We start from the raw sequence: 57,671 nt of genomic DNA on the forward strand, positions 1-57,671 counted from the left end.
CCCACCGCGCCGATCGCATTCCCCCGCACCATCGCAGCCATCCCGGCTCGCCCGCCCTGCACATGGGCGAACACCACCAGCGGCCAGGCAATCACCGGAATGGGCGCCAGCATCCCGCTGGTCGCCGGGCCTAGCCAGCTGGCCAGGCTGGTGGTGATCATCAGCAGGGAAGTGGCAGACACCATGCGCAACGGGACTTCCCAGTACCGGTGCCGGGGGCGGGCCAAGGTATCAGGTTTGGGCTCGCGGCCGCTGGCGCGGATCAGCACGCCGATCAGCACAAACGCTACCGCAATCGACAGGTACAGGCTGCCCCAGTGGGTAAAGGCATAGGCGGCCAGGCCATAGAACAGCAATGCCAGCAGCACGGTCACGGCGATGCCGAGTGCGCGCGTGGCCAGCAGGTAGACGGTGTAGGTGGCCTGCACCGCCGCCAGGCCGCCCAGTGCGCCGGGCAGTGCGCCCAGGGCAAAGGCCGTGCCTTGTTCCAGGCACAGGAAGGTCATCACCAGCGCCGAGGTGATCGGCAGGCCGGACAGCAATCCGCCTAGCAGGCCGCCCCAGCGCCGGGAGGCGAGGGAGATGGCCCACATCAGCAGGGGTGTGACGATGAGTTTCAGGTAAAACAGGGTCATTGCGGGTGCATCCAGGCTTGATGAAGGTGCGCCCGCCTTCGACATTGGGTAGGGCGCGGAGGCATCAGCCGCGGCTGGCCTCCAAGGCCTGGGCCAGGTCGGCGATGATGTCGTCACTGTGTTCGATGCCGATCGACAGGCGCACCATGTCCCGTGGCACGCCGGCCTTCTCCAGCTCCTCGTCGTTGAGCTGACGGTGGGTAGTAGAAGCGGGGTGGCAGGCCAGTGACTTGGCGTCGCCGATGTTCACCAGGCGTACCACCAACTGCAACGCGTCGATGAAGCGCGCGCCAGCCGCCTGGCCACCCTTGATACCGAACGACAGGATCGATGCCGGCTTGCCACCGGTGTAGCGCTGGGCCAGTTCATGTTCGGGGTGGTCGGGCAGCCCGGCGAACTTCACCCAGGCCACTTGCTCGTGGGCTTGCAGGTAATGGGCGACCTTTAGCGCGTTCTCGGTATGGCGCTCCATGCGCAGGGCCAGGGTTTCCAGGCCTTGCAGGATCAGGAAGGCGTTGAACGGCGACAGCGCGGCGCCGGTGTTGCGCAAGGGCACCACACGGCAGCGGCCGATGAAGGCGGCAGGCCCGAAAGCTTCGGTGTAGGTGACGCCGTGGTAGGACGGGTCGGGGGTGTTGAGCAGGGCGAAGCGTTCCTTGTTTTCGGCCCAGGGGAATTTGCCGGAGTCAATGACGATGCCGCCGATGCTGGTGCCGTGACCGCCGATGTACTTGGTCAGCGAGTGCACGACGATGTCGGCACCGTGCTCGAACGGCCGGCACAGCACCGGGGTGGCCACGGTGTTGTCGACGATCAGCGGCACCCCGTGGCGGTGGGCGGCCTCGGCCAGCGCAGCGATATCGACGATATTGCCGGCGGGGTTGCCGATGGACTCGCAGAATACCGCTTTGGTACGCGCATCAATCAGCGCTTCGAGGGCGGCGATATCGTCATGGGCCGCGAAGCGGGTGTGGATTCCCATGCGTGGCAGTGTGTGCGCCAGCAGGTTGTAGGTGCCGCCGTACAGCTTGGCCACCGAGACGATATTGTCGCCGGCTTCGGCGACGGTCTGGATGGCGTAGGTGATAGCCGCCATGCCCGAGGCTACGGCCAGCGCGCCAACCCCGCCTTCCAGGGCGGCCATGCGCTGCTCGAGCACGTCGTTGGTGGGGTTCATGATGCGTGAGTAGATGTTGCCGGCAACCTTCAGGTCAAACAGGTCGGCGCCGTGCTGGGTGTCGTCGAAGGCGAAGGAGGTGGTCTGGTAGATCGGTACGGCCACCGCCTTGGTGGTCGGGTCGGGGCTGAAGCCCGCATGGATGGCAAGCGTTTCCAGCTTCATGCAATCGTTCCTTGAGCGTGGGTGGAAGCGTTCGAGCATGCGGCGGCGAGCGGGCGTGGGTCAAGGGCGACGCTCTGGCGGTTTATGGCTCGCGTGACAATTCGCTGATCGGCAGTTGATCCTGCTTCACGTCGGGTTCCTGAGGCGAGCGCACTCTGTTCGCCACCCCAAACGGTACATGCACCATCGGCAGGTTCCCCGCTGGCGATTGCAGGTGCGTGCGCTGGTCGTCGAAAAACACATGCGGCTTCAATATCGACAACACCCTGGGTTTATCCATACCGCCTAGAAAAAAGCACTCATCCGGGGATACACCCCAATCCTTCAAGGTTGTCACCACCCGCTCATGCGAAGGCGCGTTGCGCGCCGTGACGATGGCAATGCGCAGAATCCGCTGGTACGTCGGGTCCTCGGCCAGCTTGCGGTCCTCCAGCATGCGTATCCGCGAAAGCTTGCGGTAAAGGTCTGCCAGTGGCCCCGGCGAATGCGGGGTGCCCTTGTGCATGCGCTCGTGTTCCTGAAAGTCGTCCAGGTTGTCGTTGCGCTTGTAAACACTCTCTGCCTCGTCGTCGGCAATCACGCCATCGAAGTCGAAGGCCACCCGCAGCTCAGTGTCGATTTCATCATCGTAGATGCGCGTAGGCAGTACACGCCCGGCAGGGTAGTTGGCGTCGATGGCCTTTTGCACATCTTCCTCGTTGGCGCTGAGAAACAGCGAGGCATTGAACGCCGGGATGTATTCGTAGGGCGAGCGGCCCGACATGAATGCCGCGCGGGTGATGTCCAGCTGATAGTGGCTGATGGAGCGGAACACCCGCAGGCCGGTTTCCGGCGAGTTGCGCGAGAGCAGCACCACCTCCACCGGCAACTGGTCGGGGAACGCCTTGTTGATACTCAGGAAGCGGCGAATGAACGGGAGCGCCACCCCTTTGGGGAAGGGCTCGTCCAGGTTCTGTTCCTGGTGTTGGCGGTAAGCCTCGACACCTTGTGTCTGGTAGATGTCATCAGAAACGGAGAGGTCGAACAGCGCACTCGAGGCAACGCCGATGACCAGTTTTTCTTCAATAGGGTAGGGCATGCAGCGGCTCCTGCGAGTGGCTTGAAGGCAAGTGTACGCGCACGCTCTGACGAAAGCCGTCAATTGCACGACTCATCAGTGGATCCAGCGATGTCATTTTGATAGCTTCTCGCCCCTTACCGCAGTATCCGGACAGTGATTGATGAACCAGCTACATGAACACGGCACCCTGACTCCGCTTGCCGAGGCGAATGGGAAGACGATGCACGAAAGCCACCTTGAGGCAGACGCGTCGACCCCGCAGGCCATCGAGCACGAAGCACTGCTGGCCAGTATCGAGATGCTGAACAAAAAGCTCGTGGCAACTACCCTGGCTCGCGTGCAGAAGGAAGGGGCGATTCGCAAGCACCTTGAGCAGTGCCAGCAGCAACTGGCCGCCAGCAATCAGGCTCGGGAGGGGCTGTCCATCACGGTGACCACGGCGCTGAAGAAGCTCGCGCTGGCAGCGAGCACCCAAGCAGACCGCCTGGACAGTGTGGAGGCACGCTTGACCCGCCTGGCTGAGCACCAATGTGAATGCATGTCGCAGTCAGCAGCCAGTTGGCCCGCGTATCTGGAGCGTCATGCCGTGTCGTTGGTTGCCTTGGCCGTGGCTGTGTTTACGCTGGGGCTGCACTTGCTCGGTTAGTGCAACTTCAAGGCGGCGCCGGGTTCAGGCGTTGAAGGGTCAAAGCTTGCGGGTTGGCGACGTTCTTCGGCACCCCGTCGAAAAACGCCAGCACATTGTCGAAGGCGTCACCGAAGTACAGCTCGTAGCCGTTCTTCTCCACATACCCCAGGTGGGGCGTGCTGAGTACACGTGGGTGGCGCAGCAGTGGATGTGCCGGGTCGAGTAACGGCTCCTCCTCATAAACATCCACCGCCGCGTAGCCCGGCCGCCCGGCATCCAATGCCTGCAATAATGCGCCTGGTGCAATCAGTTCTGCGCGGCTGACGTTCACCAGCAAGGCGTCGGGCTTCATGTGGGACAGGTCGTCGAAGGTCACCCCATGGCGTGTCAGGTCCGAAAGGCGCAGGTTCAGGCTGACAATATCCGCCTCGGCAAAAAACGCCTCACGCGAGGCGGCAGCAGCGTGGCCATGGGCTTTGGCTGCGGCGCGGCTGCTGTCGCTGCCCCACACCAGCACGGGCATGTCGAAGGCCTGCGCATAACGCGCCAGGCGCTGGCCGATCTTGCCATAGCCCCAGATGCCCAGCGTCTGCCCGGCCAGCGCCTGGCCCAGGTTGACCTGCCATTGGCCTTGGCGGAAGGCATCAATGGCCGGCAGCAGTTGCCGGCGTGCATTGAGGATCAGCGCCCAGGCCAGTTCGGCAGGCGCTACCGGCGATCCGCGCCCCTCGGTCACGGCAATGCCGCGCTCTGTGCAGGCAGCCAGGTCGAGGTGGCTGGACACCTTGCCGGTCTGGCTGATCAGCTTGAGGTTGGGCAGACGGTCGAGCAAGGCGGCTTCGATGCGTGTGCGTTCGCGGGTGAGGACCAAGGCGTCGGCATCGGCAAAACGTGCTGCAAGTTGTTCCAGCGTGGCAGGCGGGTGCTCATGAAGGACGCTGACAGCATGCCCGCTCAGCTTGCCGAAGCAATCGAGCGTACGGATTACATCCTGGTAGTCGTCGGGAATGACAATACGCATGTTGGTCTGGCCCGGTCGGTACAGTGAAGCGTCGAAGATAACCTAACGGGCGGTATCGGTGTCAGATCGGGCTGCAGTCGTTGCACACCATCACCGGCTCATGCGCTCCATCAGGCAGCTTCACGAACTGCCCGCCGATGAACCACGCCGGCCACGCCCTTCAGCACGCACCCCAACACCACCGCCGTCCCTGCACTGGCAAAGATCATTTCCCGCCCGGCACTCTGTTGCTGCAATGCCACTAACGCCGGCGCTGCCGCCGCGGCCCCCAGTTGCAGCGCACTGACCCAGGGTGTCAACGTGCCGCGTGGGTCATTGGTGGCAATTGCCCCCATGTAGTAGGTTAGCGCCAGCACCCAGCCGAAGTTCATCAGAAACAGTGCCATGCACAGCTGATCGGCATCATGTGTATACCGCGCCAGCAGGGTGATTGACACAAGCACTACCAGCGAGCCCAGGCCGATCATCGGGCCACGGCTCACCCGTGCGCCCAGCAGGCTGGGCAGGGCGCCGCCAGGCAAGCCACCCAGTATTCCCAGCCCGAACGCCCAGCCCACATCCACCGCCTCGATGCCACGTTCGCGCGCCAACTGTTCGACAAACCCCCACAACGAATAGATCGCCAACTGCAGGCACAGCATCCCCAGCAGGGCGTAGCGCCCGATAATCGCGGAGCCGCCGCCTGGCTGCGCCAGGCGCACGGGTGTTACACGCTGCAGCCGTACCGGAATGAACAACGCAGCCATAGCGATCAGCACGAACCAGAAACCCAGTGATGCAATCGCCGTGCGGTGACCGAACTGCTCTGCCAGTTGTGGCAGGCACGTCGCGTACAGGGCAAAGACAGCGGTTTGAATCAGCAGCGACAGGCCGTACGAGCGATCCTGGCCCGGCAGCCGGCCAAGCCCGCTGATCGACCCGGCATACAGCAGGCCCGCAGTGATACCACAGGCAAAACGGCACAGAATCAAGGTCGTCAAAGTGTCCAGCGCAGCGCTGAGGAGGTTCAACATCAGCGCTGCAAAGGCTGCCGCCAGGTACAGCCCACGGCCACTTGGATGACGCCTTGGTATCGATAGCAGCAGGCAACCGAGCAGTGTTCCGCTCATTTCACTGGAAAGTACCCAGCCCTGTTGGCTCAGGTCCAGATGCAACCGCTCGGCCAGCAGGCCGATGAAGATGGGTTGTACGCCAATGATGATCAAGGCCGTGGCGGCGATGTAGATCAGCGCAGCACGCAGAAGCAGGGTGTTGTTATTGTTGTGCATGGTCGGGTCCGGGGTCAGGCGCGGGGCAGGGTACCTGCGTCGTGGGTGATGCGGCCGTTCATTACGGTCAGCGCTACTTCGGTATTGCCGATCTGGTAGCGGTCCAGTTCGAACAGGTCCTGCTCCAGCACGATGATGTCGGCACGCTTGCCAACGGTGATCGAACCGATTTCCCGTTCCAGGCCCAGTTGGTAGGCACCGTTGAGGGTATAGGCGGCGATCAGTTGCGGGATACTCAGGCGCTCGTCGGCATCGGGCATCACAGGGGCATCGGGTTCGCCACTGAGCTGGCGGGTGTGGCCCGATTCGATGTGTTCCACAGGCTTGTGCTGGCATCGGCATTGGCACACCAGGCCGTCCATGCCGATGGACACGGTCACACCTTGGTCGATGAAGCTGCGGAATTTATACATCGACGCCCAGCGTGGGTAGCCATAGGTCTGCTGGATGGCCTCGGCGTAGGCGTCGACCACGCCCCACTGCAACTGGGTGTTGGCCATGACGCCGATACGGCGAAAGCGCGGGATGTCGTCGGGGTGGGTGAGAAAGGCGTGAGTGATGACGTGACGACGGTCGCGGGGCGGATTGCTGGAGAACGTGCGCTCGAACACGTCCAGCGCCATGCGCACGGCGGCATCGCCCACTGCATGCACCATCACGTCGATACCCAGGGCGTCGGCCTTGCGCACATGGCCCTCGAACACTTCCTCGGGCATGGTCGTCGATCCGCAGCTGTGTGGCTTGTCGCAATAGGGCTCGAGCAGGAACGCGGTGTGGTTCAGCTCGGTCCCGTCCAGCATCAGCTTGAGGGTCTGCGCCTTGACCAGCGGCGAGTCGTAGCGTTCGCGCAGGGCCTGCAGCCGCGTGACCGGATCGTCCTCGGTGCCCATGTTGATGTAGCTGCCGACCACCCGCAGTTTCAGGCGCTCCTCACGCTCCAGTTGCTGCAGGGTTTCATACAGCAGCGACTGGTCGCCAGCGGGGTCGAGGAAACCGGCATCGAATACCGTGGTAATCCCGGCCGCCACCAGTTTCTCTTGCCAAAAGGGGATCGAGCGCAGGTACAGGTCGATGCCTGTCGGTAGGTAGCCGGCTTCGCTCAGACGTTGCATCAGTAGCGAATAGGCGGCGCAGTCAATGATCACGCCCGTGGGCTCGCCGGTGATCGGGTCCTTTTCGAACCAGCTGGCGCCCTCTTCTAGTGGCGGGGTGTTGCGGTCGATGCCGGCAGCGTTCAGGGCGAAGCTGTTGACCCACATGGTGTGATAGTCGGTGGACAGCAGGCACACGGGCTTGTCCGCACAGATGGCATCCAGTACTTCGCGGCGCAACATATGCCCAGGCATCAATGGCTGGATCCAGCCCATGCCGGTAATGGCTTTTTCACAGGGGTTGGCCTCGACGTAGGCCTGGAGCAGGGCCAGCACCTGTTGCGGGTCTGTATGGTTGACCAGCGCCTGAAAGGCAAAGGCGGTAGAGGAAAAATGCCAGTGAGACTCGACGAAGCCCGGCAGCACCAGTTTGCCGCTGGCATCCAGCAGGCGTGTGGCAGGGCCGGCGTATGCCATGACGCTGCCGTGGTCGCCAACGCAAACGATGCGTTCGCCGCAGATGGCCACCGCCTCAGCCCAAGGCCTGTGCGGGTCGACCGTGTAGATGCGGGCATTGTGAATAATGAGGTCTGCGGCGGTGGACATGGCAACTCCCAGGTCAGAATGGAGCATTAGTTTTGAGTTCATTAAAACTTTTAGTCAATAAAATATTTTTACGACGCAGCTTTGCGTTATGCTGTGCGCCGACGTGTACGATTCGAAAAAGGTGTGAATGTGAGCGGACTGCGCGAGCAGCAGAAGGCGATGCGTCGTGAAACCATCAGCCGAACGGCGCTAGGCCTGTTTGAAACGCAGGGTTACCAGACCACCACCATGGAGCAGATCGCGCGCTTGGCCGCAGTGTCGGTGCCCACGGTGTTTGCCTATTTCGGCAGCAAGCAGGAAATTTTGCTGGAGAAGCTCCGCGAGGCCGACCACCGGGCGGTGACCGAAGCCCGGCGGCGCCTGCCGGAATTCGACGATGCGCTGGAGGCCCTGTGCTGCTACGAAGCGCACTTGACCGATTACGCATTCGAGGTGTTGCCTGCACCGCTCTGGCGCGAGATATTGCCGCCGTTGCTGCCGTTGCTGGGGGCTGAGCAGCAGGGCGTGCCGGATGCCTACAGGCGCGTCAACGACGCGTTGGTCAACGAGTTGAAATGCCTGCTACAGGACTTGTGCGACAGCGGCAGGCTGGCGGCTGGGCTGGACGTGGGCTATGCGGCGTTCCTGATCAACGATTACGGGCACCTTCAGTTGCTGCGCCTTTGCAGCCGCGAGCCGCTGGACATGGCGGCACACCGGGCGGATGTGCGGCGGTTCATGGGCTTTATCCTGGCCGGCATGCAAGCGTGATGAGACTGATCAGGGCGCGCGTGGGCGGCCCTGTCGCGACATGAGGCCGGCCCTACAGACCGCCAGATAGCTGTTCCACCAGAAAATCCACAAACACCCGCACCCGTGCCGGCATGGCCGGGCCGCCGACGAACACCGCATGAATCGGTTCCCGATCCCCAGGGTTGTAAGCCTCCAGCAACGGCACCAGTTGCCCGTTGGCCAGGTCATCGGCCACGGTAAAGGTGCCGATACGCGCCACGCCGGCGCCCAGCCTGGCCAGCTGCGCCAGCGCCTCGCCACTGCTGCATTCGATATTCCCTTTAACCTTCAGTGAGAACGTATGCCCGTCGCGGTGAAACGGCCAGTCGGGCATCGCGCGGCGGAAGTTGAAGCGCAGGCAGTTGTGCCGGGCCAGGTCTTCAGGTTCAAGCGGGGTACCGTGGCGTTGCAGGTATTCTGGCGAGGCCACCACTACCTGGCCGGTCTCGCCAATGGCGCGAGCGCTCAACGAGCTGTCCGGCAGGTGACCGAAGCGCAGCGCCACGTCGGCCTGGCCGCCGAGAATGTCGGCCACCTCGTCGCTGAGGGTCAGGTCAACCAGCACTTGCGGGTAGCGTGCGCTGAAGGCCGCCAGCAGCGGCACTACGGTCAACCGGGCATGGCCCAGCGCAGCGCTGACCCGCAATCGCCCGCGTGGCACGCCTTGGTCAGTGATGGCTTCTTCCACTTCGAGCATGTCCGCCAGCACCCGCCGTGCGCCGCGCAGGTAGGCCTCTCCCTCGGGGGTGAGGGTGAGCGCCCGGGTCGTGCGCAGTAGCAGGCGGGTACCCAGGCGCTGTTCGGTGCGGGCGAGAATGCGGCTGACCGCCGAGGGCGTCAGGCCTAGCGCCCGGGCGGCGGCAGACAGGCTGCCCGCTTGCGCCACCTTGGCAAAAATCTCCATCTCGCCGGATCTGCCACTGAAGTCCATTTGTGCCTCTCAAGCAAAGGTGGTTCGCAAAATTGCAGTCTAGTGCGCATTTTAAACGGATCGTAGCATTTGCGGCATAGATAAGGAGCTTGCCATGCGTATCAATCCACCGCTTGTCGCACTCGCCATCGGTGCCTTCGGCATCGGCGTTACAGAGTTCGCCCCCATGGGCATGTTGCCCAGTATCGCTACCGACCTTGGCGTTTCCATTCCTGCTGCCGGGCTGCTGGTCAGTGCCTATGCCATTGGCGTGCTGATCGGCGCGCCGCTGATGACCCTGGCCACGGTGAAGATCCCGCGCCGTTACCTGTTGATCGGGCTGATGGCCATATTCACCTTGGGCAACCTGATGTCGGCCGTGGCCAGCGACTACGCCAGCCTGCTGGTCGCCCGCGTGGTCACTTCACTCAACCACGGCGCCTTCTTCGGCATCGGCTCGATCGTCGCGGCCAGTGTGGTGCCGCCCGCGAAGCGCGCCGGGGCCGTGGCTGCAATGTTCATGGGTTTGACCCTGGCCACCATCGGCGGCGTGCCGTTGGCGACCTGGTTGGGTGAAATGCTGGGTTGGCGCACGGCGTTCTGGGGTATTGCCGGGCTTGGCCTGGTGGCGATGACCACACTCTGGTACGCACTGCCCAATGTTGCCTCGCCCAAGGGCGAGGGTGCCATGGCCGAGATCCGTGTGCTGGGCCGCAGGCCGGTACTGGCGGCCTTGTTGCTGACCGTGGTGGGTTCCAGCGCCATGTTCACGGTGTTCACCTACATTGCGCCGATCCTGCAGCATGAAGCGGCGGCGTCCACCCCCTTCGTGACGGCCATGCTGGTGCTGTTTGGTGTCGGCCTGACCTTGGGCAACGTGTGGGGCGGCAAGGCGGCGGACCGCTCGATCGATCGCACCCTGATCCTGTCACTGGCTGGGCTGATTGCCGTGCTGCTGGTGTTTCCGCTGGTACTGGACTGGCCGCTGCCGACCGCCCTGGCGATCCTGGTCTGGGGTGCGGCCAGCTTTGCCCTGGTGCCGCCGCTGCAAATGCGGGTCATGGAGGCGGCCAAGGATGCACCCAACCTGGCCTCGGCGGTGAACATTGGCGCGTTCAACCTGGGCAATGCGATCGGTGCGGCGCTGGGCGGCGCAGTGATCAATGCGGGGCTGGGCTACCCGGCGATTTCCTTGGCGGGGGCTGCGATGGCGACGCTGGGGTTGGTACTGGTGCTGCTGTTTGCCTGGCGTGGGCGAGGGGTGGTAGCAGGGGGGCAGGTTGCGCTGTAGCAGGCCGGAACCTTGGGGCGCTTTGCGCCCCTCGATTCACGTCCTTGCCGGTATTACGGCGTACCGTTTCGGCCATGCAAGTGATAGGCAGGGCGCTCGCTCAGGCGCTCGTAGTAATCGCGCACAGCAGGCAGGTGCGGGTGCTCGAACGGCGTTTCGAACCAGCGGTTGACCGACAGGCCGATCGGGATGTCGGCCAGGGTGAACTGGCTGCCGGCCACATAGGCACCGGTGCTGGCCAGCTGGCGGTCGAGGATGCGCATGTAGCGTGACCACTCGGCACAACCGGCAGCCAGTGCTTGCGGGTCCTGGTGAGCGGGCGAATGCCTGACCAGCGACATGAACGCGTAGCTCCACGAGCGGTTCAGGTCCGAGGCCTGCCAGTCGATCCACTGGTCGATCCGCGCTCGCGCCTGGGCTTCGCCGGGATAGAACGCGGTGGCGCCGTAGCGGCTGGCCAGGTAACGGATGATGCTATTGGATTCCCACAAGGTGAAGTCGCCGTCCTGGATCACCGGAATCATGGCGTTGGGGTTCAGCGCGAGGAACTCGGTGCTGTCAGTGGCCTTGAAGCCAGAACCCCAGTCTTCGCGCTCGAACGCGATCTCGAATTCGGCGCAGGCCCACAGGACTTTTCGCACATTGATGGAAGAGGCTCTTCCCAGTATCCGCAGCATGGTGTTCGTCCTTGTGTGGGGGAGGTTGATCGTCCGCCACTGTCGGGGGCGGGTCAAGGGGGGCTGAGCGGTGGCTCGGCGCTACCTGTGCAGGGTTCTTGTAGTCCATTTCCTAAAGTGACCCTTTCCACCCCTTTGTCATTGTAATGGGGTAGGCAGCGGCCTAGCCTCGGCTAGCACCTAACCTTGAGGAATGGACATGGACAGCGAAAAGCCGAAAAACAGCAGCAAGCCCTATGTCGTGCAAGCCGCGAGCCGCTTTGGCAACAGCGATGCCGAACTGGTGCAAATGAAACCGCAACTGCCAATACGCACCGCACTGATGGAAGCTTCGGGCATCATGGGCTGCATCACCGAAATCACCCGCAAGGCCATCGACAGGCCTGACGACCGCCAGGTGATGATGAAGGCCACGTACTACCTGGCGGGGATGGCCAAGTCACTGATCGACGGCCAGTTGCTGCAGATGCGTCAGGCGCGCGAAGGCGGGGGCGAAGCCTAGCCAGGCTTGCCTGGGGGGCGCGAACTTGGCACCCTTGGGCGGTTTTAATCGTCTGTAACACGACAGAAGGAAGCATGCATTGAGCTGGGACAAGGTGGGGAAGCTTCTCGTCGCCGTGCTGATCGGCCTGATGGTCCTGTTGGCCGCCTACGCGTTGCTCAGGGGCAATCCGCGCCTTGAGGCGTCACTGACCTATGCCTACCTCACTTATCCCAGCCAGTTCAGCGAGCGGATCAGCAAGGCCAGCGAGCAGCTCAAGTACGAGCAGTTGCAGGGGCGAATCAACGGTATCGTTCAAGGCCAGCTGGGCCATGATCAGGTCGAGCGGCTCATCGAAATGGCGCAGGCCCCTTATGCCCAGCTGTTCGCCAAGCCTTTCGAGGCAGGGCTGGTCGACCACCGTACCGGCCTGCTGATTGAACTGCACAACAGTGGTGATGCGCAGGTCCGGCAGGTGAAAATCCGCCTGCCAGCCAAGGGCCTGGTGCAGGTGCGCGATGCTGCCGGCAACGACACGCTGCTGGAAACCGCCATCGCCCAGGTTGATATCCCGGCCATCGAGCCAGGTGGCACCTGCAAGGTGTGGGTGTATTTCGATGCCGACTACTCGCAGATCCGCCATGGCGGGGTCAGTATCAGCCACGCCGACGGTGAGGCCCATGTGCAGGTGTATCGCGAGGTCATCGGTTTTCCGGCCATGGTAGCCCGTTACAGCCGTGAGCTGATGATACTGCTTGGCATACTGGCGGCCAGTGTACTGGCCTTGGCCTATGCCTGCCTGGCACGTCGTGACCCGCGGTAAAACAGCCTGCAGAAAAATCCGTGCATTCGTTCTGCGATCGAGGGTCATTTGCGGAAAACTCAATACGCCCCCGCAGACGACCCTCTATAGTGCTCGGCATGACGAAACCCCTGCCGAGCCTGCCTGATGATCCCTTCTCTGGATTCCATTTTTTCTCGCCTGCGCCTGCGCCAGTTGCGCTTGCTGATCGAGCTGGACCGCTGTGGCTCGCTGCACAAGGCAGCTGAAGCCATGGCCATTTCCCAGCCCGGTGCCACCAAGGCCCTGCGTGAGGTCGAGGAGATACTGGGCGTACCGTTGTTCCAGCGAATGCCCAGCGGCCTGGTTGCCAACGACGTGGGCCGATGCGTGGTGCGCTACGCGCGGCTGATCCACAGTGACCTGGGGCATCTGCGCGAAGAGGTGTTGGGCATCGTCCAAGGCCAGGGCGGGCGGCTGGCGGTGGGCAGTATCATGGGGGCTATGCCCACACTGGTCAGCGCCCTCGGGCGCTTGCGCCGCAAACAGCCGCAACTGGCAGTGGAAATCGCCGAGAATACCAGCGCCAACCTGCTCGTCCAGCTGGACGAAGGGCGCCTGGACCTGGCCATCTGCCGGCCAGGGCTGGGCCGCAACGCGGCGGAATATGGCTTTGTCGAACTGGCCCAGGAGCCGTTGACGGTGGTCGCGCATCCGCAGCATCCGCTGGCCGGGGCGGCGGCACTCAAGATCAGCGACCTGAGCCATTATCGCTGGGTGGTTTATCCGGCCAACATGCCCATGCGCCAAGCGCTGGAACGCGAGTTGAGCGAGGCGGGGGTGGAGGTGTCACGGTACCCACTGGAGACCTTTTCCACCTTCGCCACCTTCATGCTGCTTGAAGATGACCCGACGTTGGTGGCAGTCATTCCCCGTGCAGTGGCGGCCTTTGCCGAGCAGCGCGGGTTGCTGGTGTCGCTGGCGGTGCCGCTACGGGCGTTGAGCGAGCCGTTCGGCATCGTGCACCGGGTCGCGGCGCCGTTATCGCCTGCGGCACGATTGCTGGTGGAGGAACTGACGGCGGGTGAAGTGTGACGGTCCCCATTGATTTCCAGTCCGTTGCCGAAGCGCTGGCAGGGATAAGCGGCGGTTATCGGTGGATCAGTTCTTTTCATTATCGGTGGCCCTGTCCTGTCCTCTAGATTGCCCCGGCAGCGCCTGTCAGTCACCCTGTCACCCTGATTGCATCAAGGAGTAAACCAATGGATCTAGGCATCACCGGCCGCTGGGCCATCGTCTGCGCGGCCAGTCAAGGCCTTGGCAAAGGCTGCGCCGAAGCGTTGGGCAAAGAAGGCGTCAACCTGGTCATCAATGCCCGTACCCAAGCCACCCTGGAGCAGACCGCCAGCGAGTTGCGCAGGGCCTGCCCGGGCATCGAGGTCCATACCGTGGCAGGGGATGTTGCCGATCCCAAGGTGCGTCAGGCGCTGTTGGCGGCCTGCCCGCAGGTCGACATTCTGGTCAACAACGCCGGTGGCCCGCCACCGGGGGACTTCCGTGATTGGGGGCGTGATGACTGGCTGAAGGCGCTGGACGCCAACATGCTCACGCCCATCGAGCTGATCAAGGCGGTGGTAGATGGCATGGCCGAGCGTGGTTTTGGCCGGGTGGTGAATATCACCTCCGGCGCGGTGAAGGCACCGATCGACATGCTGGGTTTATCCAACGGTGCCCGCAGTGGCCTGACCGGATTCATTGCCGGCCTGGCCCGGCAGCAGCGTTTGGCGGGCTGCAATGTGACACTCAACAACCTGTTGCCTGGGGCGTTCGACACGGCGCGCCTGCAAAAGACCTTGAAGGCTGCGGGTGGTGATGTGGAAGTCACTGCCCAGGCGCGGCGCAAGGCCATTCCGGCGTCGCGTTTTGGCGATGCCGCGGAGTTTGGCGCGTATTGCGCATTTCTGTGCAGCGCGCATGCCGGGTACATCACCGGGCAGAACCTGCTGATCGATGGCGGGGCGTATCCGGGAACCTACTGACGCCGTTGGCGCTATTGCTTGCAGCCGCCTTCGCCCTCATGCAGCGCCAGGCTCTGGCGCAATTGTTCAATCATGGCCGCGCGCAGCGCCTGCGGCGCCTGGATGCGGATCGACCCCGCCTGGGACAGCAGCCAGCCCATCAGCGCGCGGTTGTCGTCGACGGTGGCCACCAGCGCGGCGCCGCCGCCAGCCTGGGGCGTCAGTTGCATATCGACGGACAGGGGTGATTGCTCCAGGCGGCGGGCCAGCGCGTCATCGACCCAGGCATACAGTACGACGTGTGTCGGGGGGGCAAGTGCGTCGGGTTGCAGCTGCTGCGCTTCGCCCAGGCTCAAGCCCGGTTGCCAGTACCAGCCATAAGGCATGCCTTTACTGTTGCACTGAAGCGGGAACAGTGCGGCGAGCTCGACCAGGTCGCGCTCGACGGTGCGTTTGCTGGTGGTATGGCCCACGGTTGTCAGGGCAGCCTGCAACTGGGTGGAGCTCATTCCCGGGTGGCGGCCGGGCAGCAACTTGAGCAGTTGCCACTGGCGGGCGATGGTGTGGCGGGTCGGGTGGCTGGGCAAAGGCTCGTCCTTGAAAGCAGGCACTGAGCCTGCCTGGGTAGTGGCGTTTAGCTATTGCCTAGCATACTCCGTCACAAGATGGGATCCAAGTTGTGGCGTAAGGCCTCGGGCAAGTGGTGTGCCGCCAAGTCAACGACGAGCGTGTCGTTGTGGTAGTGGTAATCAGTTGGCAAGCGCGAATGCTGAGCGGTCTATCGAGCGGCTCAGCGCGTCAGGTGATGACCCGCTGCAACGCCTCGATAAACATCTCCTCCGCCCGGCTGAATCGCTGCTCTCTGTTCCACAGCAGGTGAATGTCCACATCGGCAATCCCTTCGTGCGGCGACAGCTTCCAAAGCAAGCCCGCGTCAACATCCGGTGCCACCACATGTTCGGGCAGGCAGCCGATGCCAAACCCGGCAATCACCAGTCGGCGCACTTCCTCAAGGCTTGGCGATGACGCCACGATGCGCCCGGCAAACCCTTGTTGGTCGCGGAAAATGGTCAGCGGCGACAACATGCCGCCAATTTGGTCGCTGGTGAAACTGACAAAGTTCTCCCGCTGTAAATCGCCTTCGGCCTGGCCGAACAAGGCATGGTGCTTGCCACAGAAGAATGCATATCGTTGGCGTAGAAACAGCCGCTGCTCCAGCCGTGGCTGTGCACGCCGGTTGAGGCTGAGGCCCGCTGTAGCGGTTTTCTCCTGCAGGGCGGCGACGATATCGGAGCTGCGCATCACGTCGATTTCCAACTCGACCCTTGGGTGCTGGCGATGGAAGTTGGCCAGGAAGTCATCGAAACGTTCGCTGACGATGCGACTGATCATCAGCAGGCGCACTTTGCCCACCAGCTCGTCCGCCGGTTGCTCCAGCAAGCCGCCGATCTGCGACATCTGCCCGTACACCTCGCCAGCCAGCTGGAACAGCTGCTCGCCCATTTCTGTCAATACGAAGCGCGGTCCGCGACGGGCAATGAGCTGGCGGCCAAGCTGCTCTTCAAGGCGTTTGAGCGCCTGACTCACTGCCGGCTGGGTGAGGTGCAGGCGGGCGGCGGCACGGCTGATGGACAGCTCCTGGCCGATGACCCGGAAGGTGCGCAGCAGGTTCCAGTCGAGGCGGTCGTTGAGCAAGCGGTCAGGCATGGCAGGGCTCGATGATAAGCATGGCTAATAGTGCGCATAATAAATAGAAAATTGACTAATCATAGCCTCCGGCCGATAAATCGCAGTCATCGAAACCTGTTGCATCGACGTTGGCCCTCTTCGCGGGTGAATCCCCGCCTGCAGTGATCGCGCAGACGCTGTGGAAGCGGGTTGTCCCGCTGAAAAGGCACCATCGAGTCAACAGGCCAAGCGCCAGCAGAGCGTCCCGTGACCCTTGCAACTCCTGCCAGAACAACAAGCAAAGGAGCCCCCATGAAGCCGACCGCTTCCGCTCAACCGCGTCGTGCCGCCGCCGCCGCATTCATCGGCACCATGATCGAGTGGTACGATTTCTACATCTACGCCACCGCCGCCGCGCTCGTCTTCGGTGCCTTGTTCTTCCCCTCCGACGACAGCCTGTTCAGCACCATGGCCGCGTTCGGTACCTTCGCCGTGGGCTTCTTCGCCCGGCCGCTTGGCGGCATCATCTTCGGTCACGTGGGCGACCGTATCGGTCGCAAGAAGTCGTTGGTCATCACCCTGCTGATGATGGGCATCGTCACTGTCTGCATCGGTCTGCTGCCGACTTACGCACAAATCGGCGCGGCCGCGCCGGTGCTGTTGATCCTGCTGCGCATCGTCCAGGGGATTGCCGTGGGCGGCGAGTGGGGCGGGGCGGTACTGATGGCCGGCGAGCATGCGCCCAAGGGCCGCCGCAACTTCTTCGCGTCGTTCGCCCAGTTGGGTAGCCCGGCGGGCCTTATCCTGTCGCTGCTGGCGTTTGGTGCGGTCACCCGACTGCCTGAAGAGGCGCTGATGAGCTGGGGCTGGCGCGTGCCGTTCCTGGCCAGCGCACTGCTGCTACTGGTGGGGCTGGCTATTCGCTTGGGCGTGAATGAGTCGCCTGAGTTCATGGCCAGCCGCGAGCAGGCAGAAAAGGCCAGGTGCAAGGAGCAGGCTCCGGCCCTCGAGGTGCTGCGCACCGCCTGGCGCCCGCTGTTGCTGTGTATCGGCGCCAATACCCTGGGCATTGCCGGGGTCTACTTCACCAATACCTTCATGATCAGTTACACCACCCAGCAATTGCACCTGGAGCGCTCGTTGATTCTGGAATGCCTGTTCTTCGTGGCAATCATCCAGTTCTGTGTGCAGCCCCTGGCGGCCTGGCTGTCGGAGAAGATCGGTGCAACTCGCTTCCTGGCCCTGGTCGCCCTGCTGGCGATCGCCTCGCCCTACCCGATGTTTGTGCTGGTGAGCTCGGGCCACGGGCCCCTGATTGTGCTAGGCATCGCCTTGGCCGCTGCCTGCATGGCCTCTTTCTACGCGGTGATCGCCGGCTACGTCAGCGGCATGTTCGAAACCCGCGTGCGCTACACCGCCATTTCCCTGGCTTACCAGATCTGCGGCGCCCTTGCCGGCGGCCTGACCCCGCTGATCGGCACCTGGTTGGCCCACACCTTTAGTGGCCAGTGGTGGCCGATGGCAGTGTTCTACACCTTGATCGCCACCCTTTCGCTGGTCTGCGTGCTTGCCCTGGCGCGCCAGTACGCCCGTAGCCAGCACCTGGAACTGGCCTGATCCGATCGACTCTGGAGTACCCGCACATGTTGAAAAGCAATGGCGAACGCCTGTGGGCGAGCCTGATAGCCATGGCCGAAATCGGCGCCACCGCCCGCGGCGGTAGCTGCCGCCTGGCGCTCAGCGACGAGGACAAGGCGGGCCGTGAACTGTTCAGCCACTGGTGCCGCGAAGCCGGCCTGACGCTGACGGTGGATGCCATAGGCAACCTGTTCGCCCGTCGTCCAGGTAGTGACCCGAATGCCGCACCGGTAATGATGGGCAGCCATCTCGACACTCAGCCCGAAGGCGGTCGTTTCGACGGTGTCTATGGCGTGCTGGCCGGGCTTGAAGTGGTGCGCCGCCTCAACGAGCTGAACATCCACACTCGCAAGCCGCTGGAAATTGCCGTGTGGACGAACGAGGAGGGCGCGCGCTTCACGCCGGCCATGTTTGGCTCGGCAGTGTTCACGGGCAGCCTCGCGCTGGCCGAAGCGCTGGCTATCCGCGATGCCGATGGCCTCAGCGTCGCCGACGAACTGCAGCGAACGGGCTTCGCCGGCCAGCGCCCTTTAGGTGGCCCGGTGGATGCCTATTTCGAAGCGCATATTGAGCAAGGTCCGATCCTTGAAGACAACGCCAAGGCCATAGGTGTCGTCAGCGGCGGGCAAGCGATTCGCTGGCTGGACGTCACGGTCGAAGGCATGGCGGCCCACGCGGGTACGACACCGATGCCCCTGCGCAAGGATGCCCTGTATGGCGCGGCGCGGATGATCCAGGCGGTCGAGCAGTTGGCAGCGGACTTCGCACCCGAAGGGCTGACCACCGTGGGCGAGTTGTCGATTGCCAAGTCCTCGCGCAACACCATTCCTGGCCTGCTGCGCTTTACGGTCGACTTACGCCACCACTGCGATGAAGCCATCGAAGCCATGGAGCGCGACCTGAGCCTGAAGCTGCAAATCATTGCCAGCCAGCGCGGCCTGCAGGTACGCATCGAACGCCACTGGGTCAGCCCGGCCACGCCGTTCGACCCTGCATGTGTGGCTGCCGTGCAGCAGGCGGTGGACGAACTGGGCTACGCCCAGCAATCAATCGTCAGCGGTGCCGGTCACGATGCCATCCTGCTGGCCCGATACTGCCCGACGGCCATGGTGTTCATCCCCTGCGTCGGCGGCCTGAGCCACAACGAAGCCGAAGACGTATTACCCGACGATGCCCGGCAGGGTGCCGATGTGCTGCTGAACGCCGTGTTGGCCCGTGCGGGCCGTGTCGAACAAGGAGAAGGCTGATGCGTTGCTACTTCCACCCCGAACAACTGCTGCACCACCCACGCAGTTACTACTCGCGCGGCGCCATGCGCACCCCGCAGGAAGTCCCCGAGCGCGCCCAGCGCCTGCTGAAGGCGGCCAAAGACCTGGGTTTCGACATCCGCCAGCCCGACGATGCCGGCCTTGAACCGCTAAAGGCCGTGCATGGTGAGGCCTACCTGGCCTTTCTCGAAGAGGCCCATGCACGTTGGAAAGAAGTGCCCGAAGACTGGGGTGACGAGGTCATGTCCAACATTTTCGTGCGTGAGCCCAACGCTCTGCGCGGCATCCTCGCCCAGGCCGGCCGCTACCTGGCAGACGGTAGCTGCCCGGTGGGCGAACACACCTGGCACTCGGCCTATTGGTCGGCGCAAAGCGCGGTTGCAGCGGCCAAGGCCATCCTCGACGGGGAGCCCGCCGCCTATGCGTTGTGCCGACCACCGGGGCACCATGCGCGGTTCGATGCCGCTGGCGGCTTCTGCTACATCAACAACGCCGCCGTGGCCGCCCAGGCCCTGCGCAGCCGCTACAACCGTGTAGCGATCCTCGATACCGACATGCACCATGGACAAGGGATTCAGGAGATCTTCTACGATCGCCGTGATGTGCTGTATGTGTCGACCCATGGCGACCCGACCAACTTCTACCCGGGTGTGGCCGGGTTCGCGGACGAGCGTGGCCGGGGTGAGGGGGAGGGGTACAACCTCAACCTGCCGATGGCGCATGGGGCGAGCGAGGCGGACTTCATGGGGCAGCTGGAGGTTGCGCTGGCTGCAGTGACGGACTTTGGTGCCGAGGTACTGGTGCTGTCGCTGGGGTTCGATATCTACGAACTGGACCCGCAGAGCAAGGTGGCTGTGACCACTGAAGGGTTCGCTGCGTTGGGTGAGCGAATTCGGGCGTTGCGCTTGCCTTGCCTGATTGTCCAGGAGGGGGGCTATCACCTGGAGAGCCTGGAGGTGAATGCGCAGGCGTTCTTTGCTGAACAGGCGGACTGGCGATAAGTGCCAGAGGCCGGCATCGGTGGTTTGGCTGCCGGCCTTTTCGCGTGTGAACCCATTCCCATGGGCGCTTTGCGGCTTTCGAGTTTTTGCCCTCCATCGATCGGGGTCGACACCCCCTACATCCCACCCCGCCGCACGTGCTTCACCAACACCTTCTCCAACAACTCCCACATCGCCGGATCCGTACTGAACGCCACGTTGAACCGCATCCACCCGGTCGCCTTGGCGTCGACCATGAACAACTGCCCAGGGCCGAGCATGATGCCTTTCTCCAGCGCATCGTCCAGCAACGCGGCACTGTCGGGAATCGCCGGGTGGCGGGTCCAGATGTACATGCCTTCATCCGATTCGGTGAACAGTTCGAAGCCCAATCGATGCAGATGCCGGCCAACTTCCTGATGCGCCTCGGCCAGGCGCTGGCGCAGGCGCTTGAGGTGCTTGCGCCAGCGCCCGTCGATGATCGCCGCATACACCACGCGCTCCATCACCTGCGAGGTGGTCAGGCCTGAGCGCATCTTCAGGTGCAGCAGTTTTTGCATCAGCTCGGGGTTGGCCAGCATGTAGCCGACCCGCACGTTGGGCGAAATGCTCTTGGAATAGCTGCCCACGTACACCACCTGCTGCAGATGGTCGAGGCTGGCCAGGCATGGCTGCGGCTCGGCGACCATGTCGGCGTACAGGTTGTTCTCCACCAGGCGGAAGCCATGCTGGCTGGCAAGCTGCAGCAGGCGGTGCAACTGCGGCAGCGGGGTGCGCGAGCACGTCGGGCTGTGCAGGTGCGGCTGGGTGAAGAACGCCGTCGGGCGATGGTGGGTGAGCAATTGCTCCAGCTGGTTCAGGTCGTAGCCGGCCGGTGTACGTGGCACGCCTACCAGGGTTGCGCCTTGGGTGCGCAGGATGCTCATGAGGTTCGGGTAGCCGGGGTCGTCCACCAGCACCACATCGCCCGGGCGCACCAGTGTGCGTGCGGCCAGGTCCAGGGCCTGGCTGGCGCCGTGGGTGAGCATCAGCTGTGCCGGGTTGGCGACGATCGACAGCTCTTGTTGCAGGTTCTGTGCGGTCAGCGCACGCAGCTCCATCAGGCCCATGGGGTCGCCGTACCCCGACAACTCCAGCGGGCTACCCGCCACCTGGCGCAGGCCGCGGCGCAGGCCGTCTTCGTACATCCAGTCGTTGGGCAGCCAGCCGCACCCTGGTTTGTACGGCAACTGGCGGATTTCGAAAATCTGCTGCAGGTACCACTCGGAGTTGAACGTTGGTCGACTGGTGTCGGCCTCGGTGTTGTGCTGCTCCAGCAGTTCGCCCGCCGCACGGTTGACGAAGAACCCCGCATTGCCACGGCTCACCAGCAGCCCTTGGGCGACCAGGCGGTCGTAGGCCTCGACCACGGTGAAGGTACTCACCGAATAGCTGGCGGCAAAGGCGCGGATCGACGGGACCTTGGCGCCTGGCTTGAGGGTTTGGTTGTCGATCAGCTCGCGCAGCCCATCGATGATCTGGTTGACCAGCGGGGTAGAGGAGTCTGGATGTAATTCGAACATTCGGGGCCTTCAGGGTGCGTATCGCCTGGCGTCTGCAGGGTGTACTGCATGGGCGACCTATACAGTGCAGTGCGAGATTCATGCCACTGTGCATGGCTCTCTGCGTCGGACATTTTTACATTAGGTGTCGGATATCGCCACATAAAGCATGTTCAGTTCGCCTCAGGCAGTCGCCCTGGGGCGCGTCAGCAGGCCGCCATGGAAGGCCTGCGTGTGTAATTCACACCATCCTGCCCGCATTAGCACTGATGTACAGGTGAAATCGCCAGCCATCGGGATTTCACAGTTTTCCTTGGATAAGAAGAAGCACGGGGTACACAACTGATGGACGCAACATCCACAACCACCACCGCGAAAAGCGGGCACGAGAGCAAGCTCAGTGCCTCGCTGAAGTCGCGCCACCTGACGATGATGTCGATCGCCGGGGTTATCGGCGGCGCCTTGTTCGTCGGTTCCGGCAGCGTGATCCACAGCGCCGGCCCAGCCGCTGTCCTGGCCTACCTGGCAGGCGGCATCCTGGTGGTGCTGATCATGCGCATGCTGGGTGAAATGGCGACTTCCTCGCCTGACACCGGCTCGTTCTCGACCTACGCCGACCGCGCCATTGGCCGTTGGGCCGGTTTTACCATCGGCTGGCTGTACTGGTGGTACTGGGTCATCCTCATGGCCTGGGAAGCCTATGTGGCGGGCAAGATCCTGCATGGCTTCTTCCCCGACGTCAGCGTCAACGTATTCGTGCTGGCCACGACCTTGTTGCTGATCACCGTCAACTTCTTCAACGTCAAGCACTACGGTGAGTTCGAGTTCTGGTTCGCCTTGATCAAGGTGATTGCGATCGTCTGCTTCCTGATCGTGTGTACGGCTGCCGTGATGAACATCTGGCAGTTCGGTGAAGTGCGTGGCATCAGCCACCTCACCGCCGAAGGCTTCATGCCCAATGGCATCACCACTGTAATCGGTGCCTTGCTCGGGGTGATGTTCGCCTTCCTCGGCGCCGAAATCGTTACCATCGCGGCCTCCGAAGCCAAGGACCCGGCTGCGCAGATCGTCAAGGCGACCAACTCGGTGGTCTGGCGTGTGTGCCTGTTCTACGTCGGCTCGATCTTCCTGATCGTCTGCCTGGTACCGTGGAACGACCCGCACCTGGGTGTTTCTGGCTATGGCGCTTATCGCCGTACCCTGGAGCTGCTGGGCGTGCCGTATGCCGAGCTGTTGATGAACTTCGTGGTGCTGACTTCCGTGAGCAGCTGCCTGATCTCTGGCCACTACACCGCATCGCGCATGCTGTTCTCCCTGGCCCAGCGTGGCGACGCGCCGTCGTTCTTCAAGATCACCCGCGCCGGTACCGGTGTACCGGTGTACGCGATCATGGGTTCGTGCGCCGTGGCCGTGGTGTGTGCATTGATCAACTTCAGCGAGACCCTGCGCCCGAAAGACGTGCTGGACACCCTGATGAACACCACCGGCATGATCGCCCTGCTGGTGTACCTGGTCATCGCCTTCTCGCAGCTGCGCATGCGCCGCAAGCTGATTGCCGAGGGCAAGGAAGTACGCCTGAAGATGTGGCTGTTCCCGTGGCTGACCTACCTGGTGATCGCGTTCATCGTGGCTGCTCTGGTCACCATGGCCTTCATGCCTGACTACCAGATCCTGGTCATTTCCACCGGTATCGCTGCGGCGGTCGTGGTGGTGATGGGTGTGGTGCACCAGATCCGCTCTGGTAGCAAGCAGCACTAAGCGTCACTCGCGTCTGGAAACGGCCGGCTCCCTTGGGGACCCGGCCGTTTCGCGTTGTTGGGCCTGGGCTTTTTCTGCGGGCATGTGGAAACGCTGGTTCATCCACGGTGAGCCGAGCAGGGCGGCCGCAGCGATCAGGGCCAGGATGGCGAGGGCGATGTAGGTCTTCACAGGCGTGTGCATGCAAGGACTGACTTCAAGCACAGGTGATCAGTTCCGGGGTAATCCGTTCGCAACCGTCCCGCCGGGCGACAGATGGCATATGCTAGGCACATTGCCCGCCCAAAGGAGCCGCACATGGCCTGGTCCGCCAACCAGTATTCCCTGTTCGAAGACGAACGCACACGCGCCGTACGCGACCTGATTGCCGCCATCCCGCCACGGCCGGTGCGCCACGCCACCGACCTGGGGTGCGGCCCCGGTAATTCGACCGAAGTGCTGCTGCAACGTTACCCCGATGCCCAGGTGACGGCGCTGGACAGCGACCCGGACATGATCGACAAGGCCCGTGAGCGCAAGCGGCTGTGCATTCCGCGTGTGCGCACGGTGATTGCCGACATTGCCGGCTGGACTGCCCCCGAGCCGCAGGACCTGATCCTGGCCAATGCCTCGCTGCAATGGGTGCCTGACCACGCCTTGCTGTATCCGCACCTGGTGCGCCAGCTCAGCGAAGGCGCCAGCCTGGCCGTGCAGACCCCGGACAACCTCGACGAGCCGGCCCACCGGCAGTTGCGCGAGATCGCAAGCCAAGGCCCCTGGGCGGCGAAATTCGCCGACTTGCAGCTGCCGCCACGGCACAACGCGGCGTTCTACTACGACTTGCTCAGCCCGCTGTGCGCGCGGGTGGACGTGTGGCGCACCACCTATCATCACCCGTTGGTGGGGGGCGCCGAAGCGGTAGTGGAATGGTTCAAGGGCTCGGCGTTGCGGCCTTATCTGGCCAGGCTTGATGAGCAGGAGCAGGCCGACTTCCTGCAGATGTACCTGCAGGCCATGCAGCGCGACTATCCGCCGGCCTCTGATGGCAAGGTCCTGTTGCCCTTCCCGCGGTTGTTCGTGATCGCTACCCGCTAGGGCGGCGCCAGCGCCAGGCCACGTAGCTGTAGATGCCAAGGTTCAGCACTAGCACGAGGGTGCCCAGCAGCAGCTGGATCTGCGGGGTCAGGCCGGCGGGGTAGATCATTGGCCAGACGTAGTGCTCGACGAAGCTGCCCTGGTAACCTGCGTCACCGGCGGCATTGCGCATGCGGTTTTCCCAGGTGGTGAGCGGGCAGCCAAGGTGCAGACACTCCACCGCCAGGCCCCAGGCCAGGACCGGCAGGTGCAGCAACAGGGCAGGGCGCCAGCGCAGCACCAGCAGGCCGCCGAACAGCACCAGCAGGATGAAGGCCAGGTGCAGCAGCACCAGGGTGTCGGCGGCAAGGCGGTAGAGCATGGGGTGGGGGCCCGGGGATTGGGGTTATCCCAGCATAGTTGGGTTGCCTGATCTGGCCTACACCCCTTCCTCGACCATCTGCAGGAAAGTCGCCACCACCCGGCGCGTACGCTGCTCGCTCAGGCACACCAGGGTCTCGGTCAAATGCCGCTGGCAATCGACAATCGGCAACGCACACACCCGCGCATCGGCACCGAACTCCGCCGCCGACACCACGCCCACACCAATCCCTACCACCACCGCTTCACGCGCCGCTTCCCGGCCTTCCACCTGGATCGCTGCGCGTATCCGCAGCCCGGCACGTTGCATCTCTTCCTCCAGTGTCTGCCGCGTCACCGAACCGGGCTCGCGCAGCACCAGCGGCATGTCATCGAGGTCGGCCAGGCTGATCGAGCCACGGCTGGCCCATGGGTGGTGGTGGGAAACGAACGCCACCATCGGGTCACGACGCAGCGGCAGGCAATGCAGGCGCTCATCGTCGACGTCCCGCCCCAGCAGGGCCAGGTCGGCCTGATAGCTGAACAGCCGCGCCAGCGATTCGTCGGTATTGCCCGTTTCGATCTTCACCTGGATACCCGGATAACGCTGGCAGAAGCGGGCGATCTGCGGCAGCACGTGCACCGGCGCATCCACTGCCAGCACCAGGCTGCCGGTGTGCAGCGCACGCGAGTCGTGCAACAGCTCCTGGGCTTCGGCCTCGCAGGCGAACAGGCGCTGGCTGATGCCCAGCAGCCGCTCGCCAAGGTCGGTGAGCTGCACCGAGCGTTTGTTGCGGTGGAACAGTAATACACCGAAGCGCTCCTCCAGTTTGCGCACCTGGTCGGACACCGCAGGCTGGGTAAGAAACAGCTTTTCGGCGGCGCGGGTAAAGCTGCCGTGCACGGCCACCGCGTGGAAAGCCTTGAGTTGAGCGTGGGAAACCGACATGACAACCTCAGTAACAAGCTGGGCTTATGTGTGTAATACGATAAATCGATTTTATTTATCTTACAGCAACTGTTTCCATAGATTTCAGCCCGACGCTGGCACCACGAATGCCGCCAGGGCCATGGCGCTCACACGGCGCCACCTGACCCGATGACAGCCTCGTCATCGCTGTGCGTAACACAAGAACAAGACAGGCGTTTCTTCACATTCTGCCGGCACACTTGAGCAAGAGGTCAGACTTACATGAACCAATCCCTAGCCGCGTTCAAACGCTGGCGCATCCAGATTTTCGCCATCACCTGGCTGGCTTACGCCGCCTTCTACTTCACCCGCAAAGCCTTCTCGGTGGCCAAGCTGGGCATCGCCGAAGACCCAGGTTTCATGCTCGACAAGGCCGCCATGGCCAACCTTGATGCCATCTACCTGGCCGCCTATGCCGTGGGCCAATTCACCTGGGGCATGCTTGCCGACCGCTTCGGCCCGCGCGTGGTGGTGCTGGGCGGGTTGTTGATTTCTGCGGCGGCGGCAGTCGTGATGGGCAGTTACGCAACCTTCCCGATCTTTGCTACCTGCATGCTGGTACAGGGCCTGGCGCAATCCACCGGCTGGGCCGGCTTGTGCAAGAACATCGGCAGCTTCTTCCCGGCTTCGCAGCGCGGGCGGGTGCTGGGCCTGTGGAGTTCCTGCTATGCCTTCGGCGGCCTGGTGGCCTCGCCGTTCGCGGGCTGGTGGGCCTACACCCTGGTGGGCACCTGGCATGCGGCGTTCTTCTCAAGCGCGGCAGTGGTGGCGCTGGTGGCGGTGCTGTTCTTCTTCCTGCAGCGCAACAAACCCGAGGACGTCGGCTTGCCAGCGGTTGAGCCCGAGCCGCAAAGCATGGCCCCGGCCGGCAGCCTGTGCAGCGTATGGGCACCCCTGCGGGAGATCCTGCGCAACCGCACGGTGTTGACCCTGGGCCTGGCGTACTTCCTGCTGAAGCCGGCGCGCTACGCCATCTTGCTGTGGGGCCCTGTGATCGTCTTCGAGCAGATGCCCTCGGTGGGCAAAGTGGGCGCGGCAATCATCCCGACTGCTTTCGAACTGGCCGGGCTGCTTGGCCCGATCATGATCGGCCTGGCCTCGGACAAACTGTTTGGCGCCCGACGCATGCCGGCCTGCGTGATCAGCCTGGTGCTGCTGACCGTGACACTGGCGTTGTTCATGGCGGCCATGCACACCGGCAGCGTGCTGCTGGTGGTGGCCCTGCTGTTCGTCATGGGCCTGACCCTGTACGGGCCGGACTCGATGATCAGCGGCGCTGCAGCCATCGACTTCGGCACCGCCAAGGCCGGCGCCACCGCAGCAGGTTTTGTCAATGGCTGTGGCTCGGTGGGCGCGGTGCTGGGTGGGCTGCTGCCGGGTTACTCCGACGGCGTCACGGTGTTCATCGTGTTCGCAGGCTGTGCGCTGTTCTCGGCGCTGGTGTTGCTGCCGCACTGGAACAGCCGCCCGGCCAGCAGCGCGCAAGGCACCGACGTGGCACCGAACACCAGCATGGCAATCAAGCCACTGCGTACTTAAAGGAAAGCGAGCGAATGAGACCCTTCTGGCTGCAACAGGCCCTGGATTCGGCGCAGGAGGCGGTATGCCCGCCGCTGCAAGGCGATACCCGTTGCGATGTGTGCATTGTCGGCGGCGGCTACACCGGCCTGTGGACGGCACTGATGCTCAAGGAAGCGGTACCGGCCCTGGATGTGGTGCTGATCGAGGCCGACATCTGTGGTGCCGGTGCCAGCGGCCGCAATGGGGGGTGTGCGTTGTCCTGGTCGGCCAAGTACTTCACCCTCGAACGCCTGTTCGGGGCGGCGGAGGCGGTGCGGCTGGTGCGCGAGTCGGAGCGCAGCATCGCAGACATCGGTGTGTTCTGCGCGGCCAATGGCATCGACTGCGACTTCCGCCTGGACGGCACGCTGTACACGGCCACCAACGCAGCGCAGGTCGGTGCCACCGACGCGGTGATCGCCGCGTTGGAGCACAAGGGCATCAACTCGTTCCGCCGCTTGCCGCTGGAGCAGGTGCAGCGCCTGGCCGGTTCGGCACGGCACCTGGAGGGCTGGTTCTCGCCGGCCGCCGCCACCGTGCAGCCTGGCAAACTGGTGCGCGGCCTGCGCCGCGTGGCCTTGCAGCGCGGCGTGCGCCTCTACGAAGGCACCGCCATGACCGGCCTGGAACACGGCGCCCCGGTGCAGGTACGCACGGCCCACGGCACGCTGCGCGCCGACCGTGTAGTGCTGGGCCTCAATGCCTGGATGGCGCGCGTCTTCCCGCAGTTCGAGCGCAGTGTGGCGATCGTTTCCAGCGACATGGTCATTACCGAACCGTGCCCCGAGCTACTGCGCCAGATCGGCCTGGACAGCGGCATCAGCGTGCTCGACTCGCGTATTTTCGTGCACTACTACCACAACACCTCCGATGGCCGGCTGATGCTCGGCAAGGGCGGCAACACGTTTGCCTATGGCGGGCGCATGTTGCCGGTGTTCGACCAGCCGTCGCCGTATCGGCGTTTGCTGCGCGAAAGCCTTGGCGGCTTTTTCCCGGCCTTGGCCGAGGTGCCACTGGCGGCCAGCTGGAACGGGCCGTCCGATCGCTCGGTGACCGGCCTGCCGTTCTTTGGGCGGTTGGACGGGCAGGGCAACGTGTTCTATGGCTTTGGTTACTCCGGCAGCGGTGTTGGCCCGTGCCACATGGGCGGGCAGATTCTTTCGTCGCTGGCGCTGGGGCTGGACAACCCGTGGACCCGGTCGCCGCTGGTCAAAGGCCCGCTGGGGCTGTTCCCGCCCGAGCCGATCCGCTACCTGGGCTCGCTGGTGGTGCGCAATGCCATTCGCCGCAAGGAGCAGGCCGAAGATCGTGGTGTGCGCCCACGAAGGCTGGATGTGCGGTTGGCGCGGTTTGCCGCGGCGGCGGGCAAAGCCGATAAAGGCTGATGAGATTTCTTGTCGATCCCATGCTCGAGGGCGTATAAAATGCACCCACTTTTGGCCGGTCGCTTCCTGAACCGGCCGCTGAAACAAGAGAGTCGACATGGGCGCACAGTGGAAAGCCAAACATAGAGAAACAGCGGCCAATGCCAAAGGCAAGATCATGGGCAAGCTGTCCAAGGAAATCCAGATCGCTGCCAAGTCGGGTGCCGATCCCGACATGAACCCGCGCCTGCGCCTGGCCATCGTGCAAGCCAAGAAGGCTTCGATGACCCGCGAGACCCTGGATCGGGCAATCCGCAAGGGCGCAGGCCTGGACGGTGATGCCGTGCAATACCATGCGGTGAGCTATGAAGGTTTCGCTCCGCACCAGGTGCCGCTGATCGTCGAGTGCCTGACCGACAACATCAACCGCACCGTCGCGCAGATCCGCGTGCTGTTCCGCAAGGGCCAGCTGGGTGCCAGCGGTTCGGTAGCGTGGGACTTCAACCATGTAGGCCTGATCGAAGCCACGCCTGCGAGCGCTGACGCTGATCCGGAAATGGCCGCGATCGAAGCCGGTGCCCAGGACTTCGAGGAAGGTGAAGAAGAGGGCTCGACCCTGTTCATTACCGACACCACCGACCTGGACGCGGTGCAGAAGGCCCTGCCGGAGCATGGTTTCACCGTAACCGCGGCGAAAATCGGCTACACCCCTAAAAACCCGGTAAGCGCGGCCAGCCTGAGTGCCGAAGCGTTGGCCGAGGTCGAAGCGTTTCTCGAGGCGATCGACGAGCACGATGACGTGCAGAACGTCTATGTTGGCCTGACCGAGTAATCGTCGGGGCCGCGTTGCGGCCTGTTCGCGGGCAAGCCCGCTCCCGCAGGTTTTTCACGATGCTGAACGATGTGAGAACCCTGTGGGAGCGGGCTTGCCCGCGAATAGGCTTTTGAATTCCACCGCAGGGAGCCTGCATGAACCCCACCTTCGCCTCCCTCAGCCTCGCCCACCTGCGCACCCTCGACCACCTGTTGCAGCTTAAAAACCTCAGCCACGCGGCCGAGCGCCTGGGCGTCAGCCAATCGGCCCTGAGCCGCCAGTTGGCCCACCTGCGTGAAGCCTTCGATGATCCGTTGCTGGTGCGCCAAGGGCGTGGTTACGTGCTTAGCGAACACGCCGAAGCCCTGGTCGAGCCTTTGCGCCAGGTGCTCGAAGAACTGCACGCGCTGCGCCAGCCCGCCATCTTCGACCCGGCGCGTTGCGAGCGGCGGTTCTGCCTGGCCGCTTCGGACTATGTGGCCGAGCACATGCTGCCGCTGCTGGTGGCGGCGCTGGAGCGCGAAGCGCCAGGTGTATCGCTGGAGTACCGCACCTGGCAGGCCGGCCAGTACGCCTTGCTGGCCAGCGGAGAAATCGATCTGGCGACTACCTTGTTCGACGAGTCGCCGCCCAACCTGCATGGACGGCTGTTGGGTGAGGACCGCGCGGTATGCCTGATGCGCCAGGATCACCCGCTGGCCGCGCAGGCCGCGCTCAGCCAGGCCGACTACCTGGCGTACAAGCATGTGCGCATTTCGGGCGGTGGCGACAAGGACAGCTTCATCGATCGGCACTTGCGTGCACAAGGCCTGCAGCGGCGGGTCAGCCTCGAAGTGCCGTTCTTCTGCGCCACGGTACAAGTGATTGCCAACAGTCAGGCCGTGGCCACGGTCCCCGAGCACATTGCCCGACAGCTGAGCCGTTTGCATGACCTGGCCTGGCGACCACTGGGCTTCATCGACCACAGCCAGCGCTATTGGGTGGTGTGGCACCAGCGCCTGCAGGCTTCGGCCGAGCACCGCTGGTTGCGCAACCGGGTGTTCGAGCTGTGGCGCCAGTCGCAGTTCGGGGTGCAGGGTGGGCATGCGGGTTTGCCATAGCAGCTATGCGTGATGCGGGGTTATTCGGCTGGGGATAGGTGCCTAGACTGGGGCATTGTGTTGATTGTGCGGCTTCTTCGCGGCTGTAGGAGCGGGTTTACCCGCGAAAGGGCCTGCACAGGCAATGGATAACTCCCAGGAGAGCTAGCGTGACCCCCGAACAATTCCGCCAGTACGGCCACCAACTGATCGACCTGATTGCCGACTACCGTCAGACCGTCGGCGAACGCCCGGTCATGGCCCAGGTCGAACCTGGCTACCTCAAGGCTGCCTTGCCGCAAACCGCGCCCCGCCAAGGCGAACCCTTCGAGGCTATCCTCGATGATGTCAACCAGTGGGTCATGCCCGGCCTGTCCCATTGGCAGCACCCGGACTTCTATGGCTATTTCCCTTCCAATGGCACCCTGTCCTCGGTGCTGGGGGACTTCCTCAGCACCGGTCTTGGGGTGCTGGGCCTGTCATGGCAATCCAGCCCGGCCCTGAGCGAACTGGAAGAAACCACCCTCGACTGGCTGCGCCAGTTGCTTGGCCTGTCTGGCCAGTGGAGTGGCGTGATCCAGGACACCGCCTCGACCAGCACCCTGGTGGCGCTGATCAGCGCCCGTGAACGCGCCACTGACTACGCCTTGGTACGTGGTGGCCTGCAGGCCGAGCCCAAGCCTTTGATCGTGTATGTCAGCGCCCACGCCCACAGCTCGGTGGACAAGGCTGCACTGCTGGCAGGTTTTGGCCGCGACAATATCCGCCTGATTCCCACCGACGAACGCTACGCCCTGCGCCCAGAGGCACTGCAGGCGGCGATCGAACAGGACCTGGCTGCCGGAAACCAGCCGTGCGCCGTGGTTGCCACCACCGGCACCACGACGACCACTGCCCTCGACCCGCTGCGCCCGGTCGGTGAAATCGCCCAGGCCAATGGGCTGTGGTTGCACGTTGACTCGGCCATGGCCGGGTCGGCGATGATCCTGCCCGAGTGCCGCTGGATGTGGGACGGCATAGAGCTGGCCGATTCGGTGGTGGTCAACGCGCACAAATGGCTGGGTGTGGCGTTCGATTGCTCAATCTACTACGTGCGCGATCCGCAGCACCTGATCCGGGTAATGAGCACCAATCCCAGCTACCTGCAGTCGGCGGTGGATGGCGAGGTGAAGAACCTGCGCGACTGGGGGATTCCGCTGGGCCGTCGGTTCCGTGCGTTGAAGCTGTGGTTCATGTTGCGCAGCGAGGGTGTCGACGCATTGCAGGCGCGACTGCGGCGTGACCTGGACAATGCCCAATGGCTGGCGGGGCAGGTCGAGGCGGCGGCGGAGTGGGAAGTGCTGGCGCCAGTACAGCTGCAAACCTTGTGCATTCGCCATCGACCGGCCGGGCTTGAAGGGGATGCGCTGGATGCGCATACCAAGGGCTGGGCCGAGCGGCTGAATGCATCCGGCGATGCTTATGTGACGCCGGCTACACTGGACGGGCGGTGGATGGTGCGGGTTTCGATCGGTGCGCTGCCGACCGAGCGGGGGGATGTGCAGCGGCTGTGGGCACGTCTGCAGGACGTGATCAAAGGCTGAAGCCTTCGCGGGCAAGCCCGCTCTCACAGCATCGCATCAGGGCTGAAGCCTGTACGGTGCCTGTGTGAGCGGGCTTGCCCGCGAAGGGGCTGCAAAGCAGCCCCTGCAATCTATCAGTGGCTCACCGCCTGAAAGCTACCTTTACGGCTGGCTTCATAGGCTGCCTTTTCCATCGGCTTGGCGTCCGGGTTGCCCAGGTCGTCCATCGCCAGGCGGTGGGTTTCCGGGGCAATGTAGGCCGCCAGGGCGCACACGCCGGTGATGAAGAAGGCCAGCCCACCGACTACCAGCGGAATGTTGTCCGAGCCGGGTGGGGCAACCATTGCGAACAGCGCGGGCAGCATGGCGGTCAGCATGGTGCCGATGTTCTGCGCGATGGCCATGGCCGTAACGCGGTAGCGGGTGTGGAACAGCTCTGGGTAGAAGCTTGGGAACACCGCGTTGTAACCCTGGTAGACCATGCCCCACATGACGATCGAGGCGGCGAATGCCATTGGCACGTTCTGGATGCTGATCGCATACAGGTAGACGAAGGCCAGCAGGCCAGAGCCCAGGCAGCCAGCGATCATGGTCGGGCGACGGCCGATCTTGTCCGACAGGTTGCCCACGAACGGGATCACCAGCACCGCGACGATGTTACCGACCACCGGAATCCACAGGTACACGCTCTTGTCGAAGCCGATGCCATACGCCGGCTGCACCGCGTAGGCCGCACCGAAGATGGTGGCCACGACCGGGATCACGTTCATCAGGGCCATGAACATCACCAGCACCATGTGCTTCCAGCTGTGGCGGAAGGCTTCGCTGATGGGCGACTTGGCAACCTTGTCCTGTTTCTCTTCCTTGACGAACGCCGGGGTTTCGTGAACTTCCTTACGGATGATGAAACCGGCAATCAGCACGATGGCGCTCATCAGGAAGGGAATGCGCCAGCCCCATTCGGTAAAGGCTTCGCTAGGCATGAAGTAAGCCAGTGGCAGGAATACCGCCGCCGCCAGAACCTGGCCCGCTTGCACACCTTGCAGGGTGAAACTGGCGTAGTAGCCTCTTCGGCCGAACGGCGCGTGCTCCATGATCATGGAACTGGCACCGGAAATTTCCCCGGCCACGGCAAAGCCCTGGATCAGGCGCAACACCACCAGCAAGGCCGGTGCGAGGTAGCCGATGTCGTGGTAGGTCGGTAGCAGGCCGACAGCCATGGTCGACAGGCCCATCAGGAACATGCACAGCAGCAGGACGTTCTTGCGACCGCGGGTGTCACCCCAGTGGCCCAGTACGAAGGCGCCGATCGGGCGTGCCAGGTAGCCCACGCCATAGGTGGCCAACGAGGCAATGATGGCCATTTTCGGGTCGGTGTTAGGGAAGAAAATCTGCGGGAAAATCAGCGCAGCGGCCTGGGCGTAGATGAAGAAGTCGTAGTACTCGAGTGCCGAGCCTATCCATCCACTGGCGGTCGCTTTCTTTGCTTGCGAGCTGGAGTGAGCCATCGTTGTCTCCGTTGTTATTGTTGTTTGCGCAGGTTCCGCCAGAGGTTATGCCAAGGCAGGAGGCAACGGTCGGTGTGCCTGCGTCTGTGGTCCATGTTGACCACGGGCCCGCGGTCTAGCAATTCGCTAAAACGGGTTTTGTGCGATAATCGAACGCAAAACTAACCATTCCGTACAAAGAGATTGAAGCGACGACTTTACCTGCGAATAATCGATCGTGCCATAAACTGTGACAGGGCTTGTTTGCCCGAATGGCACCGTATTCCTCCAACAACAAGGAACTCCCGCCATGCAGCGTTCGATCGCTACCGTGTCCTTGAGCGGCACTCTGCCGGAAAAGCTCGAAGCCATCGCCGCCGCCGGTTTTGACGGCGTCGAGATCTTCGAGAACGATCTGCTCTATTACGCTGGCAGCCCGCGCCAGGTGCGCCAGATGTGCGCCGACCTGGGCATTGCCATCACCTTGTTCCAGCCTTTCCGCGACTTTGAAGGCTGCCGCCGTGACCGCCTGCAGAAAAACCTCGACCGCGCCGAACGCAAGTTCGACCTGATGCAGGAACTGGGTACCGACCTGGTGCTGGTGTGCAGCAACGTCCAGGCCGATGCCCTGGGTGACGAGCAACTGTTGGTCGACGACCTGCGCCTGCTGGGCGAACATGCCGGCAAGCGTGGCCTGCGCATTGGTTACGAAGCGCTGGCCTGGGGCCGCCACGTCAACACTTACCAGCAAGTGTGGAACCTGGTGCGCCAGGCCGACCACCCGGCACTCGGGGTGATCCTCGACAGCTTCCACACCTTGTCGCTCAAAGGTGACCCCAGCGCGATCCGCGACATCCCCGGCGACAAGATCTTCTTCGTGCAAATGGCCGATGCGCCGATTCTGGCCATGGATGTGCTGGAGTGGAGCCGCCACTTTCGCTGCTTCCCGGGGCAGGGCGAAATGGACATGGCCGGTTTCCTGGCGCCGATCCTCGCCACGGGTTACCGTGGCCCGCTGTCGCTGGAAATCTTCAACGACGGCTTCCGCGCCGCACCGACCCGGCAGAATGCCGCCGACGGCTTGCGTTCGCTGCTGTACCTCGAAGAGCAGACCCGCTTGCGCCTGGAGCAGGAAAACACGCCGATCGAACCTGGCGTACTGTTCACCCCGCCGCCGGCCAGTGCTTACGACGGCGTGGAGTTCCTGGAGTTTGCGGTCGACGAAGCCGTCGGCGCGCGCCTGGGCAACTGGCTGAAGCGCCTGGGCTTTGCCGAAGCCGGCAAGCACCGCAGCAAAGAAGTGCAACTGCTGCGCCAGGGTGATATCAACATTGTGCTGAACGCTGAACCGTATTCCTTCGGCCACAACTTCTTCGAGGCCCATGGCCCGTCGCTGTGCGCCACTGCGCTGCGGGTCAAGGACCAGCAAGCGGCCCTGAAGCGGGCCACCGCCTTCCGTGGCCAGCCGTTCCGCGGCCTGGTCGGCCCCAACGAATGCGAAGTGCCGGCGGTGCGAGCGCCCGATGGCAGCCTGCTGTACCTGGTGGAGCAGGGCACTGCCGGCCACACCCTGTACGACACCGACTTCAGCCTGGACAACAACACAACCGCTACCGGCGGCCTGCGCCGCATCGACCACATGGCCCTGGCCCTGCCGGCCGAGTCGCTGGACAGCTGGGTGCTGTTCTACAAGAGCTTGTTCGACTTCGCCGCCGACGACGAAGTGGTGCTGCCCGACCCGTATGGCCTGGTCAAGAGCCGCGCCCTGCGCAGCCAGTGCGGCACCTTGCGCCTGCCGCTGAACATCTCGGAAAACCGCAACACCGCCATTGCCCATGCGCTTTCAAGCTACCGTGGTTCGGGCGTGCATCACATCGCCTTCGATTGTGACGATATATTCCGCGAAGTGGCGCGGGCCAAGCTGGCAGGGGTACCGCTGCTGGAAATCCCGCTGAACTACTACGACGACCTGGCGGCGCGTTTCGATTTCGACGACGAGTTCCTCAGTGAGCTGGCGTACTACAACGTGCTGTATGACCGCGACGCTCAAGGTGGCGAGCTGTTCCACGTCTATACCGAGCCGTTCGAGGAGCGTTTCTTCTTCGAGATCATCCAGCGCAAGGCGGGGTACGCTGGTTACGGCGCTGCCAACGTTGCGGTGCGCCTGGCAGCCATGGCCAAGGCCCGTAGCGGGGCGGCGCGCAAGCCGGTGCTGTAGTCGCCTGCACCGGCCTGTCTTGTGGGAGCGGGGTGAACCCTGCTTCCACAGGATTGTTACGGCCCGATTCAGTGACGCTCAGCCACCATCAACAACGACTGCGGCACCGCGCTCTGCGGATGCTGCGGTTCCTGCAGACTGACCAGTCGCAACCCCGCCATGTCCAGCGCATTCAGCCAGCTGGCCAGGGTGCGGAAATACCAAGGCATCGGTTGCCAATTCCCGGCGAACCCGGCAAAAGACTCCTCTCGCCAGCCATCCTGATAATCCCCATCGGCCACGCTCCACGGGTGCAGGGTCTGGATCACCAGCGCACCGCCGGGTACCAGCAAAGCACGCATGGCCGACATCAGTTCAATGATGTCCTGGTGCAACAGCGCGAAGTTGGCGCAGATCAGTTCATAGTCCTTGCCAACATGCACCTTCGCCTCAGCCAACTGCGCATAGCTGGCCAGGTGCACCTCACCCGCGCCCGCAGCCCGCGCTGCATCCACCAGGGTTCTGTCGCCGTCGACGCCCACGGCCTCGATACCCCGGTCGGCCAACGCGCGCAGCAGCCAGCCTTCACCGCAGCCCAGGTCGAGCACCCGTTCGGGCTGGCGGCCGAGGATGGCCAGCAGGATGGCCTGGTCAGTGACCTGGCGACGGCTTTCGATGGCGCCGTGGCGTACGGCGTCGATCCAGGCCTGGGCGTTATGGTGCCAACTGTCGAGCAAGGCGTCTTTAGGGTTGCGCATGATCGGCTCCATCAGCGGAAAAGGTGAAGGGCAAGCCCGGCAACGGCGCAGCCGATCAACACGTGTATCACCCCGCGCTTGTAGCGGAACAGCGCCACAGCCGCCGCGAGCGCTATCACAGCCGAGGACCAGTGGAACGCGCCATCGAACCCGGCCGGCCACAGCACGTGGTAGCCGAAGAACAGCGCAAGGTTGAGGATTACCCCCACCACCGCCGCAGTGATCCCGGTCAGTGGGGCGGTGAACTTCAGTTCGTTGTGGGTCGACTCCACCAGCGGGCCTCCGGCGAGGATGAACAGGAACGAGGGCAGGAAGGTGAACCAGGTCACCAGGCCCGCTGCCACTGCGCCCGCGAGGAACGCCTGGTGGGCGCCGAACATCGGCTGCAGGTAGCCACCGACAAAACCGACGAAGGCCACCACCATGATCAGCGGCCCAGGCGTGGTCTCGCCCAGCGCCAGGCCATCGATCATCTGTGTGGGCGACAGCCAGCCATAGTGGCCGACAGCCCCTTGATAGACATAGGGCAGCACCGCATAGGCACCGCCGAAGGTCAGCAGCGCCGCCTTGGTGAAGAACCAGCCCATTTGCGTCAGTGTGCCGTGCCAGCCAAAGGTTGCCATCAGCAGGCTCATGGGCAGAAGCCAAAGCGCCGCAACCGTCAGCAGCAAGGTCACCAAGCGGCCCCAGCTGAAGCGGGCGTGCGCGGGTATCGGGGTATCGTCGTCGATCAGTGCCGGGCGCTGGCTGGCCCTGGCTGCGTTGTGGCCCCCTCCGGGCGCGAACTGTGCCGGCAGTAGCCGGCCGCCGACATAACCCAGCAGTGCGGCCGCCAGCACGATCAGCGGGAAGGGGACGTCAAGCGCGAAAATGGCCACGAACGAGGCAGCGGCAATGGCCCATAGCCAGCCGTTCTTCAGCGCTCGCGTGCCAATGCGGTGGGCGGCATGCACGACGATGGCGGTCACGGCCGGCTTGATCCCTTCGAAAATCCCGGCGACCACCGGAACTTCGCTCCAGGTCAGGTAGACCCATGACAGGCCGATCAGGATGAACAGCGACGGGAGCACGAACAGAGCGCCGGCAATCACTCCGCCCCAGGTGCGGTGCATCAGCCAGCCGATGTAGGTGGCCAGTTGCTGGGCTTCGGGCCCGGGCAGCAACATGCAGTAGTTGAGGGCATGCAGGAAACGCCGCTCACTGATCCAGCGGCGCCGCTCCACCAGCTCCTGGTGCATGATCGCAATCTGCCCGGCCGGGCCGCCGAAACTGACGAAGCCCAGCTTCAGCCAGAACAGCAATGCCTGGCCCAGGCCGACTGAGGCGGGTGTTTGCCCGGCAGTTGCTTGCGGTTGTTCAGCCATGCGGTGTGCCCTTGCCTTCAGCCAGTTGCAGCGCGTTGGCGCTTGATTCGATACATGTGCCCGTCAGCATGGCGCAGTAACATGTCGGCATCGTTGCCGTCTTCGGGAAAGCGGGCTACGCCAATACTGCAGGACGGTGCATCGATGCCGGCAAACTCGGCGTCGAGCGGATCGGCCATGACCGCGAGAATGTGCTGTACGTGCGTGGCAATGGCCTCCGGCGATGGGCAATCGGGCAACAGCACGGTGAATTCGTCGCCGCCCATCCGCGCTACCGTGCCAGCCGCCCCAACGCAGCGTTCCAGGCGGCGGGCCAGCGTGCACAGTACCCGGTCACCCACGCTATGGCCGTGGTTGTCGTTGATCTGCTTGAAGTCATTGATATCGAGGAACAGCAGGGCCAGCCTGCGGTTGTGACGCCGGGCCGCGGCCAGGGCGGTGTCCAGCCGTTCATTGAACATGGCGCGGTTGGCCAGCCGGGTCAGCGGGTCATGATGGGCGAGGAAGCGCAGTTCGTCTTCGGCCTTGCGCTGGGCGGTAACGTCCCGCGCCACGCCGATACGCGCCTGGGCCTCATCAGACCAGCAGGCCGCCCACAGAATGTGCACCACGCTGCCGTCCTTGCGAAGGTAACGGTTGCAAAAGTCGTAGTGCGGCTGGCCGTTCATCACCCGCATGATCGAGGCGCGCGTGGCCGCGAGGTCGTCAGGGTGCATGTAGCGGGTGATCGGCGTGCCGATCAGTTCGCAGGCCTCGTAGCCCAGCAGTGTCTTGCAGGCATCACTGACGAACACAATCTGGTTGTCCCTGTCGACCACGAATACCGTATCCAGCATCAGGTGGATCAGCCTGGGGTACAACGCTTGCAGGTCTACGGGCATGGCTCAGGGTGTCCGCGGCAGGGTGACCGATCATAGCCTGAAGGAATACGTCGCAGCTACGGCAGCCTGCAGGGCTGGTGCCCCCTTCCTTGAAACTGGCAACGATCGCATCGAAAGGGGCGGCCTCTACATCGGTGGTTCGGGCCTAGGCAGGGGAAAAATGAGCCACGTAAAAGGCATGGCACCTGACAAAACTGCCAGTTGTAGCGAAATCCGTCTGCACATCAAATGAAGCGCGAGTGTTCTGAACAGTCGTTCGAGTGTTTGGCGCCAACAATGGACATGCGGAGAGAAACATGGATTATTCAACCGCTGAACTGGTCAAATGGTTAGGTGAAGAAACACGCCTGTTGGGCTGGGACATGGTTTTCTTCATTGATGGAGGAAAGATTAATGCGCTATTGAAGCAAACGTCCATTCGGCGCTTCAATACAGCGAATCGTTTACCGCCCATTTCCGGATTCATCGGCAACGGGCCTGACTATCGTTTTGCCTTGTCCAATTGTAGTCTCACGTTGCCTAGATTGATTTTCGATGTGAACCTTGCTGGTAACAAGGCGCACCTGCTGATTACAATTGCCGAAGCCAATGCGTACGCGCTGATGTTCAAGAGTCAACAGTGGCAGGTGCGCCAGTTGGATGTGCTAGGGGGTGTGCAAAACGCGGATCTGAGTCTGGACATTGACCTGGAGGCGTCTGGTGGCCACGTGGATGAAACTGACACGATCCGTCTGGATCTCAGTGAAACGGAAAATTTTTCAATGCCGTGCTACACCGGCGAGACGCGCTTGCTGACCGAATTCTTCAGGCAGAAATTTTCGGCGCTGCTTGATGAACAGCGTCAGTTTCCGATTGGCCATTTGTCAAAGCGCAATGTCGAGTTGCATCGCCCCGTCTCGTTTAGCCTGCGTACCCAGGCCAGGGGAAGGGGTCCCACCGATGTGGAGGGTGCAGTCGTGCTGTTTGTCGATATGGAGGATGGAGCGGGGGGGCATTTTCCAGGCGCGGATTACAAGTACGCAATACCCAATGATGGTGACTATACTGCAACCGTCCTGTTCAATACGGAACGGTTGTTGCTCGCGCAGTTCGTAAGCGCCTTCGGCGGTGTGATCAAGGATGCTGAGTTTGAGTTGCTCCGGCGTGATGGCGACTTACCGGCGGTTGTCTGCAAGAAGGGATATATTACCCTGCCGCACCAGTGGGTTGACGAGACGGTAACGATTCCTGCGCTTGGCGCAAATTGGACTGTGACGGGGACTTTTGAATTTTTTGAAGCCAACATAGACATGACCGATGCGTTGACCATCAGCAATATAGATAACCAGTGGAAGGTGAGGTTGTCCATGCGTGGCAACCTGATGGTCAGGTTTAGTAATATCGATGACGCCAGGGGCGAAATACGAGACAGACTGGTCTTTGAAGACTTTGACCTGGATGATTTCCTGGCGCCTGTGCAAGCAGATTTTCACTATGAAGCAGAGTTGGCATACAGCTTTGATCCCGAAGGCTTGACACAACTGGTGTGCGAATCCTATGGGTTTGCCGAGCGGGTTGGCTTTCAACCGATTTTTGGCGACATAAAGCCTCCGCCTGCACGTGATTCTTCCGGCTCTGCGAGCGAGTTTCTCGGGCGTTTGGTAAAACCGGCGATGGGCAGGTTAAGTGACTTGCTCAGGACGCGTCTTACCAGCTTTGGTACTTCGGGGTTTATCACGCTTCAGGATGGTGTGGTGGAAAATCTGAAAACCAATCTGATTTTCGAGTCTCGCACAAGTAAAATAGCGAGCGATGTGCTGAGGTTAAATTTTCAGAGCATTTTAACGGGGACAAGACTCTTGGCCCCGCACGATATAGCTTTTTTCGGCAAGGTAAATCCCGCTGCTGGTTATTTCAACGTCAGTCCGATGGAAACTACCCTGCTCGCAGGTAAAACCACGACATTCAAGGCCGAGCCTGCCTGGGCGCGGGTGCTTTGGTCCGTTGAGGCCGTTTCCGGCATTGCAGAAGGTGTTCCTCTGTCTATTAACGGAGGCGTCTTTACCGCACCCAGTGCCAGCGACATGACAAAGTCATGCGCACACGTGCTGGTAACAGCCACCAATATTTTGATTCCGGCAATTCAAAGCAAGGCCTTGATCACCGTGGTTCGCGAAACGCTGCAAGCCAACCCTGCGGTTGTGGTTGCCCAGGCAGGCAGAGACGTCGATTTCAATGCCTGGACGCTCGGCAATCCTGCGACCTTGCAATGGCGTTATCAGGACGAACCTCTGGGCACGGGGCAGGCGGTGACGGTCACCAGCCCAGCCGACACAGGCACAGTTGCTTATGTCGTTGAAGAAATCCAGGTGACAGACCCTGAAAGCCAACAAACCAGTACCTGTGTACTGATCACCGAGATGGGGCAGTTGACGCCCATGACGCTGAGCGCCACTGTTGACCCTGCTGGTACGAAAGCGGTGTTGGATGTCAGTCAAACCCCGTTCCCGCCGGAGGGCGTCAACTGGGAGGTGCGCTACGGACCCGGTAGTGTTTCGGCAGGAGTCTATACACCGGGTATAGACGAGACAGCCCGCTTCGCATTGATAAGCGCAACCTTCGATAGCGGTGATTATGGTGTCTTCGAAGGGTATGTCCTGCTAGTCCTGCCACTTGCCGAACACCGTAATATCACAACCGTTCAGGCAGATTGAACCATGGGTAGATGATATCAACCACCACTGCGCCAATGAGCGTTGACCAGGCCCTGGTGTGGCATTGCTACCGGTTTGGCTGCTATCACGGGCTGGTGCGGGTAGCGTCGATTGAGAATGCCCTACGACCGATGATCAAGCCCGGCGCCACGCGTCATACTCCGCGCCATTTTGCATATCGGTTGGGGCATCATCGCCGGCACCATCAGCAGCCCCTTTTCCCGCGCAAAGAGTCGCTGAATGTTTCCCCGGGCCTGTCCAGCGACCACGGCAGTTGCTTCGCGTTATACTTCGCGCCTTTTGCCCGTGCCGGAATCCGCCCATGCGCCAGGTTTTGCTCATCGTCGATGTTCAGTCCACCTTCAGCCCGCCCGAGTGGCTGGTCGATGGTTTGCGGCGGTTGTCAGCGAACATTCCCACCATAGCCTCGGTCGAGTTGCACGATGAACAGGTCACGCCGTTCGAGCGCCAGCTCGGCTGGCACCCGGCGGCCGAGGACGAGAGCCTGGTCGAGGCCGACCAGGTGTTCGTCAAGCATGGCTATGGGCAAAGTGCCGAAGCTATCGACTACATCCGGCAACTGGGTGTAGAGCGGGTGCTTGTGTGTGGGCTACAGACCGAAACCTGCGTGCTGGCCGCCGGCTTTGCCCTGTTCGATGCAGGGCTGATGCCCACGCTGGTGACAGACATGACAATAGGGTCGTCGCTGGACCGCTCGGGCAAGCTGGGGACCGACCTGTGGAAGCACCACTTCCGCCAGGTCACCACCTCGGCCGAGGTGCTGGCTGAACTGGCCGGACGCGCGTAGTGCATGCGCTGGCGGGGCATCTTCGTTCAGGCAGAGGTGACGCGTTCAGCTGGATCGGCTCCACGGGCCTGATGCTGCTTGCGCCTGCGGGTAAACAGCAGACGCAACAGGGTGTTCCAGCAATAGCTCACCAGTACCCCTCCAGCGAGTGCCAGGGCCACCTCGAACAGCGGGTGCCCGAAAACATGCTCCGCCACCGACTCGAACTGGAAATGCGTCAAGTAGATATACAAGGTTGACGAAGCGATCACCGCACCTGCCCGTGCAACCAGGGCGGGTACTGGCACCGAGCGGAACCAGACAAGCGCCAGTATCGCTGGCAGGGCGATGTCGACATAGCGTGTGAGCGCTTGCCAGCCAACACCGGCAACCGCCATCAGGTCCAGCTCGCCAACCACCAGCACGGCCACCGCACTGGCCACCCATTTGCGTGAGGTCGTGTCGGCATGGTGCACGGCCATGCCCAGCACCATCACCGCCAGGAAGTGCTGGGGTACCCGATTGAGCAGGGCACTGGCGTCGAATACGAACTGGTTGAGGAACACATCCAGCGCCACCAGTGCACAGGCAGCGATGATCAGCCAGCGAAACGGGTCGGCAACCAGCACCTGACGCACGCGCCTGATCGACAGCACCAGGCCAATGATCACGATCATCTGCACCAACACTTCGATGTACCAATAGTTGAACAGGCTGACCTCGCTGGCGGGGAACCAGTTGGAAACCAGCAGCAGCGATTGCCAGTGCAGCCGGGCGAATACCAGCTGGATCAATGCGCTGTACAACAGGGTTGGCACCACGATGGCTGTCAGTGGCCTGAGCAGCGTGCGTGCATCGCCACGCGCTTCGATGGCCTTGAGCTGAAAGCGCGCCAGGGCGATGCCGGAGACCAGGAACAGCACCGAGGTTTCGCCGAGTATCGGCCAGTGGTCGAAATCACCCAGGTGGCCGACCACAATCAGGATGATGGCGAGCATGCGGATGAACACCGGCATTTCCATTACCCGCCACGCGCCTTTGGGCGGCGCACTCAGCTCGGCCAGCTGGCACACCGGCAGGGTTTCCCAACGTTCAGGCAGGTGACCGATGAGTGCTTCGAGCACACGCGACGCCTGCACGAACGACAGCGAGTCGCCGCCCAGTTCGACAAAGCTCAATCTGGCGTCCAGGCGCGGTACCTGGAGGATGCGGGCCCAGGCTGTACTCAGCTTTTCGGCCAAGGGTGACAACGGTGGGTTGATACTGTCGTCAAATGCCGCAGGCAGCGCGCGTTTGTCGACCTTGCCGTTGGGGGTGAGCGGCAGGGCATCAAGGAACACGAACAGCGCCGGAACCATGTAGTCAGGCAGCTGGCCGCTAAGGGCCTGGCGCAGTTCGTCAGCACGGATGTCCTGCTGCGCGACGCAATAGGCCACCAGACGGGTCGATGCACTGTCGTGGTTGGCCAGGACCACGCATTGCCCTATTTGCGGGAGACGGCAGATGGCGTTCTCGATTTCCGCCAGCTCGATGCGATGCCCCCGGATTTTCACCTGGCTGTCAGCGCGCCCCAGAAAACGGGCGCTGCCATCGGCCAGATAGGTGCCCAGGTCACCCGTGCGGTAACAGCGGTCGGCCGCGTCAGCGGTGAACGGGTTGGCGATGAATTTGGCTTCGGTCAGCCCCGGGTCGTCCCAGTATCCCCGCGACAGGTAGGGGCTGCGGATCAGGATCTCGCCTGTCTCGCCCTCGCTGACCAGCTGGTTGGCCGGGTTGACCACCAGCAACTGTGCATCGGCAATGCCTTTTCCCAAGGGCACCCGGGCATTGTCCATTTCCGGGTCGAGGGTATGGAAAGCCATGGCCTGTGGGGTTTCGGTGGTGCCGTAGAAGTTCACATTGACGGCATTCGGTGCGATGGCGCGGACCTGCTGGTACTGCGTCGGGCTGAGTGCATCGCCACCCCAGAACAGGTAGCGCAGTTGGGCGAGAACCTGGCCGTTCAGGTGTGCGCCAGTTTCGATCAGCTTGCCCAGCGGCGGGGTGAGGTGGATCACGCTCACACCGTGCTGGTGAAGCCAGCCGGCCAGCCGTGAGGGGGCGGTCAGGGTCGACTGGGCCGGGCAGGCAATGGTCGCGCCAAGCGACAGTGGCGTGAACACGTCGCGGTATACCGGGTCGTGGCCCAGGCCAGAAAGCAGCGAGAAGGTGTCGGCCTCGGTAAAACCGTGCTGGCGCACATGCCAGTCGATGAAGTGCACCAACGGTGCGTGGTGGGTGACGATGACCACACGATCGGTGCCGCTGGCGGCGTTTTTAACCAGAAACGCGGCAATGCCCGCGCTGATCTGCTCCAGTTGGGAGTAGCTGCAGGTTGTGTGCTGGCTAATGATGGCAATGGCCGCCGGGCAGCGGCTGGCCTGCTGGATGAAAGCGTCGTGGATGGGCTGTTCGGCACGGTATTCCAGGCACAGCGTCGGGGTCGGGCGCAGGTCTGGCATGATGATCGAGTGCTCCGCAGGAACGTTGGGCTGGCTGGTGGCACAACGCTAGTGCAGGCTGGCTGATGGCGCCAATGTATGATCGCTGCCTTGCGATAGCCGGAGAGCTCCACCGCAGCAAGCCAGCCCCCACAAAACACTGCTAAACCGACGGGTTAGCGGTTGTTCCAGGGGAGCCGCCTTGCGCTGCGACATGGATCGTCACAGGCCTGGTTTTCAGGCCACATCCACGAGCACGATCTCGCTGTCCTCGATGGCGGTCACCCGCAGCACCGCTTCCTGCTCGATCGCCACGCCATCGCGCGCCTTGGCCCGCAATCCGTTGATCTCCACCAGCCCCTTGGCCGGCACCAGGTAACCCCGGCGTTCGGCATCGAAGTGGTACTCGGCGGTTTCACCGGCTCGCAGGGTGGCAGCCACCAGGCGGGCATCGGTACGGATCTGCAGGCTGTCCTCGTCACCCGCGCGGCCGCTGGCCAAGGTCACGAAGCCCTCACCGCGCTCGCCTTTGGGGAACGGCCGGCTACCCCACTGCGGTGCTTCACCGGTGCGCTCCGGCACGATCCAGATCTGGAAAATTCGTGTATCGATGTCTTCCAGGTTGTACTCGCTGTGCACAATGCCGGTACCGGCGCTCATTACCTGAACATCACCGGCTTCGGTACGGCCCTTGTTGCCCAGGCTGTCCTGGTGGCTGATCGCGCCTTCACGCACATAAGTGATGATTTCCATGTCGCGGTGCGGGTGCGGCGGGAAGCCGCTGCCGGCCGCGATCAGGTCGTCGTTCCAAACCCGCAGGTTACCCCAGTGCATGCGTGCCGGGTCGTAGTACTCGGCAAACGAGAAATGGTGGTGGGCATCGAGCCAGCCATGGTTGGCGTGGCCGAGGCTTTCGAAGGGTCGCAGTTGCAGCATGGTCGTGCTCCTTGAATCAGTGGAATGACGCCATGATGCGCTAAAGAAACATCGAAAATAAGCGTAAATATCGGCTTAAAACAATCTGTTTTATAGATGCTTTTTCGGCGGCGTTTTATTTGCTTCATCGCCTAATCCACTGATCTGCAAGCATTCGCTGGCGATTTTTCGTCGATGCGGCGAACATGCCTGCTGTTTTGATTTACAACGGAGTGACCGTGGCCCACGAGCAACCCTTGGCCCCCGCCGACCTTACCCCTCCTGCCCAGTTGCCCTGGTTTCGCCGCCTGGCCGCCCGCTTGCTGGGGCGTGGCCTGACCCGGCTGCAAGCGCAGCACCGCGACTCGTGGTTCCTCGGCCACGCCACAGGCCAGCGCACTGGCCATGCCGATGGCGTGCGTGAAGGGTTCGAGCGTGGTCGGGTGGAGGGCTATGAAGCGGGGCGCCAGGTGCTGGTGATCCGCGATACGCGCCCCGACAGCGCCGCCGTGCCAGGCCAGGATGACAACTTGTTCGACGACTGGCGCCTGCCGTTGACGGCCGAGTTGAAGAAGCGCTTCAAGGCCGATGTCGCCCAGCGCCTGCCCGCCGAAGCCCAGCCCAGCGCCGCGCAATGGAAGCTGATCTTCAGTGACACCCCGTCTACCTGCGTGGTGGCAGGCGCCGGGGCAGGCAAGTCCACGTCGCTGGTGCTGCGCATCCTGCTGCTGCGTCATTACCTGGGTTACGAGCTGGATGCGATGACCGTGGTCACCTTCACCCGCGAATCGCGCAAGGACTTCATCAAGCGCCTGCTGCAGGTGTTCGCCCTGTGGCAGATCAACCTGCAGCCTGTGCAGGCCCGCGAGCTGGTGCGCACGTTCCATTCGCGCATCCTGCCGCTGGTGCGCAGCCTGCCGGGCTTCGGCCAGGTGCGTGCATTTGAAACACTGGGCCACGAGATGCCTGCGGGGCGTGAGGCCGAGGCCGACAGCAACCCGTTCGACCTGCGGCTGAACGATGCCCAGCGCCAGCAGCTGAACCAGTGCTACAGCAGCTTGCTGGACGAGAGCCCGCGTTTTGCCGAGCTGGTCGGCCAGTTGCGCAGCGAAGCCTTGCAACTGAAACCGCTGGACCCGAACAACCCCGATGTGCAGAAGCGCGCACAGGTGACCCAATTGGCCGCCCAGCGCGACGAAGAACTGTGTGACGTGATTGAGGACCTGTGGTTCGCCGCTGGCGTCTGGCCGATCAAGGGCATCGAGCCCTGTCGCGAAACGGTCGACATCCGTGGCAGCCGCTTCCATGTGCATGGCCGCCTGGAAGGCCAGGGGCCTTTGGTGGTGCTGGGCTTCGACCCCGCACAAAGCGCGCAGTACCAGCGCCCCGGCGCCAAGCTGACCGTGCGTGCCGAGTGGGCGGTCAAGCGCACGCTGCTGCAGGCGTTCTGCGACAGGCCGCTGATCTGGCTCGACAACTACGCCATGGCCAGGCGCCTGGCGGCATCGTTGGCGGGCGATGCCGTGGCAGGGCCTGGCTTCGAGTACAAGGTCAAGGGCGAACTGGCCCCGGCACCGCTGCTGGATGCGTTCGTCAGTGCGGCCAATTTCATCGAAAACCTTGGGTTGGAGGTGAACAATGCGGTGGCGGCGATGAGCTTCCCGTCCGGCGATAGCGATGCACTGTTCTTCGAGGCCCTGGCGCTTTACTGGAAGGCCCTGGAAGCGCACCTGCTGGACCAGTCGCCGCCGGTGATGAGCTACAACCGCATGTTCGCCCTGTTTGGCGAGAACAACCCGGAAAACCTGCACCTGCTGCCCGATCCGTTGCTGCGGCCGCTGGCGCACCTGCTGATCGACGAGTTTCAGGACGTGTCGCCGCAGATCGTCAGCTGGTTGCGTGCCAGCCTCGCTGAAATACGGCGCCGCGGCCCGGCCATGCACACCGGGCGCCATGCCCAGCATTCGTCGTTGCTGTGCGTGGGTGACGACTGGCAATCGATCTACGGCTGGCGTGGCAGTTCGCCCAGGTATTTCATGGAGTTCACCAAGGCGTTCCCGTCGCCGGCCAACACGCGGGTGATGCTGGTCGACAACTACCGCTGCCAGCAACAGGTGATCGATGCGGCCGAGCACCTGGTCAAGGGCACCCCGGCGATTGCCGGCAAGAAAGCCCGCGCCAGTGGCCCGGCGGCCGAGTTGCCCGGCTCGCCGGTCAAGGTGTTCGACCGTGACGAGGCTGCGTTGGGCGAAACGCTTGTCGAGCACTACCAGCGGGGTGAGACGGTCATGATGCTGTACCGCAAGGGCAGTGACCGGGCCTTGATGAACGAGCACCTGCAAAGCGTGCTGCACGCCGAGGCGGCGCTACCGGCCGAACAGCGCCGGCTGCGCCAGCTGACCTATCACAGTGCCAAGGGTTTGCAGGCCGATGCGGTATTCATGCTGGGTGACTGCCAGTACCTGACCAGCTCACCCTACAAGAACCAGGTATACCGCCAGGCCGGGCTGGGCAAGGCAGGTGATGCCCAACCGTTCGATACGGCACAGAAGGAAGAAGTACAGCGCTTGGCCTACGTGGCGGTGACCCGGGCAGTACAGCACTGCTATTGGCACGTGGAGGCCGCCAATGGTGACGCCGCAGCGGCCCCACGGGCGTCCAGCCAGGTGGACGGCAAGCAGGCCTTCTTCGAAGACCTGCGCGGGCAGTGAGTGGGGTTCAGCGGCCGATTGTTTGCGTCTGGCGGGTGAGGCTGATCAGCAGACCGGTTTCAACCTGCTGCTGCTCGGCAGTCAGCGCGTCCACGCCCTGGCGATACTGCTGCTCGTTGAGCACGACGCGCCGCAGCTTGCCCTCAGCATCCACCGGGCTTTCAGGCATGACCCTGGCCAAGGCTCGTCGCACAGAGCTGTCCAGGGATGTCACCGGGTCGGCGGTTTCATCCAGGCAGTAATAGAGGTAGTCAAGGCCTGGCCGCCAGAAGTCGGTGATCAGGCTGAACTGTGCCGCATGCTCTCGTTTCAAGTACTCGACCCAGCCCGGCTGCTGGGTCAACCATTGCTCCCGAGCGATGGCATCCCTGTCCAGGGAAAGGACCTCAGCTTTCACCATTTCGATGATTGTGTCGTTGATTCTGGCCGTATTGCGGTACAGCATGCCTCGGCTCGGCTCAGGGTAGTCCAGCGCGCTGGCCAACGACTGGCGCAGGGCCAAACGTACCTCGACATCGTCCACCAGCCCCGTTTGAAGTTCGCTGTCTGGAAAGGCTGAGGGGTCGTCCAGCTCATCGTAGGGGGGGAGGTTTTCATCGAAGGCCCCGTCGAGCAGCGCCTGTTTGCGCAAGGACCTTCTCCAGCTGATGCGATCGGCCAGTTGATTGACCTGGCTGCGTCGATACAACTTGCCATACAGGCTCAGTAGATCAGCGGGTCGACTACCGGCGACGGCTGCCGCTTCGTGGGCCAGCACTTCTATCTCCAAGGCACTGAACGCATCAGCACCTGCGTCGCCACAGGTTGGCGGGAAATCGCCGGCCACGGTGGCGAGGCGCTCACGCAGCACGGTGTCGTGGGCTGCGTCATCCAGCAGCTTCCAGACGCGCGCCCTCAGGGCCTCGCCATCACGCTGCGCTTCTGCCGACTGGGCAAGACGTTCGAGTACGCCCAGCAGCGCTGCGTTTTCACCTTGGTCGAACAGGTCGCTCCACAGCTGCTCCTCGGCATTGCTCGCCTCGCCACGGAAAACGCCTTGCCACAGTGGCACGTCTTCTGCGTGTTCGAAGACGTTGACGCCGCTGCTGCCCAGGCGTGCACGTGTCTGGGCTTCCAGGGTGTTGTAGTTGAACAGCCAACGGCGCTCCGGCAAGTGCGCGGCGACATCGCGGGCAAAAGGGGTACGCAGCACACCAGGCAAGTCTGGCAGGGTACGAATGCGGTTGGACGAAAGGTTCAGATAGCGCAGTTGGTACTGGGGCTGGCTCATCAGGACGGTCAGGCTGTCGGGCCACTGCTGCAGTTCGCAACGCTCAAGCTCCAGGTGGACAAGACGGGCCATGAAGCGCAGGTCGGGTGCCAGTTGCAGTGGGTTGCCTGATAAGTGCAGTAGTACGGGGTGGATCATGTCCTGAAACTGGGCGGCAAGGCTTTCGTCGAGGGTGATTTGATTGTGGGCCAGGCCGAGGGCATCCAGGGGCAAGCGCGTCAGGAAGCCCAAACTGGTGGTGTCGAGTTGCAGCCGGTTGCGGCTGAGCCACAGGAGTCGCAAGCCGGGCATTGCTCCGATGGCCTGTTGGGCGGTGGGTGAAAGGGTGGTCAGGCCATTGTCTGTCAGGCCCAGCTCGCGTAGCCGCGGTGCCGACCTGAGCGCCTCGAACAATGTTTCGGCATCGATGTCCGGGTTGCCGACGATTTCCAGGGTTTCCAGGTTAGGGAAGTTCGTCAGGAAGCTGCCCTCCAGGCGCCGCATCTTTAACCCCTCGAGCCTGAGATTGCGGATATGCGGCATGCGTGCAGTGAAAGCGGGTAGCGCTTCGAGCTGCATACGGTCCAGTACCAGTGTTTCGGCTTGCGCGCCGCCTTCACGGCGGGAAGCACTCATCAGTCGCTCGGTGCATTGCTGGCGATCAAAGCGCTCTTCAAGGGTGCGGGCGGTGCTTACCCAGCGGTTGAGATCTCGGTTGAGGGTACGCTGCTCGACCTCCAGCTGGTTGATCGCGCTACCCAGGTCGCCTCCTCGAGCCAGTTCGGCTTGTAGCCCACTGATTTGCTCGCTGCTGAGTTCGGGGTAGAGCGCCCGGAGTCGACGTGCAGCCGGCAAGGCTCGTCCCTGCAGGCCACGGCCGCTCAGGGGATAGCCCAGCTGGCCGTTGGCCAATCGCAAAGGGGAGCGGAACCTGGGGTTGATGGGTTGCTGGCCGAGCAGTGAGGCGCAGTGCTGGCGATCACCAAGGGCGAGTTGCAGTAACCGGGCCGGGTCAGCCTGCGGGTGCGCGGCTTGCAGCGCCTGCTTGATGCGTAGACTGTCGTCGTTGGCCAGGCTGGGCCTGAACAGGCCGAGGAGGGCACGATCAAGCCGCGCTCGAGCTTGCAGAAGGCGTGCTTCCTCGGCAACGCGAAGCGGCACCCGGCCGTTGGTCAGGCGTTCCCGTTCGGCGTTGCTGAGGTTGGCAAGCAATTCTTCAAGCGCGCTGTCCGGCAGCCCGGGAAACTGCCGGGCGAGGGTTTGTGCAGTGGGTGTGTGTGTGGGACGGCGTCTTTGTTGCAGGCTCTCGAACAGCGCCTCGCGATGCTGTTCCAGGTGTTGCGCGAGCTTGTTGTTCAGTGCGGACGATCGGTGCTCAGTGGGTGTATCACCGAGCAACTGCTCAATGGCTTCTTCATCCATCTGATCCAGCACGGTCTGGCTCAACTGGCCATTGTCCAGGTCGGTACGGGTAATTTCGATTTCTGTCTGGCCCAGCGTGTGAGGGGGGCCGTAGCGCACCGATTCGCCCCAGGGTTCTGGCCCTTGGTAAACCTTCAGCACGCGTCCCTCGGGCCACCCCGGCAGGCGCAGCAACTCAGGCAAGGCAAAGTTCTTGTACGCAGCCAGCGGCAACCCATGGCGTACGCAGTTGATGATCTGTTGTGTCTGATTGTCCAGCTGCAGCCGCTGCAGCGTGTCGAGCAACAAAGCGGGTGGACGCAGGCCCGCTGCCTGGGCACGGCGCAGCACGTCTGGATCGGTACCGGTAGTGCGCATGGCATGGTCCAGTTCGCTGTCGTCCAGGCCTGCGCTATGGCTGCCGAGGCGGCGCGCGAGCTGTTCACGGTCCCATTCCAGAGGCTGCTCATGGGCCAGTTGCCAGCGGGCGTTACCATGATGCAGCAAGCGTGGGGCATAGGCCTGCGCATCCTCGGGGTGGCGCACGCGCCATTGCTGATCAGCGCCCTGAAACACCTCGTACAGGGTCCCATCCAGCTTCAGGTAGGTCTTTCCGTCGACGTGCACATGGCCGAGCAAATCGGGTTGAGCCCCCTCAGGAATAGCCGCCGTGCTCGCATAGGTTTTCATGTCAGGGTGCCAAAGCACTTCCTTGTCTTCATGCCATACACTTTTCAGTGCATCGACAAAGCCAGACGCCTGGACGATCCTGGTGCCCACTGCAAAGCCGGCAATCACGCCCGCGTTGATGGCCAATGATTCCAGCTGCGCCAGTGCCTGCCGGGTATCACCTTCTTCCCAGGCTTCGAACCCGGTGAAAACAGAGCTCATCAGGTCGTAAGCAAAAACGCCTAGCATGACCGTGTTCAACCCCGGCACGAAGAACGCGGCGACATTCAGCACGTTCATCCCCAGGTCGAACCAGTACTTCAGACGCTCGTTGCGGGCGTTGGCGTCGACTTCGGCTGTAGGGACTGCAATGGTTTTTGCGTCGGCCTTCATGCGCGCAAGGTGTGCGTTGTACAAGTTCGTCCAAGGGTCGGTTCGGATCGGCGAGAGCGTGAAAGGGATCACTGGCATGATTCGGGGTTTGCGTATGCCCGCTTCATCCTCTTCGAACAGCGCGATTTGCAGCTTTACGGCAAGTTCTTTTTGCCGGTCCTTGTAGGCGAAATGCACCAAGGTTCGGCGAAACTCGCTTTGCAGTAACCGGCTGCGCAGGTGCTTGCCCGCTTCCTGACGAGAAGCGAACTCCCTTACCGGGTGCTCGCTGTCGCCAGGGACATACACAATGCAGGGGTTCGTGCGGTAAGGGTTGTCTGGCCCGATGAACAGTATTTCGTGGACGGGGATATCGAACAAGTTGAAGTGCCAGCAATGCAACGCCTCGTTTTCATAGGTGGGGTGAGGCTTGCCGTCGCACAGTTGCCCAAGCGCATCGAGCCCGGCCTCGCTCAGCAGGCCTTTGAGCTTGGCGATCAATGCATGGACCCTCAAGGCCTCACGGTTCGCTGCAATCGACAGGCGCTGGATTTCAGCGCGATTGGCGCCTTCATGGGTTGCAAGCAGATGGTCTTGATAACGTTTGCCAAGGTCCAGCGCCCGACAATGCCCGACGAAGTCCGCCATCGTCAGGCCTGCCAGGGGCGTGTCGCTGCCTGGGGCGTTGGTGAGCCTGCTGTAGGGGCCGACTTCGTCCAGCCCCTCGAAGTTGTGCAGGGCAGCCTCCAGCAAGCTGCGTGTTTGCGGTTGGCCGACCGGGCGAGTAGCCAGCACATCCGCTTCCACGTCCGGGACCAAAGGCGTTTCCACATCGGGAACGCCGACCCAGATGTTGGCCTCTGACTCAAAGGGCTGGAACACATACTGCGCCCTGTCTACAGGCACATTCAGCTTCAACCGCTCGGTCAACAGCGGGCCGCAGAACGCGATGATGTCCTTGAACTCGCCTAGCGCCTTTTTGACTTGCGCCAGACGTTTGTTACGGGTTTGCAACGCGTTGTGCAGCTGCTCACGCATTGGCTCATCGGCAGTGGCATACCACGCGTAAGGGCTGCCATCTTCATCGAGATACTCCTTGTACAGGCTCTGCACCACTTTGCGTGTATGCGAGGGTTGGAGCGCCTTGCTCCATTTCAGTAACGATCGGGTTATCTGGCTTTGATGCAACGGTGTCGGGGTTGTCATGGTCACCATCTCTTTTGTGGGGGGAGATAGTCCACGCTGATCAAGGCGACGGGGTGCGGTAGATAGTTGTTGGCCGCGGTCGGTCCTGCGCATGCGCGGGTCGGTGGGGGGCTGGCAGCGAGGGTGGATCTGCGAGAGGGTGAGGCAGGTCATGGTGCAGGCTTCAGCCAAGGAGAATTGCAATGCGTTCGCTGTGCAGTCCGAAAGACCACCTGCTAGACCTCGATGGCGTTGAAATAGCGGTTCGCACCTGGGGGGCAGAAGACGGTATTCCCATATTGGCCTTGCATGGCTGGCTGGATAACGCTGCCTCGTTCGAGCGCCTGGCACCGATGCTGGACGGCTGCTTCGTGGTGGCCCCCGACCTGATTGGCCATGGCCGTTCTGGGCATCGTCGCCACGACAGCGGCTATTACCTGTGGGAGCATGCCGAAGACATGCTGGCGGTGACCGACAGCCTGGGCCTGGCGCAATTTCATGTGCTGGCCCATGGGATGGGTACCGGTATAGCGTCGCTGCTGGCGGCCATGACCAGTGGCATTGCCAGCATGACCTTCCTCGACGGAATGGGGGCACCGTTCACGGTGGCCGAGGATGACCGCGTGCAGCACCTGGCGCGGGCCTACCGGCTCAAGCGCATGGTACAGCGTAGCCAGTTGCCGGGTTTTGCCGAGCCGGATGTTGGTCGCTTCGACGACCTGGACACCGCCCTGGCGCAACGCCGCGAGCGGCTGGACACCGAACTGTCGGAAGGTGCCGCTCGGCTGCTGGCGCTGCGCGACCTGCTACAGCTGGACGATGGCTATTGCTGGCGCCACGACCCGCGGCTGGTCTTGCCCGAACCCATGCCACTGACCGAGCGCGAAGCCTGCGACCTGCTCAGCCAGATCCGCTGCCCGTTGTACCTGCTGTTCGGCCGCCAGGGGGCCTTCACCGGCGAGGCCTTTACCCGGCGTCAGGCCGCCTTGCCCAGCCAGGCGAAAGTCTCCTGGCACCCAGGCGGGCACCACTTCCACCTGGATGCGCCGGACCGGGCGCTGGTCGACCAGCTGCTGCGTATCCTGACGCGCCATGAAGGTGGCGTACTGCAACGCTTGGTGAACGAGTAGCTGATTCTGGTCACGCCGGGTGAACCTGGGCTATGGTGGCGAACGTATTCGCAAACACGCCACAGGGAGCCCGGCATGCGGCCTTTCACCATCAAGCACATCGATCACCTTGTGTTGCGGGTCAGCGACCTGCCGCACAGTGTTGCCTTTTACACCGAGCTGCTCGGCTGCACCGTCAGCCGCGTGCGCGAAGACTTGGGCATGGTGCACCTGGCCACGGGCACGGCGATGATCGACCTGGTGACCCTGGATGGCCCGCTGGGGCAGCCAGGCGGAGCTGCCCCGGGCGTGGAAGGGCGCAACCTGCACCATTTCTGCCTGCGCATCGAGCCGTTCGACGAGGCCGCGTTGACGGCCTATCTGGAAGCCGCCGGGGTAAAGGTGGAGCCTGCAGAGAAGCGGTATGGTGCCGAAGGCGAGGGGCTTTCGCTGTACTGCTACGACCCGGATGGTAATCAGGTCGAGTTGAAGGGGCCGGTAGTGCCTGGTGGGTGAAACACCCAACAAAATCGTCAGTCAGCCCGCTATCGCCCAGCACCCCGGAGCTGGGTGTTGTCCAGGCCGCCCTCTCGTGCAGGGCCAGGCGGGTGGATATCCAGCCAATCCCCATTATGCTTCATAAACCTTGCTGCGATCCGAGGCGGCCCGCCTCGTCGTGCTTCGCGCAACCAAAGCAAGCGCCAGGGCCTGGGTGCGACGGTGAAGTGAGTGTGAGGTGCTCCGGCCTGCATGACAACATGACGGAGGCAACCCATGGCGGTTCTCGACAGCGCATCCACGGGCAGCAGCGCGCCCCAACGCGGTATCACCAAGGAGGAGCGCAAGGTCATCTTCGCCTCGTCCCTGGGCACGGTATTCGAGTGGTACGACTTCTACCTGTACGGCTCACTCGCCGCGATTATCGCCAGGCACTTCTTTGCTGGCGTCAATGAAACCACCTCGTTCATCTTTGCCTTGCTGGCCTTTGCCGCCGGCTTTGCCGTCCGACCGTTCGGCGCCATCGTGTTCGGCCGTCTGGGCGACATGATCGGGCGCAAGTACACCTTCCTCATCACCATTGTCATCATGGGCCTGTCCACCGCAGTGGTGGGCCTGCTACCGGGCTACGCCACGATCGGTGTGGCCGCGCCGATCATCCTGATCACCCTGCGCTTGCTGCAGGGGCTGGCGCTGGGCGGTGAGTACGGCGGCGCGGCCACCTACGTGGCCGAGCATGCGCCCAAGGGCCGACGCGGCTTTTTCACTGCCTGGATCCAGACGACCGCCACCCTGGGGTTGTTCCTGTCGCTGCTGGTGATCATGGCCTGTCGCACGGCCATGGGGACGGAAGCGTTCGAGGCCTGGGGCTGGCGGATACCGTTCCTGCTGTCGATTCTGCTGCTGGCGATTTCGGTGTACATCCGCCTGCAGCTGAACGAGTCGCCGGTGTTCATGAAGATGAAGGCCGAGGGCAAGGCATCCAAGGCGCCACTGACCGAATCGTTCGCCCGCTGGGACAACCTCAAGGTGGTGATCATGTCGCTGCTCGGCGGCACTGCCGGCCAGGCCGTGGTGTGGTATACCGGACAGTTCTACGCGTTGTTCTTCCTGTTGCAGACGCTCAAGATCGAGCCGCAGACCGCCAACCTGCTGATTGCCGGTTCACTGTTGATCGGCACACCATTCTTCATTTTCTTCGGCAGCCTGTCCGACCGGATTGGCCGCAAGAAGATCATCATGGCCGGCTGCATCATCGCCGCGCTGACTTACTTCCCGATCTTCAAGGCACTGACCGAGTACGGCAACCCGGATGTATTCGTTGCCCAAGAGCAGAACCCGGTGGTGGTGGTGGCCGACCCGGGCCAATGTGCATTCCAGTTCGACCCGGTGGGCAAGGCCAAATTCACCAGCTCCTGCGACATTGCCAAGAGCCTGCTGGCCAAGCGCGCCATCCCGTATACCAATGAAGCGGCGGAGCCCGGCAGCGTGGCACAGATCCGCATTGGCGAACGGGTATTGCCGAGCTTTGATGGCAGCAGCCTGACCGCGGCAGACTTCAAGGTGCAAAGCGAAGCGTTTACCGCAACCCTGAGTGGTGCATTGAAAGAGGCGGGCTACCCGGAAAAGGCCGACCCGGCGAAAATCCACTACCCGATGGTGCTGTTGCTGCTGACCATTCTGGTGATCTACGTGACCATGGTCTACGGGCCGATTGCCGCCTGGCTGGTGGAGCTGTTCCCGGCGCGCATCCGCTACACCTCGATGTCGCTGCCTTATCACATCGGGAATGGCTGGTTCGGCGGCTTCCTGCCGACCGTGGCGTTTGCCATGGTGGCAGCGACCGGGGATATCTATTACGGCTTGTGGTACCCGATCGTGATTGCCGTGATGACGGCGGTGCTGGGGATCTTCTTCCTGCCGGAGACCAAGGATCGGGATATCAATCACACCTGAAGGTCGAGTTTGCCTGTGCTGGCCCTTTCGCGGGCAAGCCCGCTCCTACAGGTACTGCTGTAGGAGCGGGTTCACCCGCGAAAGGGCCAGCACAGGCCTCGAACGCTGTGTAGGAGCGGGCTTGCCCGCGAAGAGGCCGGCACAGGCGATCAATCAGTCGAAGTAGCCACGAAGCCCGAATGCATACCCGGTATCCACAGCTGTCGCCTCACCCCGGCTCCAGCGCTTCTTCAGCACGAACTCGAACGCTGGCTCGTACAACCCGTCGCGCACCAGCGCCCCCGCCAGCACCTCCACGTCGTACCAGCCATTGTCCAGCTCGATGATCGGCCGCCCTGGCAGCTGGTAACGCGCCATCAGGTCACCCAGGGTCTTGGGCGTGAAGTGCTGCAGGATGCGCCAGGTGTACAGCATCAGCGCACCGTGCTCGATCCGCAGTACATAGCCATTGCGCCGGTGCTTCAGGCGGCTGCCGGCCTCGCGCAGGGCCGGTGTGTGGTTATCGAGGGTGAAGAGGATGCGGTAGGGCAGGTTGTCGACACCGGCCAGCGGCAGCACGATGCCTTCGCGCACAGCCTGGTCGCCGCTGTCGCCGTGGGTGAACGCATGGGCCAGGTCGTCGGGCAGTTGCTGGTCTTGCTTGTAGCGTTCGAGCAACTGGATATCGCCAAGCAGAAAGTAGTCGACCAGGTCGTTGAGCACTTCGCTGAATTCGTGGCGCATCTGTTTTCCTTGTGGGTGCGCATTGGGGAAAGGGCAACCGG

45 protein-coding genes and 1 pseudogene are annotated in these 57,671 nt (G+C 62.8%); 24 read left to right on the forward strand and 22 right to left on the reverse strand.

Going from position 1 to position 57,671, the window contains the following annotated elements:
* From QYE47_RS14640 to QYE47_RS14650, 3 genes are all read right to left on the reverse strand, one after another.
* On the reverse strand, positions 1-635 hold a 635-nt coding region (locus QYE47_RS14640), incomplete at its 3' end, for a hypothetical protein (RefSeq protein ID WP_301159095.1).
* 64 nt (positions 636-699) lie between these two features.
* Positions 700-1,977, reverse strand: coding sequence for a bifunctional O-acetylhomoserine aminocarboxypropyltransferase/cysteine synthase (locus QYE47_RS14645; RefSeq protein ID WP_004575388.1), 1,278 nt, complete (start codon positions 1,975-1,977; stop codon positions 700-702).
* Between the two features lie 82 nt (positions 1,978-2,059).
* Entirely contained in the window at positions 2,060-3,055 is a 996-nt protein-coding gene (locus QYE47_RS14650; protein WP_014591512.1) for a 5'-nucleotidase, read from the reverse strand.
* A 142-nt stretch (positions 3,056-3,197) separates the two neighbouring features.
* On the opposite strand from QYE47_RS14650, the gene QYE47_RS14655 reads away from it, so the two are divergent.
* Entirely contained in the window at positions 3,198-3,683 is a 486-nt protein-coding gene (locus QYE47_RS14655) for a hypothetical protein (RefSeq protein ID WP_014591511.1), read from the forward strand.
* A 7-nt stretch (positions 3,684-3,690) separates the two neighbouring features.
* On the opposite strand, the gene QYE47_RS14660 is transcribed toward QYE47_RS14655, so the two are convergent.
* The 3 genes from QYE47_RS14660 to QYE47_RS14670 all read right to left on the reverse strand — a co-directional run bounded on the left by QYE47_RS14660 (position 3,691) and on the right by QYE47_RS14670 (position 7,651).
* The gene (locus tag QYE47_RS14660; RefSeq protein ID WP_014591510.1) at positions 3,691-4,686 is read right to left on the reverse strand and encodes a D-2-hydroxyacid dehydrogenase family protein; all 996 of its coding nucleotides are present in this window, start codon (positions 4,684-4,686) and stop codon (positions 3,691-3,693) included.
* Between the two features lie 110 nt (positions 4,687-4,796).
* Positions 4,797-5,954, reverse strand: a complete 1,158-nt coding sequence (locus QYE47_RS14665) for a YbfB/YjiJ family MFS transporter (RefSeq protein ID WP_014591509.1) — start codon at positions 5,952-5,954, stop codon at positions 4,797-4,799.
* Positions 5,955-5,968: 14 nt separating this feature from the next.
* A complete protein-coding gene (locus QYE47_RS14670) occupies positions 5,969-7,651 on the reverse strand; it encodes an amidohydrolase (protein WP_172830925.1) in 1,683 nt (560 codons plus the stop codon).
* 129 nt (positions 7,652-7,780) lie between these two features.
* Between QYE47_RS14670 and QYE47_RS14675 the strand changes: the two genes are divergently transcribed.
* Positions 7,781-8,401 (forward strand): TetR/AcrR family transcriptional regulator, encoded by a 621-nt coding sequence (locus tag QYE47_RS14675; RefSeq protein WP_019438822.1) that lies wholly within the window; start codon positions 7,781-7,783, stop codon positions 8,399-8,401.
* A gap of 52 nt (positions 8,402-8,453) precedes the next feature.
* Here the strand turns inward: QYE47_RS14675 and QYE47_RS14680 are convergent, their stop codons facing one another.
* Positions 8,454-9,353, reverse strand: coding sequence for a LysR substrate-binding domain-containing protein (locus QYE47_RS14680; protein ID WP_014591506.1), 900 nt, complete (start codon positions 9,351-9,353; stop codon positions 8,454-8,456).
* 94 nt (positions 9,354-9,447) lie between these two features.
* On the opposite strand from QYE47_RS14680, the gene QYE47_RS14685 reads away from it, so the two are divergent.
* Complete coding sequence (locus QYE47_RS14685; protein WP_070384005.1) at positions 9,448-10,623, forward strand: MFS transporter; 1,176 nt, start codon at positions 9,448-9,450, stop codon at positions 10,621-10,623.
* A gap of 53 nt (positions 10,624-10,676) precedes the next feature.
* Here QYE47_RS14685 and QYE47_RS14690 read toward each other — a convergent pair whose 3' ends face one another.
* Positions 10,677-11,300, reverse strand: coding sequence for a glutathione S-transferase family protein (locus QYE47_RS14690; protein ID WP_010953466.1), 624 nt, complete (start codon positions 11,298-11,300; stop codon positions 10,677-10,679).
* A 199-nt stretch (positions 11,301-11,499) separates the two neighbouring features.
* Here QYE47_RS14690 and QYE47_RS14695 point away from each other — a divergent pair, with 199 nt between their 5' ends.
* The 4 genes from QYE47_RS14695 to QYE47_RS14710 all read left to right on the forward strand — a co-directional run bounded on the left by QYE47_RS14695 (position 11,500) and on the right by QYE47_RS14710 (position 14,601).
* Positions 11,500-11,802 (forward strand): DUF3077 domain-containing protein, encoded by a 303-nt coding sequence (locus QYE47_RS14695; protein ID WP_014591504.1) that lies wholly within the window; start codon positions 11,500-11,502, stop codon positions 11,800-11,802.
* Positions 11,803-11,881: 79 nt separating this feature from the next.
* Positions 11,882-12,604: a hypothetical protein gene (locus QYE47_RS14700; RefSeq protein WP_014591503.1), complete on the forward strand. Its 723-nt coding sequence runs from the start codon at positions 11,882-11,884 to the stop codon at positions 12,602-12,604.
* A gap of 126 nt (positions 12,605-12,730) precedes the next feature.
* A complete protein-coding gene (locus QYE47_RS14705) occupies positions 12,731-13,657 on the forward strand; it encodes a LysR family transcriptional regulator (protein WP_014591502.1) in 927 nt (308 codons plus the stop codon).
* A gap of 167 nt (positions 13,658-13,824) precedes the next feature.
* The gene (locus tag QYE47_RS14710; protein ID WP_010953470.1) at positions 13,825-14,601 is read left to right on the forward strand and encodes an SDR family oxidoreductase; all 777 of its coding nucleotides are present in this window, start codon (positions 13,825-13,827) and stop codon (positions 14,599-14,601) included.
* An 11-nt stretch (positions 14,602-14,612) separates the two neighbouring features.
* Here the strand turns inward: QYE47_RS14710 and QYE47_RS14715 are convergent, their stop codons facing one another.
* Together QYE47_RS14715 and QYE47_RS14720 are read right to left on the reverse strand one after the other, a co-directional pair.
* Positions 14,613-15,167 carry a WYL domain-containing protein gene (locus tag QYE47_RS14715; protein WP_041167176.1) on the reverse strand — a complete coding sequence of 185 codons (555 nt, stop codon included), beginning with the start codon at positions 15,165-15,167 and terminating at the stop codon, positions 14,613-14,615.
* Positions 15,168-15,378: 211 nt separating this feature from the next.
* A complete protein-coding gene (locus QYE47_RS14720) occupies positions 15,379-16,287 on the reverse strand; it encodes a LysR family transcriptional regulator (RefSeq protein ID WP_014591500.1) in 909 nt (302 codons plus the stop codon).
* Positions 16,288-16,560: 273 nt separating this feature from the next.
* Here QYE47_RS14720 and QYE47_RS14725 point away from each other — a divergent pair, with 273 nt between their 5' ends.
* From QYE47_RS14725 to QYE47_RS14735, 3 genes are read left to right on the forward strand one after another with little or no spacing between them, the layout of a single operon-like run.
* Positions 16,561-17,865, forward strand: coding sequence for an MFS transporter (locus QYE47_RS14725; protein WP_070384004.1), 1,305 nt, complete (start codon positions 16,561-16,563; stop codon positions 17,863-17,865).
* Between the two features lie 26 nt (positions 17,866-17,891).
* Positions 17,892-19,133, forward strand: a complete 1,242-nt coding sequence (locus QYE47_RS14730) for a Zn-dependent hydrolase (protein ID WP_014591498.1) — start codon at positions 17,892-17,894, stop codon at positions 19,131-19,133.
* On the forward strand, positions 19,133-20,155 hold the full coding sequence (locus QYE47_RS14735) for a histone deacetylase family protein (RefSeq protein WP_070384003.1): 1,023 nt from the start codon (positions 19,133-19,135) through the stop codon (positions 20,153-20,155). Before QYE47_RS14730 ends, QYE47_RS14735 begins: the two co-directional genes overlap by 1 nt.
* Before the next feature lie 116 nt (positions 20,156-20,271).
* Here the strand turns inward: QYE47_RS14735 and QYE47_RS14740 are convergent, their stop codons facing one another.
* Positions 20,272-21,696 carry a PLP-dependent aminotransferase family protein gene (locus QYE47_RS14740; RefSeq protein ID WP_014591496.1) on the reverse strand — a complete coding sequence of 475 codons (1,425 nt, stop codon included), beginning with the start codon at positions 21,694-21,696 and terminating at the stop codon, positions 20,272-20,274.
* Positions 21,697-22,020: 324 nt separating this feature from the next.
* Between QYE47_RS14740 and QYE47_RS14745 the strand changes: the two genes are divergently transcribed.
* The gene (locus tag QYE47_RS14745) at positions 22,021-23,433 is read left to right on the forward strand and encodes an amino acid permease (protein ID WP_019438828.1); all 1,413 of its coding nucleotides are present in this window, start codon (positions 22,021-22,023) and stop codon (positions 23,431-23,433) included.
* Between the two features lie 3 nt (positions 23,434-23,436).
* On the opposite strand, the gene QYE47_RS14750 is transcribed toward QYE47_RS14745, so the two are convergent.
* Positions 23,437-23,616, reverse strand: a complete 180-nt coding sequence (locus QYE47_RS14750) for a hypothetical protein (protein WP_019438829.1) — start codon at positions 23,614-23,616, stop codon at positions 23,437-23,439.
* Between the two features lie 114 nt (positions 23,617-23,730).
* Between QYE47_RS14750 and tam the strand changes: the two genes are divergently transcribed.
* Complete coding sequence (gene tam, locus QYE47_RS14755; protein WP_019438830.1) at positions 23,731-24,507, forward strand: trans-aconitate 2-methyltransferase; 777 nt, start codon at positions 23,731-23,733, stop codon at positions 24,505-24,507.
* On the opposite strand, the gene QYE47_RS14760 is transcribed toward tam, so the two are convergent.
* Positions 24,497-24,868 (reverse strand): DUF2784 domain-containing protein, encoded by a 372-nt coding sequence (locus QYE47_RS14760; RefSeq protein ID WP_014591492.1) that lies wholly within the window; start codon positions 24,866-24,868, stop codon positions 24,497-24,499. The genes tam and QYE47_RS14760 overlap by 11 nt on opposite strands.
* Before the next feature lie 57 nt (positions 24,869-24,925).
* Positions 24,926-25,795, reverse strand: coding sequence for a LysR substrate-binding domain-containing protein (locus tag QYE47_RS14765; protein ID WP_070384002.1), 870 nt, complete (start codon positions 25,793-25,795; stop codon positions 24,926-24,928).
* Positions 25,796-26,038: 243 nt separating this feature from the next.
* On the opposite strand from QYE47_RS14765, the pseudogene QYE47_RS14770 reads away from it, so the two are divergent.
* The 5 genes and pseudogenes from QYE47_RS14770 to QYE47_RS14790 all read left to right on the forward strand — a co-directional run.
* A pseudogene (locus tag QYE47_RS14770) lies at positions 26,039-27,286 on the forward strand (MFS transporter); the annotation flags it as partial.
* An 83-nt stretch (positions 27,287-27,369) separates the two neighbouring features.
* The gene (locus tag QYE47_RS14775) at positions 27,370-28,761 is read left to right on the forward strand and encodes an FAD-dependent oxidoreductase (RefSeq protein WP_014591489.1); all 1,392 of its coding nucleotides are present in this window, start codon (positions 27,370-27,372) and stop codon (positions 28,759-28,761) included.
* Between the two features lie 97 nt (positions 28,762-28,858).
* The gene (locus tag QYE47_RS14780) at positions 28,859-29,572 is read left to right on the forward strand and encodes a YebC/PmpR family DNA-binding transcriptional regulator (RefSeq protein WP_004575404.1); all 714 of its coding nucleotides are present in this window, start codon (positions 28,859-28,861) and stop codon (positions 29,570-29,572) included.
* A gap of 137 nt (positions 29,573-29,709) precedes the next feature.
* Positions 29,710-30,654: a LysR family transcriptional regulator gene (locus QYE47_RS14785; protein ID WP_014591488.1), complete on the forward strand. Its 945-nt coding sequence runs from the start codon at positions 29,710-29,712 to the stop codon at positions 30,652-30,654.
* Between the two features lie 149 nt (positions 30,655-30,803).
* Positions 30,804-32,216, forward strand: coding sequence for a DOPA decarboxylase (locus tag QYE47_RS14790; protein ID WP_014591487.1), 1,413 nt, complete (start codon positions 30,804-30,806; stop codon positions 32,214-32,216).
* Positions 32,217-32,329: 113 nt separating this feature from the next.
* Here the strand turns inward: QYE47_RS14790 and QYE47_RS14795 are convergent, their stop codons facing one another.
* On the reverse strand, positions 32,330-33,703 hold the full coding sequence (locus tag QYE47_RS14795) for an MFS transporter (protein ID WP_014591486.1): 1,374 nt from the start codon (positions 33,701-33,703) through the stop codon (positions 32,330-32,332).
* Positions 33,704-33,992: 289 nt separating this feature from the next.
* Between QYE47_RS14795 and quiC the strand changes: the two genes are divergently transcribed.
* Entirely contained in the window at positions 33,993-35,900 is a 1,908-nt protein-coding gene (gene quiC, locus QYE47_RS14800; RefSeq protein ID WP_070384000.1) for a 3-dehydroshikimate dehydratase QuiC, read from the forward strand.
* 68 nt (positions 35,901-35,968) lie between these two features.
* Here quiC and QYE47_RS14805 read toward each other — a convergent pair whose 3' ends face one another.
* Genes QYE47_RS14805 through QYE47_RS14815 form a run of 3 tightly spaced genes read right to left on the reverse strand, consistent with a single transcriptional unit; the run spans position 35,969 to position 38,882 of the window.
* Positions 35,969-36,637 (reverse strand): bifunctional 2-polyprenyl-6-hydroxyphenol methylase/3-demethylubiquinol 3-O-methyltransferase UbiG, encoded by a 669-nt coding sequence (locus QYE47_RS14805; protein WP_070383999.1) that lies wholly within the window; start codon positions 36,635-36,637, stop codon positions 35,969-35,971.
* 11 nt (positions 36,638-36,648) lie between these two features.
* Positions 36,649-38,001, reverse strand: coding sequence for a chromate efflux transporter (gene chrA, locus QYE47_RS14810; RefSeq protein ID WP_014591483.1), 1,353 nt, complete (start codon positions 37,999-38,001; stop codon positions 36,649-36,651).
* Between the two features lie 17 nt (positions 38,002-38,018).
* Entirely contained in the window at positions 38,019-38,882 is an 864-nt protein-coding gene (locus QYE47_RS14815) for a sensor domain-containing diguanylate cyclase (protein ID WP_019438977.1), read from the reverse strand.
* A gap of 296 nt (positions 38,883-39,178) precedes the next feature.
* On the opposite strand from QYE47_RS14815, the gene QYE47_RS14820 reads away from it, so the two are divergent.
* Both QYE47_RS14820 and QYE47_RS14825 read left to right on the forward strand, forming a co-directional pair.
* Positions 39,179-41,575 carry a hypothetical protein gene (locus QYE47_RS14820; RefSeq protein ID WP_014591481.1) on the forward strand — a complete coding sequence of 799 codons (2,397 nt, stop codon included), beginning with the start codon at positions 39,179-39,181 and terminating at the stop codon, positions 41,573-41,575.
* Positions 41,576-41,897: 322 nt separating this feature from the next.
* Positions 41,898-42,383, forward strand: coding sequence for an isochorismatase family protein (locus tag QYE47_RS14825; RefSeq protein WP_003250798.1), 486 nt, complete (start codon positions 41,898-41,900; stop codon positions 42,381-42,383).
* Between the two features lie 26 nt (positions 42,384-42,409).
* Here the strand turns inward: QYE47_RS14825 and QYE47_RS14830 are convergent, their stop codons facing one another.
* A complete protein-coding gene (locus QYE47_RS14830; RefSeq protein ID WP_070383998.1) occupies positions 42,410-44,863 on the reverse strand; it encodes an AMP-binding protein in 2,454 nt (817 codons plus the stop codon).
* Between the two features lie 216 nt (positions 44,864-45,079).
* Positions 45,080-45,778 (reverse strand): pirin family protein, encoded by a 699-nt coding sequence (locus tag QYE47_RS14835; RefSeq protein ID WP_014591479.1) that lies wholly within the window; start codon positions 45,776-45,778, stop codon positions 45,080-45,082.
* Positions 45,779-45,963: 185 nt separating this feature from the next.
* On the opposite strand from QYE47_RS14835, the gene QYE47_RS14840 reads away from it, so the two are divergent.
* Complete coding sequence (locus QYE47_RS14840; protein ID WP_019438981.1) at positions 45,964-48,468, forward strand: UvrD-helicase domain-containing protein; 2,505 nt, start codon at positions 45,964-45,966, stop codon at positions 48,466-48,468.
* 7 nt (positions 48,469-48,475) lie between these two features.
* On the opposite strand, the gene QYE47_RS14845 is transcribed toward QYE47_RS14840, so the two are convergent.
* The gene (locus QYE47_RS14845; protein ID WP_335726711.1) at positions 48,476-53,365 is read right to left on the reverse strand and encodes an NEL-type E3 ubiquitin ligase domain-containing protein; all 4,890 of its coding nucleotides are present in this window, start codon (positions 53,363-53,365) and stop codon (positions 48,476-48,478) included.
* 182 nt (positions 53,366-53,547) lie between these two features.
* Between QYE47_RS14845 and QYE47_RS14850 the strand changes: the two genes are divergently transcribed.
* The 3 genes from QYE47_RS14850 to QYE47_RS14860 all read left to right on the forward strand — a co-directional run bounded on the left by QYE47_RS14850 (position 53,548) and on the right by QYE47_RS14860 (position 56,907).
* Positions 53,548-54,474, forward strand: coding sequence for an alpha/beta fold hydrolase (locus QYE47_RS14850; protein ID WP_003250808.1), 927 nt, complete (start codon positions 53,548-53,550; stop codon positions 54,472-54,474).
* 75 nt (positions 54,475-54,549) lie between these two features.
* Positions 54,550-54,969 (forward strand): VOC family protein, encoded by a 420-nt coding sequence (locus tag QYE47_RS14855; RefSeq protein ID WP_070383996.1) that lies wholly within the window; start codon positions 54,550-54,552, stop codon positions 54,967-54,969.
* A 258-nt stretch (positions 54,970-55,227) separates the two neighbouring features.
* Positions 55,228-56,907 (forward strand): MFS transporter, encoded by a 1,680-nt coding sequence (locus QYE47_RS14860; protein WP_014591476.1) that lies wholly within the window; start codon positions 55,228-55,230, stop codon positions 56,905-56,907.
* 153 nt (positions 56,908-57,060) lie between these two features.
* On the opposite strand, the gene QYE47_RS14865 is transcribed toward QYE47_RS14860, so the two are convergent.
* Positions 57,061-57,630 carry a hypothetical protein gene (locus QYE47_RS14865; protein ID WP_014591475.1) on the reverse strand — a complete coding sequence of 190 codons (570 nt, stop codon included), beginning with the start codon at positions 57,628-57,630 and terminating at the stop codon, positions 57,061-57,063.
* Positions 57,631-57,671: the final 41 nt, after the last annotated feature.

Origin of the sequence: Pseudomonas sp. 2,4-D (genome assembly GCF_030418155.1) — a bacterium.
GTDB lineage: Bacteria > Pseudomonadota > Gammaproteobacteria > Pseudomonadales > Pseudomonadaceae > Aquipseudomonas > Aquipseudomonas alloputida.

What these genes read in the sequence shown, in the direction of transcription:
- QYE47_RS14830 (WP_070383998.1), bottom strand. Translation starts at nt 44,863, where the DNA reads ATGCCAGACCTGCGCCCGACCCCGACGCTGTGCCTGGAATACCGTGCC.
- QYE47_RS14725 (WP_070384004.1), top strand. Translation starts at nt 16,561, where the DNA reads ATGAAGCCGACCGCTTCCGCTCAACCGCGTCGTGCCGCCGCCGCCGCA.
- QYE47_RS14710 (WP_010953470.1), top strand. Translation starts at nt 13,825, where the DNA reads ATGGATCTAGGCATCACCGGCCGCTGGGCCATCGTCTGCGCGGCCAGT.
- QYE47_RS14670 (WP_172830925.1), bottom strand. Translation starts at nt 7,651, where the DNA reads ATGTCCACCGCCGCAGACCTCATTATTCACAATGCCCGCATCTACACG.
- QYE47_RS14650 (WP_014591512.1), bottom strand. Translation starts at nt 3,055, where the DNA reads ATGCCCTACCCTATTGAAGAAAAACTGGTCATCGGCGTTGCCTCGAGT.
- QYE47_RS14865 (WP_014591475.1), bottom strand. Translation starts at nt 57,630, where the DNA reads ATGCGCCACGAATTCAGCGAAGTGCTCAACGACCTGGTCGACTACTTT.
- QYE47_RS14680 (WP_014591506.1), bottom strand. Translation starts at nt 9,353, where the DNA reads ATGGACTTCAGTGGCAGATCCGGCGAGATGGAGATTTTTGCCAAGGTG.
- QYE47_RS14820 (WP_014591481.1), top strand. Translation starts at nt 39,179, where the DNA reads ATGGATTATTCAACCGCTGAACTGGTCAAATGGTTAGGTGAAGAAACA.
- QYE47_RS14805 (WP_070383999.1), bottom strand. Translation starts at nt 36,637, where the DNA reads ATGCGCAACCCTAAAGACGCCTTGCTCGACAGTTGGCACCATAACGCC.
- QYE47_RS14660 (WP_014591510.1), bottom strand. Translation starts at nt 4,686, where the DNA reads ATGCGTATTGTCATTCCCGACGACTACCAGGATGTAATCCGTACGCTC.
- QYE47_RS14765 (WP_070384002.1), bottom strand. Translation starts at nt 25,795, where the DNA reads ATGTCGGTTTCCCACGCTCAACTCAAGGCTTTCCACGCGGTGGCCGTG.
- chrA (WP_014591483.1), bottom strand. Translation starts at nt 38,001, where the DNA reads ATGGCTGAACAACCGCAAGCAACTGCCGGGCAAACACCCGCCTCAGTC.
- QYE47_RS14835 (WP_014591479.1), bottom strand. Translation starts at nt 45,778, where the DNA reads ATGCTGCAACTGCGACCCTTCGAAAGCCTCGGCCACGCCAACCATGGC.
- QYE47_RS14705 (WP_014591502.1), top strand. Translation starts at nt 12,731, where the DNA reads ATGATCCCTTCTCTGGATTCCATTTTTTCTCGCCTGCGCCTGCGCCAG.
- QYE47_RS14685 (WP_070384005.1), top strand. Translation starts at nt 9,448, where the DNA reads ATGCGTATCAATCCACCGCTTGTCGCACTCGCCATCGGTGCCTTCGGC.
- QYE47_RS14645 (WP_004575388.1), bottom strand. Translation starts at nt 1,977, where the DNA reads ATGAAGCTGGAAACGCTTGCCATCCATGCGGGCTTCAGCCCCGACCCG.
- QYE47_RS14780 (WP_004575404.1), top strand. Translation starts at nt 28,859, where the DNA reads ATGGGCGCACAGTGGAAAGCCAAACATAGAGAAACAGCGGCCAATGCC.
- QYE47_RS14695 (WP_014591504.1), top strand. Translation starts at nt 11,500, where the DNA reads ATGGACAGCGAAAAGCCGAAAAACAGCAGCAAGCCCTATGTCGTGCAA.
- QYE47_RS14740 (WP_014591496.1), bottom strand. Translation starts at nt 21,696, where the DNA reads ATGTTCGAATTACATCCAGACTCCTCTACCCCGCTGGTCAACCAGATC.
- QYE47_RS14845 (WP_335726711.1), bottom strand. Translation starts at nt 53,365, where the DNA reads ATGACAACCCCGACACCGTTGCATCAAAGCCAGATAACCCGATCGTTA.
- QYE47_RS14655 (WP_014591511.1), top strand. Translation starts at nt 3,198, where the DNA reads ATGAACCAGCTACATGAACACGGCACCCTGACTCCGCTTGCCGAGGCG.
- quiC (WP_070384000.1), top strand. Translation starts at nt 33,993, where the DNA reads ATGCAGCGTTCGATCGCTACCGTGTCCTTGAGCGGCACTCTGCCGGAA.
- QYE47_RS14690 (WP_010953466.1), bottom strand. Translation starts at nt 11,300, where the DNA reads ATGCTGCGGATACTGGGAAGAGCCTCTTCCATCAATGTGCGAAAAGTC.
- QYE47_RS14850 (WP_003250808.1), top strand. Translation starts at nt 53,548, where the DNA reads ATGCGTTCGCTGTGCAGTCCGAAAGACCACCTGCTAGACCTCGATGGC.
- QYE47_RS14860 (WP_014591476.1), top strand. Translation starts at nt 55,228, where the DNA reads ATGGCGGTTCTCGACAGCGCATCCACGGGCAGCAGCGCGCCCCAACGC.
- QYE47_RS14735 (WP_070384003.1), top strand. Translation starts at nt 19,133, where the DNA reads ATGCGTTGCTACTTCCACCCCGAACAACTGCTGCACCACCCACGCAGT.
- QYE47_RS14730 (WP_014591498.1), top strand. Translation starts at nt 17,892, where the DNA reads ATGTTGAAAAGCAATGGCGAACGCCTGTGGGCGAGCCTGATAGCCATG.
- QYE47_RS14775 (WP_014591489.1), top strand. Translation starts at nt 27,370, where the DNA reads ATGAGACCCTTCTGGCTGCAACAGGCCCTGGATTCGGCGCAGGAGGCG.
- QYE47_RS14815 (WP_019438977.1), bottom strand. Translation starts at nt 38,882, where the DNA reads ATGCCCGTAGACCTGCAAGCGTTGTACCCCAGGCTGATCCACCTGATG.
- QYE47_RS14665 (WP_014591509.1), bottom strand. Translation starts at nt 5,954, where the DNA reads ATGCACAACAATAACAACACCCTGCTTCTGCGTGCTGCGCTGATCTAC.
- QYE47_RS14760 (WP_014591492.1), bottom strand. Translation starts at nt 24,868, where the DNA reads ATGCTCTACCGCCTTGCCGCCGACACCCTGGTGCTGCTGCACCTGGCC.
- QYE47_RS14795 (WP_014591486.1), bottom strand. Translation starts at nt 33,703, where the DNA reads ATGGCTCACTCCAGCTCGCAAGCAAAGAAAGCGACCGCCAGTGGATGG.
- QYE47_RS14750 (WP_019438829.1), bottom strand. Translation starts at nt 23,616, where the DNA reads ATGCACACGCCTGTGAAGACCTACATCGCCCTCGCCATCCTGGCCCTG.
- QYE47_RS14855 (WP_070383996.1), top strand. Translation starts at nt 54,550, where the DNA reads ATGCGGCCTTTCACCATCAAGCACATCGATCACCTTGTGTTGCGGGTC.
- QYE47_RS14745 (WP_019438828.1), top strand. Translation starts at nt 22,021, where the DNA reads ATGGACGCAACATCCACAACCACCACCGCGAAAAGCGGGCACGAGAGC.
- QYE47_RS14720 (WP_014591500.1), bottom strand. Translation starts at nt 16,287, where the DNA reads ATGCCTGACCGCTTGCTCAACGACCGCCTCGACTGGAACCTGCTGCGC.
- tam (WP_019438830.1), top strand. Translation starts at nt 23,731, where the DNA reads ATGGCCTGGTCCGCCAACCAGTATTCCCTGTTCGAAGACGAACGCACA.
- QYE47_RS14785 (WP_014591488.1), top strand. Translation starts at nt 29,710, where the DNA reads ATGAACCCCACCTTCGCCTCCCTCAGCCTCGCCCACCTGCGCACCCTC.
- QYE47_RS14825 (WP_003250798.1), top strand. Translation starts at nt 41,898, where the DNA reads ATGCGCCAGGTTTTGCTCATCGTCGATGTTCAGTCCACCTTCAGCCCG.
- QYE47_RS14840 (WP_019438981.1), top strand. Translation starts at nt 45,964, where the DNA reads ATGCCTGCTGTTTTGATTTACAACGGAGTGACCGTGGCCCACGAGCAA.